This is a genomic window from Mesorhizobium sp. P160219 (genome assembly GCF_057786095.1).
Genome location: NZ_JBYNWG010000001.1, coordinates 1,232,421 through 1,288,052, shown reverse-complemented (window position 1 = coordinate 1,288,052; position 55,632 = coordinate 1,232,421). Strand labels below are relative to the sequence as shown.

General features: G+C 63.3%; 52 protein-coding genes, 3 pseudogenes and 1 riboswitch (2 of these 56 running past the window's edge). Of the genes and pseudogenes, 19 read left to right on the top strand and 36 right to left on the bottom strand.

The annotated features are described in order from the left end of the window. The 5 genes in view from AC3EMP_RS06450 to bcoG are tightly spaced (at most 14 nt apart) and all read right to left on the bottom strand, a layout consistent with a single transcriptional unit that may run on beyond the window. Positions 1-1,639, bottom strand: partial view of an acetate--CoA ligase family protein gene (locus AC3EMP_RS06450; protein ID WP_023702509.1) — the 5' portion only. It extends 440 nt beyond the left edge of the window; only the first 1,639 of its 2,079 coding nucleotides appear in the window; it begins with the start codon at positions 1,637-1,639; its stop codon lies beyond the left edge, outside the window. A gap of 3 nt (positions 1,640-1,642) precedes the next feature. Continuing rightward, a complete protein-coding gene (locus AC3EMP_RS06445) occupies positions 1,643-2,806 on the bottom strand; it encodes an acyl-CoA dehydrogenase family protein (protein WP_023694246.1) in 1,164 nt (387 codons plus the stop codon). A 5-nt stretch (positions 2,807-2,811) separates the two neighbouring features. Further along, positions 2,812-3,906: a carnitine 3-dehydrogenase gene (locus AC3EMP_RS06440; protein WP_352710236.1), complete on the bottom strand. Its 1,095-nt coding sequence runs from the start codon at positions 3,904-3,906 to the stop codon at positions 2,812-2,814. Between the two features lie 2 nt (positions 3,907-3,908). Then, on the bottom strand, positions 3,909-4,532 hold the full coding sequence (locus AC3EMP_RS06435; protein WP_027049243.1) for an HD domain-containing protein: 624 nt from the start codon (positions 4,530-4,532) through the stop codon (positions 3,909-3,911). A gap of 14 nt (positions 4,533-4,546) precedes the next feature. Beyond that, on the bottom strand, positions 4,547-5,470 hold the full coding sequence (bcoG, locus tag AC3EMP_RS06430; protein ID WP_023668863.1) for a 3-dehydrocarnitine:acetyl-CoA trimethylamine transferase BcoG: 924 nt from the start codon (positions 5,468-5,470) through the stop codon (positions 4,547-4,549). Between the two features lie 78 nt (positions 5,471-5,548). Between bcoG and AC3EMP_RS06425 the strand changes: the two genes are divergently transcribed. Continuing rightward, positions 5,549-6,529: a GlxA family transcriptional regulator gene (locus tag AC3EMP_RS06425; protein WP_023755579.1), complete on the top strand. Its 981-nt coding sequence runs from the start codon at positions 5,549-5,551 to the stop codon at positions 6,527-6,529. Positions 6,530-6,590: 61 nt separating this feature from the next. Here the strand turns inward: AC3EMP_RS06425 and AC3EMP_RS06420 are convergent, their stop codons facing one another. Continuing rightward, positions 6,591-6,794: a hypothetical protein gene (locus AC3EMP_RS06420; RefSeq protein WP_023684278.1), complete on the bottom strand. Its 204-nt coding sequence runs from the start codon at positions 6,792-6,794 to the stop codon at positions 6,591-6,593. 205 nt (positions 6,795-6,999) lie between these two features. After that, positions 7,000-8,325 carry a xylose isomerase gene (gene xylA / locus AC3EMP_RS06415; protein WP_023684279.1) on the bottom strand — a complete coding sequence of 442 codons (1,326 nt, stop codon included), beginning with the start codon at positions 8,323-8,325 and terminating at the stop codon, positions 7,000-7,002. A 113-nt stretch (positions 8,326-8,438) separates the two neighbouring features. On the opposite strand from xylA, the gene AC3EMP_RS06410 reads away from it, so the two are divergent. Next, positions 8,439-8,801, top strand: coding sequence for a nuclear transport factor 2 family protein (locus AC3EMP_RS06410; RefSeq protein WP_023745168.1), 363 nt, complete (start codon positions 8,439-8,441; stop codon positions 8,799-8,801). Between the two features lie 191 nt (positions 8,802-8,992). On the opposite strand, the gene xylB is transcribed toward AC3EMP_RS06410, so the two are convergent. The 3 genes from xylB to AC3EMP_RS06395 all read right to left on the bottom strand — a co-directional run bounded on the left by xylB (position 8,993) and on the right by AC3EMP_RS06395 (position 12,502). Beyond that, positions 8,993-10,447, bottom strand: coding sequence for a xylulokinase (xylB, locus tag AC3EMP_RS06405; RefSeq protein ID WP_352710233.1), 1,455 nt, complete (start codon positions 10,445-10,447; stop codon positions 8,993-8,995). 81 nt (positions 10,448-10,528) lie between these two features. Next, positions 10,529-11,854 carry a tetratricopeptide repeat protein gene (locus tag AC3EMP_RS06400; protein ID WP_023703619.1) on the bottom strand — a complete coding sequence of 442 codons (1,326 nt, stop codon included), beginning with the start codon at positions 11,852-11,854 and terminating at the stop codon, positions 10,529-10,531. Between the two features lie 24 nt (positions 11,855-11,878). Further along, the gene (locus AC3EMP_RS06395) at positions 11,879-12,502 is read right to left on the bottom strand and encodes a LysE family translocator (RefSeq protein ID WP_023696914.1); all 624 of its coding nucleotides are present in this window, start codon (positions 12,500-12,502) and stop codon (positions 11,879-11,881) included. Between the two features lie 229 nt (positions 12,503-12,731). Here AC3EMP_RS06395 and AC3EMP_RS06390 point away from each other — a divergent pair, with 229 nt between their 5' ends. From AC3EMP_RS06390 to AC3EMP_RS06365, 6 genes and pseudogenes are all read left to right on the top strand, one after another. Then, positions 12,732-13,499 (top strand): L,D-transpeptidase, encoded by a 768-nt coding sequence (locus AC3EMP_RS06390; RefSeq protein WP_023668871.1) that lies wholly within the window; start codon positions 12,732-12,734, stop codon positions 13,497-13,499. A gap of 99 nt (positions 13,500-13,598) precedes the next feature. Then, complete coding sequence (locus AC3EMP_RS06385; protein WP_352710231.1) at positions 13,599-14,765, top strand: diphosphate--fructose-6-phosphate 1-phosphotransferase; 1,167 nt, start codon at positions 13,599-13,601, stop codon at positions 14,763-14,765. Continuing rightward, positions 14,765-15,529 carry an MBL fold metallo-hydrolase gene (locus tag AC3EMP_RS06380; RefSeq protein ID WP_352710230.1) on the top strand — a complete coding sequence of 255 codons (765 nt, stop codon included), beginning with the start codon at positions 14,765-14,767 and terminating at the stop codon, positions 15,527-15,529. Before AC3EMP_RS06385 ends, AC3EMP_RS06380 begins: the two co-directional genes overlap by 1 nt. Before the next feature lie 24 nt (positions 15,530-15,553). Beyond that, a pseudogene (locus AC3EMP_RS06375) lies at positions 15,554-15,775 on the top strand (PDZ domain-containing protein); the annotation flags it as partial. Between the two features lie 135 nt (positions 15,776-15,910). Next, complete coding sequence (locus tag AC3EMP_RS06370) at positions 15,911-16,522, top strand: sulfite oxidase-like oxidoreductase (protein ID WP_023711301.1); 612 nt, start codon at positions 15,911-15,913, stop codon at positions 16,520-16,522. Then, the gene (locus AC3EMP_RS06365; protein ID WP_352710227.1) at positions 16,519-17,259 is read left to right on the top strand and encodes an FAD-binding oxidoreductase; all 741 of its coding nucleotides are present in this window, start codon (positions 16,519-16,521) and stop codon (positions 17,257-17,259) included. The genes AC3EMP_RS06370 and AC3EMP_RS06365 overlap by 4 nt, the downstream gene beginning before the upstream one ends. A 45-nt stretch (positions 17,260-17,304) precedes the next feature. Here AC3EMP_RS06365 and AC3EMP_RS06360 read toward each other — a convergent pair whose 3' ends face one another. The 8 genes from AC3EMP_RS06360 to AC3EMP_RS06325 form a co-directional block, all read right to left on the bottom strand. After that, a complete protein-coding gene (locus tag AC3EMP_RS06360; RefSeq protein ID WP_352710225.1) occupies positions 17,305-18,774 on the bottom strand; it encodes a nucleotidyltransferase family protein in 1,470 nt (489 codons plus the stop codon). Continuing rightward, a complete protein-coding gene (locus tag AC3EMP_RS06355; protein WP_245274171.1) occupies positions 18,774-19,466 on the bottom strand; it encodes a glycosyltransferase family 2 protein in 693 nt (230 codons plus the stop codon). Before AC3EMP_RS06355 ends, AC3EMP_RS06360 begins: the two co-directional genes overlap by 1 nt. Continuing rightward, entirely contained in the window at positions 19,451-20,203 is a 753-nt protein-coding gene (locus tag AC3EMP_RS06350; RefSeq protein WP_023725907.1) for a glycosyltransferase family 2 protein, read from the bottom strand. The genes AC3EMP_RS06355 and AC3EMP_RS06350 overlap by 16 nt, the downstream gene beginning before the upstream one ends. A 33-nt stretch (positions 20,204-20,236) precedes the next feature. After that, a complete protein-coding gene (locus AC3EMP_RS06345) occupies positions 20,237-20,980 on the bottom strand; it encodes a glycosyltransferase family 2 protein (protein ID WP_023725908.1) in 744 nt (247 codons plus the stop codon). Next, a complete protein-coding gene (locus tag AC3EMP_RS06340) occupies positions 20,977-22,026 on the bottom strand; it encodes a serine kinase (RefSeq protein WP_352710223.1) in 1,050 nt (349 codons plus the stop codon). The genes AC3EMP_RS06345 and AC3EMP_RS06340 overlap by 4 nt, the downstream gene beginning before the upstream one ends. A 153-nt stretch (positions 22,027-22,179) precedes the next feature. Next, a complete protein-coding gene (locus AC3EMP_RS06335) occupies positions 22,180-22,602 on the bottom strand; it encodes a PqqD family protein (RefSeq protein WP_023725910.1) in 423 nt (140 codons plus the stop codon). A gap of 159 nt (positions 22,603-22,761) precedes the next feature. After that, complete coding sequence (locus AC3EMP_RS06330) at positions 22,762-23,862, bottom strand: FAD-binding oxidoreductase (RefSeq protein ID WP_023703626.1); 1,101 nt, start codon at positions 23,860-23,862, stop codon at positions 22,762-22,764. A 37-nt stretch (positions 23,863-23,899) separates the two neighbouring features. Beyond that, positions 23,900-25,147, bottom strand: a complete 1,248-nt coding sequence (locus AC3EMP_RS06325) for an aromatic ring-hydroxylating oxygenase subunit alpha (RefSeq protein WP_023752441.1) — start codon at positions 25,145-25,147, stop codon at positions 23,900-23,902. Between the two features lie 117 nt (positions 25,148-25,264). Beyond that, positions 25,265-25,466: riboswitch (cobalamin riboswitch) on the bottom strand. 500 nt (positions 25,467-25,966) lie between these two features. Between AC3EMP_RS06325 and AC3EMP_RS06320 the strand changes: the two genes are divergently transcribed. The 3 genes from AC3EMP_RS06320 (at position 25,967) to AC3EMP_RS06310 (ending at position 26,749) form a co-directional block, all read left to right on the top strand. After that, on the top strand, positions 25,967-26,173 hold the full coding sequence (locus AC3EMP_RS06320; protein ID WP_023668885.1) for a DUF680 domain-containing protein: 207 nt from the start codon (positions 25,967-25,969) through the stop codon (positions 26,171-26,173). Between the two features lie 67 nt (positions 26,174-26,240). Further along, positions 26,241-26,444 carry a DUF680 domain-containing protein gene (locus AC3EMP_RS06315; RefSeq protein ID WP_023668886.1) on the top strand — a complete coding sequence of 68 codons (204 nt, stop codon included), beginning with the start codon at positions 26,241-26,243 and terminating at the stop codon, positions 26,442-26,444. A gap of 71 nt (positions 26,445-26,515) precedes the next feature. After that, positions 26,516-26,749 (top strand): DUF680 domain-containing protein, encoded by a 234-nt coding sequence (locus tag AC3EMP_RS06310; RefSeq protein ID WP_023694259.1) that lies wholly within the window; start codon positions 26,516-26,518, stop codon positions 26,747-26,749. A gap of 73 nt (positions 26,750-26,822) precedes the next feature. Here the strand turns inward: AC3EMP_RS06310 and AC3EMP_RS06305 are convergent, their stop codons facing one another. The 5 genes from AC3EMP_RS06305 to AC3EMP_RS06285 form a co-directional block, all read right to left on the bottom strand. Continuing rightward, the gene (locus tag AC3EMP_RS06305) at positions 26,823-27,935 is read right to left on the bottom strand and encodes an ABC transporter ATP-binding protein (RefSeq protein WP_023668888.1); all 1,113 of its coding nucleotides are present in this window, start codon (positions 27,933-27,935) and stop codon (positions 26,823-26,825) included. Positions 27,936-28,001: 66 nt separating this feature from the next. Then, positions 28,002-29,666, bottom strand: coding sequence for a beta-galactosidase BglA (gene bglA / locus AC3EMP_RS06300; protein WP_031198273.1), 1,665 nt, complete (start codon positions 29,664-29,666; stop codon positions 28,002-28,004). 5 nt (positions 29,667-29,671) lie between these two features. After that, positions 29,672-30,826 (bottom strand): carbohydrate ABC transporter permease, encoded by a 1,155-nt coding sequence (locus AC3EMP_RS06295; RefSeq protein ID WP_352597324.1) that lies wholly within the window; start codon positions 30,824-30,826, stop codon positions 29,672-29,674. 1 nt (position 30,827) lies between these two features. After that, positions 30,828-31,841 (bottom strand): carbohydrate ABC transporter permease, encoded by a 1,014-nt coding sequence (locus tag AC3EMP_RS06290; RefSeq protein WP_023668891.1) that lies wholly within the window; start codon positions 31,839-31,841, stop codon positions 30,828-30,830. Between the two features lie 250 nt (positions 31,842-32,091). Then, complete coding sequence (locus AC3EMP_RS06285; protein WP_023684298.1) at positions 32,092-33,447, bottom strand: ABC transporter substrate-binding protein; 1,356 nt, start codon at positions 33,445-33,447, stop codon at positions 32,092-32,094. A 365-nt stretch (positions 33,448-33,812) separates the two neighbouring features. On the opposite strand from AC3EMP_RS06285, the gene AC3EMP_RS06280 reads away from it, so the two are divergent. Then, entirely contained in the window at positions 33,813-34,835 is a 1,023-nt protein-coding gene (locus tag AC3EMP_RS06280; RefSeq protein ID WP_352597325.1) for a substrate-binding domain-containing protein, read from the top strand. Between the two features lie 166 nt (positions 34,836-35,001). Further along, positions 35,002-36,348: an NAD(P)/FAD-dependent oxidoreductase gene (locus AC3EMP_RS06275; RefSeq protein WP_023668894.1), complete on the top strand. Its 1,347-nt coding sequence runs from the start codon at positions 35,002-35,004 to the stop codon at positions 36,346-36,348. 25 nt (positions 36,349-36,373) lie between these two features. On the opposite strand, the gene AC3EMP_RS06270 is transcribed toward AC3EMP_RS06275, so the two are convergent. The 3 genes from AC3EMP_RS06270 to AC3EMP_RS06260 are packed head-to-tail and all read right to left on the bottom strand — an operon-like array spanning position 36,374 to position 39,025. Next, positions 36,374-37,786 (bottom strand): S8 family serine peptidase, encoded by a 1,413-nt coding sequence (locus AC3EMP_RS06270; protein ID WP_352514617.1) that lies wholly within the window; start codon positions 37,784-37,786, stop codon positions 36,374-36,376. Beyond that, positions 37,776-38,444, bottom strand: coding sequence for a hypothetical protein (locus AC3EMP_RS06265; protein WP_023715514.1), 669 nt, complete (start codon positions 38,442-38,444; stop codon positions 37,776-37,778). Before AC3EMP_RS06265 ends, AC3EMP_RS06270 begins: the two co-directional genes overlap by 11 nt. Before the next feature lie 14 nt (positions 38,445-38,458). Beyond that, entirely contained in the window at positions 38,459-39,025 is a 567-nt protein-coding gene (locus AC3EMP_RS06260; RefSeq protein ID WP_023725917.1) for a sigma-70 family RNA polymerase sigma factor, read from the bottom strand. A 271-nt stretch (positions 39,026-39,296) separates the two neighbouring features. Here AC3EMP_RS06260 and AC3EMP_RS06255 point away from each other — a divergent pair. Next, a pseudogene (locus AC3EMP_RS06255) lies at positions 39,297-40,477 on the top strand (IS256 family transposase). A gap of 171 nt (positions 40,478-40,648) precedes the next feature. Here the strand turns inward: AC3EMP_RS06255 and AC3EMP_RS06250 are convergent. From AC3EMP_RS06250 to AC3EMP_RS06225, 6 genes are all read right to left on the bottom strand, one after another. Beyond that, positions 40,649-41,488: an alkaline phosphatase family protein gene (locus tag AC3EMP_RS06250; RefSeq protein WP_352652416.1), complete on the bottom strand. Its 840-nt coding sequence runs from the start codon at positions 41,486-41,488 to the stop codon at positions 40,649-40,651. Positions 41,489-41,552: 64 nt separating this feature from the next. Continuing rightward, the gene (locus tag AC3EMP_RS06245) at positions 41,553-43,208 is read right to left on the bottom strand and encodes an ABC transporter ATP-binding protein (protein WP_023671390.1); all 1,656 of its coding nucleotides are present in this window, start codon (positions 43,206-43,208) and stop codon (positions 41,553-41,555) included. Next, complete coding sequence (locus AC3EMP_RS06240; RefSeq protein ID WP_023703637.1) at positions 43,208-44,035, bottom strand: ABC transporter permease; 828 nt, start codon at positions 44,033-44,035, stop codon at positions 43,208-43,210. Before AC3EMP_RS06240 ends, AC3EMP_RS06245 begins: the two co-directional genes overlap by 1 nt. Before the next feature lie 9 nt (positions 44,036-44,044). Next, positions 44,045-45,004 (bottom strand): ABC transporter permease, encoded by a 960-nt coding sequence (locus AC3EMP_RS06235; RefSeq protein ID WP_352713704.1) that lies wholly within the window; start codon positions 45,002-45,004, stop codon positions 44,045-44,047. A gap of 16 nt (positions 45,005-45,020) precedes the next feature. Beyond that, on the bottom strand, positions 45,021-46,607 hold the full coding sequence (locus AC3EMP_RS06230) for an ABC transporter substrate-binding protein (protein WP_352713701.1): 1,587 nt from the start codon (positions 46,605-46,607) through the stop codon (positions 45,021-45,023). Positions 46,608-46,761: 154 nt separating this feature from the next. Beyond that, a complete protein-coding gene (locus tag AC3EMP_RS06225; RefSeq protein ID WP_352713699.1) occupies positions 46,762-48,747 on the bottom strand; it encodes a CocE/NonD family hydrolase in 1,986 nt (661 codons plus the stop codon). A 182-nt stretch (positions 48,748-48,929) separates the two neighbouring features. Between AC3EMP_RS06225 and AC3EMP_RS06220 the strand changes: the two are divergent. After that, a pseudogene (locus AC3EMP_RS06220) lies at positions 48,930-49,183 on the top strand (BrnT family toxin). After that, positions 49,170-49,481 carry a BrnA antitoxin family protein gene (locus AC3EMP_RS06215; protein WP_023671384.1) on the top strand — a complete coding sequence of 104 codons (312 nt, stop codon included), beginning with the start codon at positions 49,170-49,172 and terminating at the stop codon, positions 49,479-49,481. The pseudogene AC3EMP_RS06220 and the gene AC3EMP_RS06215 overlap by 14 nt, the downstream one beginning before the upstream one ends. 10 nt (positions 49,482-49,491) lie before the next feature. On the opposite strand, the gene AC3EMP_RS06210 is transcribed toward AC3EMP_RS06215, so the two are convergent. From AC3EMP_RS06210 to puuE, 4 genes are read right to left on the bottom strand one after another with little or no spacing between them, the layout of a single operon-like run. Continuing rightward, positions 49,492-50,085, bottom strand: a complete 594-nt coding sequence (locus AC3EMP_RS06210; RefSeq protein WP_023683488.1) for a nucleoside deaminase — start codon at positions 50,083-50,085, stop codon at positions 49,492-49,494. Between the two features lie 3 nt (positions 50,086-50,088). After that, positions 50,089-50,589: an ureidoglycolate lyase gene (locus tag AC3EMP_RS06205; RefSeq protein WP_352713697.1), complete on the bottom strand. Its 501-nt coding sequence runs from the start codon at positions 50,587-50,589 to the stop codon at positions 50,089-50,091. Next, positions 50,586-51,443 (bottom strand): bifunctional allantoicase/(S)-ureidoglycine aminohydrolase, encoded by an 858-nt coding sequence (locus tag AC3EMP_RS06200; RefSeq protein ID WP_488494594.1) that lies wholly within the window; start codon positions 51,441-51,443, stop codon positions 50,586-50,588. Before AC3EMP_RS06200 ends, AC3EMP_RS06205 begins: the two co-directional genes overlap by 4 nt. A gap of 32 nt (positions 51,444-51,475) precedes the next feature. Then, positions 51,476-52,894, bottom strand: coding sequence for an allantoinase PuuE (gene puuE, locus AC3EMP_RS06195; RefSeq protein ID WP_352713693.1), 1,419 nt, complete (start codon positions 52,892-52,894; stop codon positions 51,476-51,478). Positions 52,895-53,078: 184 nt separating this feature from the next. Between puuE and uraH the strand changes: the two genes are divergently transcribed. The 3 genes in view from uraH to xdhB are tightly spaced (at most 3 nt apart) and all read left to right on the top strand, a layout consistent with a single transcriptional unit that may run on beyond the window. Beyond that, the gene (gene uraH / locus AC3EMP_RS06190) at positions 53,079-53,453 is read left to right on the top strand and encodes a hydroxyisourate hydrolase (RefSeq protein ID WP_023683492.1); all 375 of its coding nucleotides are present in this window, start codon (positions 53,079-53,081) and stop codon (positions 53,451-53,453) included. A 3-nt stretch (positions 53,454-53,456) separates the two neighbouring features. Next, entirely contained in the window at positions 53,457-54,938 is a 1,482-nt protein-coding gene (gene xdhA / locus AC3EMP_RS06185) for a xanthine dehydrogenase small subunit (RefSeq protein WP_352713690.1), read from the top strand. Continuing rightward, on the top strand, positions 54,938-55,632 hold the beginning of the coding sequence (xdhB, locus tag AC3EMP_RS06180; protein WP_352713687.1) for a xanthine dehydrogenase molybdopterin binding subunit. It continues 1,672 nt past the right edge of the window; the window shows 695 of its 2,367 coding nt (coding positions 1-695); its start codon is at positions 54,938-54,940; the stop codon falls past the right edge of the window. Before xdhA ends, xdhB begins: the two co-directional genes overlap by 1 nt.

The window sequence follows — 55,632 nt, the reverse complement described above, 5'->3', positions numbered from 1 at the left end:
CGGATTCGGCGTCCTTGAGGTTAAGCCTGACAGCGCCGACTTCCGACTTGTGGGTGACGCCAAGCGCCTTCAACGCCACCGGGAAGCCGAGCGCCATCGACGAAATCACCGCTTCGACGGCATTGGCGGCGCGTTCGGCCTTCGGCACCGGCAAGCCGGCCTCGATCAGCCGCGCCTTGGCTTCGGCCTCGTCAGGGGTGACATGATCGCCGCCGGCAGCACCTGCAGCCGACGTGTCGATCGGCTGCGCCTGCGGCTCGGCCCAGGCCCAGCCGATGAAGGCCGCCGCGCCTGCGGCATCAATGGCCTCGGAAATGCCGAACAACGGCACCATGCCGCGCGCCATCAGCTCGGCGGTGTATTCCTCCGGCAGGTTCTCCGGCAGCGACGAGACAATCGCGCCATGCGCCTTGTTGGTCTTCAGCGCCGCCTCGAAGGCGCGCAGCGTCGCCCACCAGTCGGTGACCGAGCAGCGGTCGGGGCGCGGGAAATCGAGCACCAGCATGTTGAGGTCGAAACCGCCCGACACCATGGCGGTGAAGGTGGCGGTCATCGCCGGTTCATTGTTCCAGATGAAGGTGTGATAGTCCAACGGGTTGGCGACCGCGACCAGCGGCCCGAGCGTCGATTTGACATGGGCGCGGTGTTTGCTGGTGAGCTCCGGGAAATTGACCCAGCGGCCTTCGGCGCTGTCGGCCATGACAGAGGCTTCGCCGCCCGAGCAACTCATCGATGACAGTCTATAGCCGGGCAGTGGTCCTGTGACGTGCAGAAGCTTCAGCGCCTCGATAAAGGCGGGGATGGAATCGACGCGCGCAATGCCGAGCCGCCGCAGGAAAGCGCCCGAAGCGGCATCCGAACCGGCGAGCGAAGCTGTGTGCGAGACGGTCGCCTGCCTGGCCTGTTCGGACCGGCCGACCTTCATGGCGATGATCGGCTTCTTCAGTTCGCGCGCCCGCGCCGCCAGCTTCTCGAAGCCGGCTACCGAATCGAAGGCTTCGATGTGCAGGCCGAGCGAGGTGACGCGCTCGTCCTCGATCAGGCCGAGCGCCATTTCGGAGAGGCCGGTCTGCGCCTGGTTGCCGGCGGTCATCAGGAAGGCGATCGGCAGGCCGCGCTTCTGCATCGTCATGTTGATGGCGATGTTGGAGGACTGGGTGATGATGGCGACGCCCTTGGCGCCTTCGGGCAGCCTGATGCCGCCATGCTGGTCGGGCCATAGCAGCGCGCCATCGGCATAGTTGATCAGGCCGTAGCAGTTCGGCCCGATGATCGGCATCTGGCCCGCGGCAGCCACCAGTTCGGCCTGCAGCCGCTCGCCGTCATCGTCATAGGCCTCGGTCTCAAGAAAGCCCGCGGCAAAACAGACGGCGCCGCCGGCGCCACGCTTGGCCAGCGCCTTGATCACCTCGATGGTGAGATGCCGGTTTACGCCGACAAAGGCGGCGTCGGGCGCCCCGGGCAATTCGGCGACCGAGCGATAGGCCTTGCGGCCGGCGACCTCGTCCTTGTTCGGATGCACCGGCCAGATTTCGCCGACAAAGCCCATCTTGATCGATTGGGCGACGACGGCGGCGGCCTGGGCCCCGCCGAACACCGCGATGGATTTTGGGCGCAACAGACGCTCAAGCTTGTGCATGGGTTATGCCCCGAACGGGCGCAGCAGCGCCCGCGAAATGATGTGGCGCTGGATTTCCGACGTCCCTTCCCAGATGCGCTCGACACGGGCGTCGCGCCAGATGCGCTCCAGCGGCAGGTCATCCATCAGCCCCATGCCGCCATGGATCTGGATTGCTTCGTCGGCAACAAAGGCGAGCATTTCGGTAGCCTTCAGCTTCGCCATGGCCATGTCCTGATCGGTGACGGTGCCCTGATCGTACTTCCAGCCGGCTTCGAACACCATCAGGTCCGCCGCCTTCAATTCGGTCGCCATGTCGGCGAGTTTGAACGACACGCCCTGGAACTTGCCGATCTGCTGGCCGAACTGCTGGCGTTGCGCCGAGTATTCGATGGCGTGGCCGAGCGCCCGCTCGGCGCGGCCGAGACATGTGGCGCCGACCTGCAGGCGCGTGGCGCCGAGCCAGGAATTGGCGACGTCGAAGCCCTTGTGGACCTCACCCAGCACCTGGCTTGCCGGCAGGCGGCAATCGTCGAATTCGAGGATGGCGTTGGTGTAGCCGCGATGCGAGACGTTGCGGTAGCCGTCGCGCACGGTGAACCCCTTGGTGCCCTTGTCGACGAAGAAGGCGGTGATCTTCTTGCGCTTGCCGCGCGGCGTTTCTTCCTCGCCCGAAGCCATGAAACAAATCGCGAAATCGGCAAGATCGGCATGGGAGATGAAATGCTTGGTGCCGTTAAGGACCCAGTCGTGGCCGTCCTGCACCGCGGTCGCCTTCATGCCTCGCAGGTCGGAGCCGGCGCCGGGCTCGGTCATCGCCAGGCAGTCCCACTTCTCGCCGCGGATGCACGGGAACAGGTACTTTTCGCGCTGCTCGGGCGTGCCGGCGAGCAGGATGTTGGAGGGGCGCGCGACGCAGGTCCAGTGCAGCGCATAGTTGGCGCGGCCGAGTTCCTTCTCGTAGAGCAGCCAGGTCACCGTATCGAGGCCGGCGCCACCGACATCGGCCGGCATGTTGGCCGCATAGAGCCCGGCTTCGATTGCCTTGACCTTGATCTCCTCGATCAACTCGCGGCGCAGCACGCCGGTGCGCTCGACCTCGCGTTCATGCGGGTAAAGCTCATTCTCGACGAACGCGCGCGTCGTCTCGACAATGAGCTTCTGTTCCTCCGAAAGACCGAAATCCATGGTCCTCAGCCCTTCTTCTTTTTCTTCGGCTTTTCCGCCTTCTTCACTGGCTTCGATGCCTTGGCCTTTTCTGCGGCCCTGGATGCGGCCGGCTTCTTCGCCGCCAGCTTGGCCAACTGCCTGGTATAGTCCTTGTGCAAGGCGCCGGCGCCCCAGCCCTTGCCTTTGTTCTGTTTCGACAGAGCATCCATGATCGCGACCAGATTGTCGTCGCGGATCCTTTCCAGTTCGCGGATCGACAGGCCGTGCGCCTGGTCGTCCGACTGGGTGGCAATAAGATCGACCAGCTCGTCGTTGAACTCCGGCACGTCCATAAGCTTGGTCCACGGCCATTTCAGGCACGGCCCGAACTGCGCCATGAAGTGGCGCATGCCGGCTTCGCCGCCGGCGACGCGATAGACCTGGAACATGCCCATCTGCGCCCAGCGCAGGCCGAAGCCATAGCGCATGATGTCGTCGAGTTCCTCAACGGTGCAGATGCCGTCCTTGATCAGCCACAGCGCCTCACGCCAGGCCGCTTCGAGCAGGCGGTCGCCGACAAAGGCCTCGATCTCCTTGCGGATCACCACCGGCTTCATGCCGATCGATGCATAGATCTCCTTTGCGACCTCGATCGCCTCTGGAAAGGTCTGTTCGCCGCCGACGATCTCGACCAGCGGCAGCAGATAGACCGGGTTGAAGGGATGTCCGACAACCAGACGCTCCGGATGCTTCTTCATCGCCACCTGCATGTCGGTCGGCTTGATGCCCGAGGTGGACGAGCCGACAATGGCGTTGGCCGGCGCGTAGAGATCGATCTCGGCCAGTACGCGGTGTTTGAGGTCGAGCCGCTCCGGCACGCTCTCCTGGATGAAATCGGCGTCAGCCACCGCCTCGGCGATGGTCTTGGCAAAGGTCAGTCTGCCTTCCCTGGGCAGGCCGCCGGGAACCATCTGCTTGTAGGCGCGGCGCGCGCCCTTCATCACTTCCGAGACCTTGCGTGACGCTTCCGGGTCCGGATCGAAGATCGACACGTCGATGCCGTTGAGCAGCAGCCGCGCCACCCAGCCGGCGCCGATGACACCACCGCCAATGGCGGCTGCCTTGTTGATGATGCTCATGGTCAGGCTCCGGTTCTTGTCTTGGCGGTTTCGGGGTCGATGAGAGGCACGCGCTCGCCGGAGCGGATCACGGAGGGGTCGTAGGCCTTGCGGGCGAAGACTTCGAGCACGAAGGGCCGGAAGAATTCGATCGGCAGCGTGTCGTAGTCCGGGTCGAAGCTCGACTGGTCCCAGCGTTCGCAAAACTGGTCGCAATCGTCGAAATAGGCATGGCCGGCGAAGCGGTCGCGAGCATGGCGGTTGCCGCCGAGATGATGCGCGTAATAGAGCCGCTGGAAGTCGCCATGCTTTTCCACCACCCAGGTGCATTGCTCGCGCACGAAAGGTTTCAGGATCGAGGCGGCGTATTCGTCGTGATTGTACGGTGCGTAGATGTCGCCGATGTCGTGCAGCAGCGCGCAGGCGATCCAGTCGGTGTCGGCGCCGTCGCGCCAGGCCCGCGTCGCCGCTTGCAGCGAATGGCCGAGCCTGGTGATCTTGTAGCCCGACAGGCCTTCGTCGAGTTGCACCAGTGCGTCGAGCAGCCGCTCGCCGGTCCTGGCGGCATAGTCGATCTCATGGGCGGTCAGGAACTCATAGTCTTGCCTGTCGCCATCCTTCATCGCAGTGAATTTGACGGTAGCCATGATCCGCTCCCGTCTTAAGCAGCCGCTGCGATCGGCGCCCGCTTGGTGAGGTTGAGCTTCCTGCGCACTTCCTCCGGCCCCAAAATCCTGGCGCCGAGATTGGTAACGATGCTGGCCGCGCGCTCGACGAGCTGCGCATTGGTGGCCAGCACGCCCTTGTCGAGCCAGAGATTGTCTTCGAGACCGACGCGGACATTGCCGCCGGCGAGCACTGCAGCGGCTGCATAGGCCATCTGGTTGCGGCCGATGGCGAAGGCCGACCAGTTCCAGGTCGACGGCACGTTGTTAACCATGGCCATGAAGGTGTTGAGGTCGTCCGGCGCCCCCCACGGCACACCCATGCAGAGCTGCACCAGCGCGTCGGGATTCAAGACCTTTTCTTCGACCAGCTGCTTGGCGAACCAGAGGTGGCCGGTATCGAAGGCTTCGATCTCCGGCTTGACGCCGAGCGCCGTCATCATGCCGCCCATTGCGCGCAGCATGCCGGGCGTGTTGGTCATGACATAATCGGCCTCGGCGAAGTTCATGGTGCCGCAATCCAGCGTGCAGATTTCCGGCAGGCACTGGCGCACATGTTCCATGCGGTTGGTGGCGCCGCCCATGTCGGTGCCTTTTTCATTGAGCGGCAGCGGCGCTTCCGGTGAGCCGAACACCATGTCGCCGCCCATCCCGGCGGTCAGGTTCAGGATCACATCGACTTCTGCCGCGCGGATGCGGTCCGTCACTTCGCGGTAGAGATGGACATCGCGGCGCGGCTTGCCGGTCTCGGGGTCGCGGACATGGCAGTGGACGATGGCGGCACCGGCCTTGGCCGCATCGATCGCCGAATCGGCGATCTGCTTGGGCGAGCGTGGCACATGCGGGGAGCGGTCCTGCGAGCCGCCGGACCCGGTCACGGCACAGGTAATGAAAACCTCACGGTTCATCGCGAGCGGCATGGACATCTCCTCCCCATAGAAACAGACCCTAACAATGACCGACTTGCCGGAAACTGTTTTGCAATTTACGAAGCTCTCGTGATCAAAAGCGAAAAACCGACCATCTTTCGCGCTGAGCGATCGCCGCTCAAGGTGACGCTGCTGGTGTTTTCAGGCTCGTCCATCATGTGCGTGGCGTCGACCGTCGACCCGCTGCGCGCCGCCAACCGCATCTCAGGCGAGACGCTGTTCGATTTCAAACTGGTCTCGGTCACCGGCGAGGCGCCGGTCACCACATGCGGCCTGCCGGTGGCGGTCAGGGGCCGCTTCGATGCGGCCGAGCCGACCGACGTGCTTGTCGTCGTCGCCGGCTTCGGCACCCAGAATTACGCGACATCGGCTCTGCTTTCCGGATTACGGCGAGCGGCCCGCGCGGCTCGCGCCTGCGGCGGCGTCGAGGCCGGCACATGGCTGGTGGCGCGCGCCGGCCTCCTCGAAGGCCGCAGCGCCACCACCCATTGGGAAGACATGGAGGATTTTTCCTCCGCCTTTCCCGGCGTCGACGTGCGTCCGGACCGCTACGTCATCGACGGACCGGTGTTCACCTCGGGCGGGGCGTCGCCGACCTTCGACCTGATGCTGCATCTGATCCGCACCCGGCTCGGCATGGCCGTCGCGCTCGATGTCGCCAGCGTCTTCATCTACGACCAGGCGCGCGCCGCGACCGACGCGCAGCCGCTGGTCTCGCTCGGCCGGCTCGACGGCTACGACCCGCGTCTGGCGCAGGCTATCCGGCTGATGGAATCGCATGTCGACCAGCCGCTGACCATCGACGCGGTGGCAAAACGCGCCGGGGTGACGGCGCGGACATTGGAGAGCATTTTTCGCAAGTCGATCGGCGAGACGCCGGGCGCATATTATCTCAGGCTTCGGCTGGGCGCGGCGCGGCGGCTGGTGGTCGACACGCGGATCGCCATGGCGGATATTGCCGGGCGGACGGGGTTCTCGTCCGCCGCGGCATTTTCCAGAGCGTTTTCAAGAGCGTTCGGCCAAGCCCCGGTCAGGCTGCGCCGAGGTTGATGCATGTCGCCCAAAAGTGTGTCGCGGTTTTGGGATTACGACATGCACAGACAAAGGGAGATCAGGCTGCGTTCTGTCGATCGCTGCCGGCGTCCATCTGCGAGCGCATCTGCCTCGCCAGACGGACTTCAAATCGGCTGCTGACAGCACGATCCCATTCGTTTTTCACGCTGTCGGTCGGCCGCGGCAGCGCCATCAGCCGGTCGATGATCGATCCGGTCTCGCCGGATGAGAGCAGGGCGTTGATTTCGCGTTCATGCTGCATATCGGTTCGCCTCCTTCCTTTTCACCCGCCACAACCGCATCCTTATACGAGATACGTGACGGCAGTTTGAAGGCAAGAGCGAGGTCATTGAGGGGCGCCAAAGGGCAAACCCTTGTCGTCGGATAGGGTCTTGCGCAAACCCCATTCCGGGGCGGCCGGAATGTTATCCAGCCACCCTTGAGCACAACGAATTGGCTTTCCGCCCTCAGACGTAGCGGTTGACGATGTTTTCCAGCAACTCCTGGCGGCCGGAGCGTGGCTGCGGCTCGATCTTCTTCTTCACCACGCGCTCGGCGATGTCTTCCAGCGAGCGCTTGCCCGACAGCATCGCCTTGCCCTCGGCCGTGTTCCAACCGGCATAGCGCTCGGCCAGCGGACCCGACAGCGCCTTGTCCTCGACCATCTTGGCGGCTGCCTTGAGACCTCGTGCGCAGGAATCCATGCCGCCGATATGGCCGATCAGCAGGTCCTGCGGGTCGAGCGACTGGCGGCGCAGCTTGGCGTCGAAATTGGTGCCGCCGGTCTTGAAGCCGCCGGCCTGCAACACCTGGTAATAGGCCAGCGCCATCTCCGGCACATTGTTGGGGAACTGGTCGGTGTCCCAGCCCGACTGGTAGTCGTTGCGGTTCATGTCGATCGAGCCGAAGACGCCGAGCGCATTGGCCAGCGCCAGCTCGTGCTCGAAGGAATGGCCGGCAAGAATCGCGTGGCCCTGCTCGATGTTCAGCTTCACTTCCTTCTCCAGCCCGAAGCGCTTGAGGAAACCGTAGACCGTGGCAACGTCGTAGTCGTACTGATGCTTGGTCGGCTCCTGCGGCTTCGGCTCGATCAGGATCGTGCCTTTGAAGCCGATCTTGTGCTTGTAGTCGACGACGAGACTGAGGAAGCGCCCGGCCTGCTCCTGCTCGCGAGCAAGATCAGTGTTGAGCAGCGTTTCATAGCCCTCGCGCCCGCCCCACAGTACATAATTCTCGCCCTTCAGCCGCTTCGTGACGTCGATGCAGCTTTTCACCGTCGCCGCCGCATAGGCGAAGACATCCGGATCGGGATTGGTGGCGGCGCCCGACATGAAGCGGCGGTTGGAGAACAGGTTGGCCGTGCCCCAGAGCAGTTTGACGCCGGTCTTCTTCATCTTGGCGGCAAAATAGTCGGCGATCTCGTCGAGCCGCGCGGCACTTTCGGAGAAATCCTTGCCTTCCGGCCGCACGTCGGCGTCGTGGAAGCAGAAATAGGGCGCGCCGAGCAGCGAGAACATCTCGAAGGCGACGTCGGCTTTCAGCTTGGCCAGTTCCATCGTGTCGACGCCGCCAGCCTTGGGAAACCAGGGCCGGTCGAAGGTCTGGCCGCCAAAGGGATCGCCGCCCGGCCAGGCGAAAGAATGCCAGTAGGCGACGGCGAAGCGCAGATGGTCTTCCAGCCGTTTGCCGGCCACCACCTCGTCGGGATTGTAGAAGCGGTAGGCCAGCGGATTGGTGGAATCCGGCCCCTCATACTTGATCGCTTTGATGTCGCCGAAAAATCCGCTGCTCATGATTTCTGTCCTCTCTCGAATAGTTCACCCTGATTACCTCAGGCGTAATTGGTTTCGCTCTCGCTTGGGGTGAAAAGCCTCGTGTCAAAGCCACTCAACGAAGGAGACAGACCATGACCGACCTCAATACGATCGCCCAGAACTACATCACCGCCTGGAACGAGGCCGATGCGGATCGCCGTGCCGAACTGCTCAAGGCCACCTTCACCGAAGACGTCAGCTACCGCGATCCGCTCATGCAGGGCGACGGCCACGCCGGCGTTGCTGGGCTGATCGACGGCGTACAGCAGCGCTTCGCCGGCTTCCGGTTCTCGCTGAAGGGTACGCCGGACGGGTTTGGCGACCGCATCCGCTTCTCGTGGAATCTTGGGCCGGAAGGCGTGCCGTCGGTTATCGAAGGCACCGATATCGGTGTTGTCGAAAATGGGCGCCTGAAGAGCGTCACCGGGTTTCTGGACAAGGTGCCGGCGCAGTGATCGATTAAGGGTGGCGCGAGACACCCCCCTCTGCCCTGCCGGGCATCTCCCCCGCAAGGGGGGAGATTGGCTGGCATCCACGCCTTCGCTAATCACCCACCTTACAAGACTGGCATACCCGCCGACGCTGCCGATCTCCCCCCTTGCGGGGGAGATGCCCGGCAGGGCAGAGGGGGGTGCCTCGCGCCGACTCACGCGGTCACGCCCTTGATCGCCGGATACAGCGCCCGGTAGCGCTGATAGGCATCGGCATACGCCCCGCCAAGCGGGACATCCGGTTCGATCGTCGCATCCGTCCTCGGCGCCGTGCACACCGCCAGCGGATCAGCCCCTGTCGCCGCGATCAGACCAAGCCTCGCCGCGCCAAAGGCAGCACCGAAATCGCCGTCGGCCGGAATGTCCACGGGCACCTGCAGCGCCGTAGCGATCGCCTTCAGCCAGTAGCGCGAGCGCGAGCCGCCGCCGATCGCGGTTACCCGCGTCAAATCCGTGCCGGCGGTCTTCAAGGCTTCGAGACTGTCGCGGAATGCGAAGGCGACGCCTTCAAGCACGGCCTGCGTCAGCACCGCGCGGCTCGACTCATGCGCCAGTCCGGTGAAGGACCCACGAATGGCGGAATCATTATGCGGCGTGCGCTCGCCCGAGAGATAGGGCAGGAACGACACCCCGCTCGGCGCTCTCAGCACATCGCCAAGTTCGGCGGTCAATTCGCCGGCCTTCTTGCCTGAAATCTCCGACAGCCAGTTCAGCGAATCGGTCGCAGACAGGATGACCCCCATCTGGTGCCAGGTGTTGGGCAGGGCATGGCAGAAGGTGTGCACCGCGCTTGCCGGATTGGGCAGGTAGGAAGCGTTGGCGGCAAACAGCACGCCAGATGTGCCCAGCGACACAAAAGCGTGGCCGGCGCCGACCGTGCCCATGCCGCAGGCCGAAGCAGCATTGTCGCCGGCGCCGCCGGCAACCGGGGTGCCCGATGCTATGCCCCAGCTGACGGCCAGTTCGGCGCGCAAGGCTCCGGCCTTCTCCGTGCCTTCGACCAGCGACGGCATCTGCCTTTCGTCGAGCGATGTCGCCGCAAGCAACTCGGGGGACCAGCGCCGTTTGCCGACATCGAGCCAGGAGGTGCCGGCCGAGTCGGACATTTCTGAGATATGCTCGCCGGTCAGCCACAGCCGCAGGAAATCCTTCGGCAAAAGCACCTTCGCCACTTTGGCGAAGACGGAGGGCTCATTGTTCTTCACCCAGGCGAGTTTCGGCGCCGTGAAGCCGGGGAAGACGATATTCCCGGTGAGTTGGCGAAAGCGCGGGTCGGCATCGAGCGCGGCGGCCTCGGCGTGGCTGCGCGTATCGTTCCACAGAATGCAGGGGCGGAGCACCTGGTCGCCGGCATCTAGCAAGGTGGCGCCATGCATATGGCCGGAAAGGCCGATGCCCTTGACCGCGGCAAGCTCTTTTGGGTGCGAGGCTTTCAGCTCGGCAATGGCCGTCTCGCAGGCGCGGATCCAGTCCGTGGGGTTTTGTTCGGACCAGCCGGGATGCGGCCGCGATACGTCAAGCGAAGCATGGCCGGAGCCGATGATCTTCTGCCCGGCATCGATCAACAGCGCCTTGACGCCCGACGTGCCGAGATCGAGGCCGAGATACATGCATTCCTCCCATTGCCATTAATTTTTTCGGGTCTCGAAAAAATCTGGCTTGCCATTTTTTAAAACAAGATCCGCCGCGGGTCAATTCTCTGACAAATTGGCGGCGCGTTGCGAAAACAGCGCCGAAAGCGGACTGTCCGGCCGGGCCAGTGCGCGCTCGGCCGTCAACGCCCGGGCAAGCGCTGGGTCACCGGCGCGCAACGCCGCCTCGATCAGCGTGAGATCAATCACATCGCGCTGGGCGTGGCTGCCGCCAAAGCGATGGGCAATGGCGCGGATCGGTCGAATCAGGCGCACCGCTTCGCTGTAATTGCCCTCGCCGAATGCCTTGATGCCTTCCGTCAGTGGCTGGCCGACATCCCGGGTAAAGGCGGCGTTGTCGTCGCTGCCGCGCATCGCCTCGTGCTGGGCTTCGAGCAAGATCTTGGCCGGCCCTTCCAGCCCGGTGCCGACGAATGCCATCATCGCATGCGCATCGTTGAAGGCGTAATTGCCGGCTCCAGCCTTCGGCGCCCAGTTGGCAGCGAGCGCTGCCCAGCGGTCGCCGACATCGGCACCGCCGAGATAAAGCCGCCACAGGATCGCGGAGGCGTCGACCATGTTCAGCGCCAGCGTCGAACGCTCGCCATAGATCGGCCCGTCATAGAGTTTGAGCACCTCATCGGTCTCGCCGAGATCGTAGTGGAACAGCGCGAGATGCCACCAATTATGCACCTGCAGGAAGCTTTCTTTGGTCCACGCCTCGGGGTTGGCGCGCATCCAGGCGATGCCGTCGCGTTGCCGGCTCTGCATCTCCATGACATGGGCGACCGCATGCTGCGCCCAGCCGTCTCGCGGCTCGATCTCGATCGCCTGTCGGCCGAAACTTTCGGCTCTGATATAGTCGCCCATCTCCTCCAGACCGAAGGCCTGCATACCGAGAATGGCGTGGTAACCTGGCATGCCGCTCTGCCAGGACGGCAGCGCGCGGCCGATACGGTCGCGCAGCATGCGGGCATTGCCGGTGAAGAAGTCGATCTGGTGGCCGACCTGCAACGCCACCGCGTCGAGCGGGTTGTCGATGGCGATATCTTCGAGCAGGCGCGCGGCGTCATGCCAGCGTCCCGCGGCAAGGTGGCCAAGGGCCGCCACATGCGCCTGTTCGCGCGGCGTCGCGGCAAGCGGCAGTGCCGCAGCATGGCATGCCTGGGCGACCGCCGTTGCCTCGCGTTCGGTGGCGAGGCCGAACAGATACCCCTTGAAGACATGCGCCATGACGAAACCGGGATCCGCCGATATGGCGCGGTCAACGGAGCCGACCGGGTCGCCGACGAAGCATTGCAATTCATGCACGGCCTGGCTGTAGGGTGAAAACCCGGCCTCGGTCGCGCCCGAAAACATTAGGCCGAATGGATCTCTTACTGCCATATCGGCCCTGATGCTCCGCAGTTCCTAATTGCCCGAGCGCATCGCCACCGTGGCGATGCCGGCGCCGACCAGCAGCGTGCCGCCGGTGCGGTTGAAGATGCGGATCGCCTTGGGGTTGCGTACTACGTTGCGGGCGCGCGCCGCGATCAGCGCGTAGCCGAAGGCATTGGCGAAGGCGAGCGCCAGGAAGGTCGCTTCGAAGATCAGCATCTGTGTCCAGAAATCGGCTTCCCGGTTGAGGAACTGCGGCAGGAAGGCGACGAAGAAGGTGATGCTCTTCGGGTTGAGTGCGGTGACCAGCCAGGCGTGCGCCATCATCTTGGCGGCCGAGACGGCATCTGTGCGTGGTTCGGCTTTGAGCGCGCCGCCGGCGCGAAACAGTTTTACCCCGAGATAGATCAGATAGCAGGCGCCGATCAGCTTCAGAATGGTGAACACGGTCGCCGACGCGGCCAGCAGCGCGCCGATGCCCAGCATCGACAGGGTCATGGCGGTGAAGTCGCCCAGCGCCACGCCGACGGCCATCGGCAAGGCAGTGCGCCAGCCCTGGCCCAGCGCATAGGACACGACCAGAAGAATGGTCGGGCCCGGAATGATGAGCAGGACGGTGGAGGCGGCGGCGAAGGCGGCCCAGTTTTCGAACGACATCTTTGTCTCCTTGAGCGCAAAGAAAAGGATAAATCCTCGTGTGCGGAGGAATGTAAAGAGCCCTCTCCCAAAAATGCACGGCGGACCATTTCGCCAGATCGCTGCGGCTATTGGCGGCACAGGCTTAAGACCGGTCGTTGGGCCTTCACCCTTTTTCAACCATGTTTGGCGAAACTGCCTGCTATCCGGCCGGACCGTGTTTCCCGCCGACAGCGTAGGGTTTGGGTGCATGCGTGAGTTGCCGCAGAATGTGACGCCGCCAGCAAATGGCGACGCAAACGAGACCGAACATCTCTATTCCCGCCGCTTCGTCCTGTCAGGGGCCGGCGCCATGACGCTGCTCGGCATGGCCGGCTGCAGCACTTCGACGCTCGAGCTGCCGCAATTCCAGCTGGATGACACGGTCACCGGCTCGGTGCGGCCGATCCGTCCGGCGATCAGCGTCGACAAGAACGTCACCGGCCCCGATGTCATGTACGCTTCGCTAAACGATGGCGGCTTCGAAGTGCCGGCGGTGCCCTATCAGAAGGTCAAGCCGGAGTTCCGCCGCCAGATCGTCGTCAACGAGACCGGCGAGGCGCCCGGCACCATTGTCGTCCATCTGCAGGAGCGAAAGCTCTATCTGGTGCAGGAGGGCGGCGACGCCATCCGCTACGGCGTCGGCATCGGCAAGGACGGCTTCCGCTGGTCCGGCCGCGCCAACATCCAGTACGGCAAGGAATGGCCGACCTGGACGCCGCCGCCGGAGATGATCCAGCGCAAGCCGGAACTGGTGAAGTGGCAAAACGGCCAGCCCGGTGGCCTCACCAACCCGCTCGGCGCACGCGCTCTTTACATCTACCAGGACGGCAAGGACACCGGCTACCGCATACACGGTTCGCCGGAATGGGCGAGCATCGGCCAGGCGATGTCGTCGGGCTGCGTGCGCCTGATCAACCAGGATATCATCGACCTCTACAGCCGCGTTTCCAAGAAGAACCCGGTCGTGGTCGTCTGATCCTGTGCGGCGGTTTGGCGCCGCTGGAAACTCCCGTTGCGCGATGCGGCAAGCTAGGCCAAGGTGCCTTGAAAACCACAGCGCCGGGAGAGATCGAGCATGGCTGGAACGTTTGTCATCGCACAGGGCGGCGGCCCGACCGCCGTCATCAACCAGACGGTTGTCGGGGCCACGCTGGAAGTCCGCAAGCGCCATCCCGGCGCCAAGGTGCTGGGCTCGCTCCACGGCGTGCGCGGCATTCGTGACGGCAACTATGTCGACCTCTCCGCCATCCCCGAGGACCGGCTGCGGCTGATCGCCGGCACGCCGAGTGCCGCGCTCGGCTCGACACGCGACAAGCCCGACGCCGCCTATTGCGAAGTCATCCTCAACGGGTTGAAGAAGGCCGGCGCCGACGCTTTCATCTACATCGGTGGCAACGACACGTCGGGCACGCAGCAGATCCTGACCGATGCCGCTGGCGGCAGCATCGCTTTCGTCCATGCGCCAAAAACCATCGACAACGACCTCGAGGAAAACGACCACACGCCGGGCTTCATCTCGGCGGCCGAATTCGTCGCCGGCGCCTTCCTGTCCGTCGATCTCGATTTCCGCGCATTGCCCGGCATCTATGTCGGCATCGTCATGGGCCGGCATGCCGGCTTCCTCACCGCGGCGGCTGCAGCCTGGCAGCTCGATCACGACAGCGGCCCGCATCTGGTCTACGTGCCGGAACGGCCATTCTCCGCCGCCGGTTTCATCGACGACGTGCGCGCCACGCTCGACCGCCACAAGCGCTGCATCGTCGCCGTCTCCGAAGGTGTCAGCACCGCCGACGGCAAGGCGCTGGTCGAAAGCCTGGTGCCGCCGGACAAGCTCGAGCGCGACGCGCATGGCAACGTCAAACTGTCGGGCAGCGACCTGCCGTCAGCTCTGGAACGTGCGCTCGCCGAAGGCCTGCCGGGCAAGCGCGCCCGCGTCGATGCGCTTGGCTACATGCCGCGCGGCTATGTCGGCTCGATCAGTGCCGTCGACGCGCAGGAGGCTTTCGACGCCGGCGCCTTCGCGGTTGCCGTTGCCGGCGAAGGCGGTGGCTCGGTGGCGCTGCAATATGACGGCACGAAAACCGTGCTGAAGAAGGTGCCGCTGAAGAACGTCGCCGGCAAGACGCGCCATATGCCCGACGATTTCATGAAGCCCGATGTCAACCAGCTGTCGGAAGCGGGCATGGCTTACCTGAAGCGGCTGGTGCCGGAAAAATACAAGGTGGGAAAGCCCTTCGTCTGATGGGCGGCCGTTTTGGCGGCACCCGTTTTGGTGGCGAGCGCGTTGTCGGCGACTGGTTCGGCAAGACGATCATCGACGACCGCACGACGATGCTGACCGAGCCGTTCGTGCATGATTTCGTGCGCGCCAACATCTGGCATTTCAGGGGACGCGACGCCGACCTGCTGGTCGACACCGGCATGGGCATCTGCCCGCTGGCGACTGAGATCGACACGCCCGAGGGCAAGCCGCTCATTGTTGTCGCCACCCACATCCATCTCGACCATGTCGGCTCGCTGCACGAGTTTCCGCTGCGCGCCGGGCCGCGGCACAGTGCCGAGCATTTCGAGACCATGAACGATCAGGTGACCTACGCCTACATGTTCAACAATCTCGACGGCGCCGTTTCGAAATTGCCGGCGCCGGGCTGGACGGCGGCCGACTACAAGATTCCGCCGGCGCCGCTGACGCGCACGCTGGACGAGGGCGACATCGTCGACCTCGGCGACCGGCAGTTCCGCGTCCTGCGTCTGCCCGGACATTCGCCGGATTCGATCGCTTTGTTCGACGAGGCAGACGGCCTGTTCTTTGCCGGCGACGCCATCTACGATTCCACGCTGATCGACGACCTGCCGGATTCCTCCCGGCCTGATTATCGCCGTACCATGCAGCGGCTCCTTGACCTGCCTGTTCGCCTCGGCCATGGCGGCCATGGGCCGAGCTTCGACGGCAACCGGATGCGCGAGATCGCCACAGCCTATCTCAGGCGCACCGGAGGCCTCTGACGACATTGTGATTGGAACCAGCGTGGCGCCGTGGTCGAGCGCGTCAATCCGGACACGGCAGCCGCCAATGCCGGCCTGCAGCCGGGCGACGTCATCGTCGCCGTCGACCAGTCGCCGGTGCGGAATGCGCGGCAAGCCAACCAGGCGATCGCCGAGGCCGGCAGATCGGGCCGGAAGTCGGTGCTGCTTTTGGTCGACCGGGGCGACACACAAATCTTCGTCGCCGTACCCTTCGCCGCCGGCTGAGGCATGATGCGGCAGGGGTCGCCGGACCACCGACAGGCCTGCCGCACGGCGCCGCCAAAATTCCTGTTGCCCGCCGCGACATCTTCGAGAACATTACGGCAGGCCGGCAATGGCCTGCTAAAAACGGACGGTCCGATGGTCACTCGCGGTTTTTCCTCCGGTCGAAAGCCTCCAACGGAGACCGATGCGCGCATTCCGCCCGGTCAGTATCTCGAACAGGGCTTTCCGGTGCTGTCGGCGGGGCCGACGCCGCGCGTGCGCACCGATGACTGGTCGTTCACGCTCAAGCACGGGCCACGCCCGATCAAGAAATGGAACTGGGCCGAGTTCAACGCGCTGCCCTTGACCAAGATGACGCGCGACATCCATTGCGTTACCGCCTGGACCAAGTTCGATACCGCCTGGCAAGGCGTGCTGGTCGACGACATCCTTGCCGATGCCGGCATCGAAGCGCCGACCGGCTTCCTGCTGGCGCATGGCTATGACGGCTATACCACCAACGTGCCGGCCAAGGATCTCACCGCGGGGAAGGCGATGGTGGCGCTGCTTTATGAAGGCAAGCCAATCACTGCCGACCATGGCGGCCCGGCGCGGCTCCTGGTGCCGCATCTCTATTTTTGGAAATCGGCTAAATGGCTGAACGGGCTGCAGTTCACCGAGCGCGACGAGCCGGGCTTCTGGGAATTGCGCGGCTATCACATCTATGGCGACCCGTGGCGCGAGCAGCGCTATAGCGGCGATCCATGAGCGAAGCGCCGCAATCTCCCTGGCAGACGGCGAAAATCACCCGGATCGAAAAGCGGACGCCACGCGTTACCAGTTTCTTCTTCGCGCTGTCACGGCGATTCGCCTATCGCGCCGGACAGCATGTCGATGTCAGGCTGACCGCGCCTGACGGCTACCAGGCGCGCCGCTCCTATTCCATCGCCTCGGCGCCGGAGAGCGGCGCCACGATCGAGCTGGCGATCGAGAAGCTCGACGATGGTGAAGTCTCGCCCTTCTTCCACGACGTCGCCGCGGTCGGTGACGAGATCGAACTGCGCGGGCCGCTCGGCGGCCATTTCGTCTGGTCCGATGGGGATGGCGGGCCGCTGCTTCTGGTCGGCGGCGGCTCCGGCGTCGTGCCGCTGATGGCGATGGTGCGTCACCGGACCTTGCGCAAATCGGCGGTGCCGGTGGCGCTGATGTTTTCGGTGCGGGTCTGGGACGAGGTGATCTTCCGCGACGAGCTGATCGGTCTCGGTGACCGCCGCGACGGGTTCGAGCTGGTGCTTACGCTGACGCGCGAGGCGGCACGGCGCCCGTCCGACTATTCGAGGCGCATCGACACGGCAATGGTCATGCAGGCGCTCACGCGGCTGCCGCGGCCGCCGGCGCTCGCCTTCGTCTGCGGGTCGAACACCTTCGTCTCGGCGGCTGCCCGGGCGCTGATCGACGCCGGCATACCAGCGGAAATCATCCGCACCGAGCGCTATGGCGTCTGAGAGGGCCACAGTGGTTCACCGTTTCATGGAGACAGCGAACCGCTCTCAGGCGGGTGAAAACCTTGCCGACAGCAATTGGAACGGCAGCGCGCCATAGGCGGCGACTTCGGCCTCATTGTCCCAGTTGCGGAACTGGCGCGATGGCCGTGCCTCGATCACCAGAGGCCGGCCGGTGTCGTCCACCGTTACCTTGCCGCGAAAGCGCAGCACACGTCCGCCGCCGGCGCGGCTGATCACCATGGAACGCAAGCGGGCGACGTGACCGCTGCCGGCATTGATTTCCATCTCGATGCGGCGGCGGACTGGCGGAACGACGATCCTGACGGTGACGTCCAGCATCATCTCTCCAGTCCTGTCCGGACGCGGCAGGGCCTGAGAAAGCGCGAACGGTTCCGGCGTCGCTCTTGCCTTGCGCAATGTCGGCCTGCCGCGCCAGACGGCAGCAGGCGTCGGATGCTGCAGTCGGCCCTTCTTGCGTTTCAGGCGCAACTGCTTGGCAAAGCCGCGCGACAGCCAGACGAGACCGCCGAAATCGGTGCGCGGCTTGGCCTGCAGCACCGAGGACCAGCGCGACAGGCCGGCGTGATCGGCGTTCGCAACCGTCCGTGCCAGTTCAGCCGGCGGCACCGCAATGCCGATCTCCAGGCAGAGATAGGAGAGCGCCACCGCCGCGGCGACGGCGAGGCCCCGCTTGGCGACGATGTCGGCGAACACGCCCCAGTCGACTGCGCCACTCTCGATGGCGACCGCACAGTCGACCAGCCAGTCGCTGTGGGTGTGGGCATCGAGGCCGCCATGTGCGATGGCGAGCGCCATGCGGTCGGCCGGAGAGGGCACAAGCACGCGGACGCCATTGAAATCGGCTGACAGCGCCCGCTGCCAGATCGCCAGATCATCTTCCGCGCTTTGCTGCGACCCGTCATAAGCGAGCTGGTGCAGGTCGATGTCGCCGAAACTGCCCTTGAAAAAATTCATCGAACGCAAGGACGCCAGCCTGGTGCGCAGATATTGCGGACTGACGCCGGTGGCGATCTGCCAGTCGCGTTCGCTAAGCACATCGAAGGCGGCAATCATGGCCTGCGAGCGCACCAGTATGTCGATGTCATGCGCCACCCGGCCGCGCTGCGCCGACGCGTTGACGGCGATGCGGCTGGCGCCTTTGATAAGCATCACCGCGCAGCCGGCGTCGATCATGGCCTGTAGCGCCGGCTCGGCCTCGCGCGCAGCCAGTCGCGATTTGGTCCACAGCATCTTTTGCAGGCCGACAAGACGTGGATAGGCCGGATGCCCAGCGAGCTTGCGGCCGAACCTGTCGGAGATCGCGGCCAGCAGCCGATGCTCGCGGAAAGCAGCATGGTCGATATCGTTCTCGTCGAGCCAGCGCGCCGCATAGGCCCCGGCCGCCTCTTCATCGGGGAGCAATGCGGCCTTCAGCAACTGGTCGAGGCCGCCAGTGGGCCATGACCAACCATAGTCCGGAAACCGACGGCCGATACGGCGCATGGCATTGGCCATCAGTCGGCGCTCGCCTTTTTCGCTGCTCGCCTTTGCATGGCCAGCCTTACGACTTCGACATAACCGCGGTCGCGCACGGGGTCGCGTCCATAGGACATGCTGTCGGGCCGGATGCGGCGCAAGGTTAGGACATCGTTGAGCATGGCAAGCGCAAAGCCCGCCTCGCGGACACGGGCGATCCAGTCGACCATGTCGCCGCGACCGCCTTGCGGGTCGATGATCGGACCGACGGCCTCGGCTACCTCCCGGCGGATCATCATCGTCGTGCGCGACCAGCCCGCCACGGCCACGTCCTGTTGCACATCGGGCTTGTCATCGCGAAACGTCCGCCAGTGGGCAAAGACTCCTGCCGTCGCGGGAAACCGCTCGAAATGCTCCAGCTGCCTTTCGATCTTGGTCGGCAGCCACAGATCGTCCGCATCGAGCGTGGCGACGAAGGGCGTCGCCAGCGCGGCGATGCCCCTGGTGGTGGCGCTGCCTGGTCCGGCATTGTCCTGGCGCAACACCTGCACCGGCATGCCCAGCGCATTGACCACCGCGACCGTATCGTCGGTCGAGCCGTCATCGACGACGATTATGGCGTCGGGCTGGACCGTCTGGGCCGCGACCGATCGCAGCGTCTCGGCGATGGTGGCGGTCGCGTTGAAGGCCGGAATGACGACGCCGTAGCTGGCCATCACAGGAAACGCCAATTCGCAAGTTCCTTGAAATCGAAGATGCCGTCGACAGGGTGCAAGGAGCGGTCGGCCTCGCGCCGTTTCATCGACTTGTAGACGGCGCGCATGAATTCGCGAAAAGGAACATCGGCCTGCCTGGTCATGTTGCCGGGATGGCGCCGGTAATAGAGCGCAACAGTGTCGGGCATCGTGAATTTCGGCCCGCTTTCGAAAGTGCGCAGCAGATAGTCGGTGTCCTCGGCCTGGTGGAAATCCTCGTCGAAGCTGCCGATGCGTTCGACCAACCGCCGGACGAAGATGGCGGGAGACAGGTGAATGCCGCGAACCGTCACCGAGTGGCTGTCGGCTGTCGGCTCCAGTGTATCGTCATCTATGTCGTCGACCAACGTCATGCGCGAATAGGTGAGCTCGAGGGTGCGGTCTGCGTCGAAACAGGCCAGATCCGCCTTGAAGCGGCCCGGCGGGGAAATGTCGTCGGAATCGAGAAACGATACCAGCCCGGTCTGCGGCAGCAATTGCCGCAAGCCCGCGTTGCGTGCCCGCGTCACCCCGGCATTCTGCTGCTGGAAAAGGCGAATGCACGGCGCCTCCGCGATCAGCGAGCGCACGACCGCCACCGAACTGTCGGTCGAACCGTCATCGATAACGATGATGTCGAGATCGGCGGCATCGCGCTGCCTCAGCAGCGAGCGCAGCGCCGAGCCGACATGGCGTTCGCGGTTGTAGACCGGCATGATCACGCTCAGCTTCACGCACGCATTCCAGGCTGTGATCTATTCATTCTTTCACCACTCTGCCGGGCGCTTGATCTCGAAAAGCCCCTCGACCGGGCGCCGCGACGGATCGGCCTTGCGCCGCCGCAAGGATTTCTGAATTACACGTAGGTATTCGCGCACCGCCACATCCCTTTGCTTGGTCAAATTGCCGGGGTGGCGCCGGTAGTATACCGCGACGGTGTCGGGAAAAATGTGCTTTGGGCTGGTTTCGAAAATGCGCAGCAGATAGTCGGCGTCTTCGCCCTGCCGGAACTCCTCGTCGAAAGCACCTGTACGGTCGATGAGTGCCCTGCGGAATATCCCGGCGCTAAGGCTGACGCCGCGCACGGTGGGACCTGCGCCGCCCGGTGCCGGCTGAAGGGCTTCGTCGTCCATGAGATCGACGCGCGTCATCAGCGAGTAGGTCAGCTCGAGCGCAGGGTCGGCCGCGAACAGGGGTAGGCCAGCCTTGAATCGTCCAGCCGGCGAGACGTCGTCCGAATCCAGGAACGACACCAGTTCGGTTTGCGGCAGCAACTGCCTCAGCCCTGTGTTGCGCGCGTTGGCCACGCCCTGGTTTGCCTGCTGGAACAGGCGGATGCACGACGCTTCCCGCATGATGGCGCGGACGGCTTCAACGGAGCTGTCGGTCGAGCCGTCGTCGACAACGATGATATCGAGATCGGCATCGTCGCGTTGCCTGAGCAGGGACCGCAACGTCGAAACGACATAGATCTCCCGATTGTAGACCGGCACAATGATGCTCAACTTCATGCAGCGCCCCGAAGGACGAAATCCGCAATCGTGCCGGCGATCTCGCGCGGCTCGGTCCCCAGCGACAGCCGGTAGCATGGCAGGTCGCGGGTAAGCTCGCTGAAAAAGCGAAAGCCCGCTTCCCGCTCGCCCGGCATCTGCACGATTCCTGACGGGGCCAAGGCGATCATGGCATCCTTGCGCGATATGGGCATGACCGAGCTTCTCGCACCTCCCCTGATATGGGGCACTATCAAAGCAATAATGTCCAGACTTGCAGGAGTTGGTCGAGGCGCGATCTCGTTGATGTGAAAGGCATGCTTGCCTTGCCAGTTCAGCGGTTGGTACGACTTTAGCTGCTCCTCCAGCTTCAGCCGCTTGAAGCCCTCCGGATCCTGCTTGAGCGTGGCAAACAGCGGATAGGCCGTCACCCCCCCGGTCCGGTCGATCAGCACATAGTCGTCGCCGACGCTATCGAGCCCATTGAGCAGGCCGGCGACGACCGTTCCCGATTTGCCGGCTCCGCCGGAGCCCGCCAGCAACACGCCCTTGCCATCGATGCCCAGCGTGCCGGCATGGGTGAGCCGCATGCCGCGCGCCGCATATTCCCAATGCAGGAAGGCGCGCAGCGGCGCCCCTTGTTCCCATGGCGGAAAGGCGTCGGCCGACATCATCAGCTGCGCCCCGACATGGCGTTGCGGATCATGGAACTGCCAGAAGTCGAGATCATGATAGTAGCTGCCGCGCAATCCGGCCTCTTCCAGCCGGTTGGCAAAGGCATGATGGTTGTAATCGCCTCGGCCCCAGGTGGCCGGGGCGGGGACGCCATCGATGGCCGGGTGGGCGACGAAAATGCGGCAGCCGTCAGATGCAGACGGATTTTCCGGGGCCGGTATGAAGGCATGGCTCATGGCTTCCGCCAGCGTGCAATGGTCGAGGTGGACACTCAGGTCCAGTCCCGGCAACCGCACCCCGGCGGTAACGGGATAGAAGGCGGCGGCGCTTTCCGCGGCCGCCAGCACATGGCGGGCATAATCCGGCAGGGTTTGCAGCGTGATCAAAGGCATGTGTTCGTTGTTCCAGCGTCCAGAATTGCGCCGGGTCGCCTGATGCATGTCGCTCGGGGTGGCCCCGGTTTTGAGACGACGACATGCATAAAATCAAAGATCTAAACCGCGTCGCCTGAGTCCGTTCAAACGCGACGCGCTTTAGGGAAACGATTATGCCTGTTTCACCGCCGGCCAGCCGAGAGGTTCCTCGACCTCATGGATCGGGTCGACAATGATGAGATCGGCAAGGTCGTCGTGGACATCGACCTTGAGCGGCTCATTGCTGGCAGCAAGCGCAGACGACAGCTCGCCCGAAAGCGGTTGCGCCGGTGTTTCGGCTGGTGCAAGCAACCCGAAATCGAGCAGTCGGGCAACGAAGCTTTCGAGGTCGGCCAGGCTTATTTTTGCGGCGGCCGCGGCAGCTCCGACCAGCGCTTCAGTGGCGACGCCGGACGACAAAGCCTGCCAGACCCGGCTGCCGGAATCGGAAAAGCCGAAATACTTACCGTTCGAAAGATCGAGAACGACGGCTTCGCCATCGAATGATTCGAAAACGATGTCCTTGCTTGCGACCGCGTAGACCCGCTGTTGCATCGCTCTGTCCCCCGTTCCATGCGCCCATGAAGGGATGCGCCAGTTTCACGGCCTGCCAGCCCTTCCTAAGTGCGTCTAAATCACTCGGCCTATGCTTGGCAAGACAAAGACCCGCGAACACCGCCTGCGTCGGCGACCGTTGCGGCGAAGTCGACCGGCTCAAGCCTCGATTTCGAGCGCCGACAACGGTTTCGAGCAGCAGGCAAGGATGAAACCGTCATCGATCTCGTGGTCGAGGATGCCGCCATTGTGGCTCATCTCGACTTCGCCGGAGACCTTCTTCACCTTGCAGGTGCCGCACAGGCCGAACTCGCAGGCGGCGGGAATCCGCACGCCCGAGCTGCGCGCGGTCTGCAGCACGGTCTGGCCGGCGACGCAGCCGGCATCGACCTCCGAAAGCGAGAAGCGGATCGGCGTCACGGCTTCGACAGGTGCAGCGATGCCGTCCTCGACCGGGGAGGCAAACGGCGCCGGAATTTCCTCCATCACAGGCGCGGCAAAGCTCTCCTGATGGTATTTCGTCATGTCGAAGCCGGCGGCATCCAGCATGCCGCGCACGGCGCGCATGAACGGATCGGGGCCGCAGCAGAAGATTTCGCGCTCGCGGAAATCCGGAGCCAGCAAGGGCAGCCGGATCGCATCGATGCGCCCCATATGGCCGTACCAGCCTTCGCGGCTGGAACGTTCCTCGATCATGAAGCCGAGCGACAGGCCGGGCATATGGCCGCCGAGCAGTTCGAGTTCCTTGCGGAAGATGATCTCTTCGGCACGCCGCGCGCAGTTGACGAAACCGACATCGGTCCATGGCGCGCAGTCGTTCAGCCAGCGCAGCATCGACATCATCGGTGTCACGCCGGAGCCAGCCGAAATGAACAGATATTTGGCCGCCGGGTGGCTGTGCAACGAGAAGTCGCCCGCCGGTCCATAGGCCTTGACATGCGAGCCGGGCACCAGTTGGTCGAACATCCAGCGTGTGCCGATGCTGCCCGGTTGCGCCTTCACTGTCACCGCGATCGAAAACGGCCGCGATGGTGACGACGACAGCGTATAGGTGCGCATCAGCGGCCCGTCCGGTGTCGGCAGTTCCAGCGTCAGGAACTGGCCCGGCTTGTAGCGGAACCAGGTCTGGTTGTCGGAGCGGAAGGTGAAGGTCTTGACGTCAGGCGCCTCGTCGCTGACGCCGATCACTTCCAGCACCTGCAGCCTATCGTTCCACGGCGCCATCTGGTCGAGATGGCGATAGAGCCCAAGATCCGTCATCGCATTCATCCTCCGGTCCTTCTTCGCCTGCTCCAGCTCACGCGACGCTGCGCAGCGCCGGCCTGCCACCTTCGGCAAGGCGCGGGCCGATGAAGGCCGCGTACCATTCGACGAACTGGATCACGCCGCCCTCGTGCAGCTCCGAATAGGGGCCGGGCTCATAGGCCGGAGACAGGATGCCAAAGGCGTTTTCCTCGACGATGCGGCGGTCCTGGTCGTTGGTCTCGGTCCAGACATGGGTGAGCTCCTCAAGGTTGTAGTCGACCCCCTCGACCGCATCCTTGTGCACCAGCCACTTGGTCGTCACCGCGGTTTCGGTGGCGCTGATCGGCAGCACCCGGAAGGTGACCGCATGGTCGATCAGTATGTGGTTCCAGGTCGTCGGATAGTGGTAGTGCATCAAGGTGCCGATGCGGTCGGCGGCAACAGTGTCGGACAGGTTCTTCGTCACCGCGCGCTTTCCCGACATCGTGTAGCTGACGGCATCGCGCAGCAGCGGCGCGCGGGTGGCGCGGTATTGCCCGGCCGGATCGATGCGGAACTTGCTCGGCAGGCCCGCCGCCTCGCATTTCGCCCAGTGCGCCAGCATCTCCGGATCGCTGTCGGCGCCCTGCACGCCGGTCACCGTCGGCGCTTCGGGGAATGTCTTGCACAGCTCTGGATGATTGCCGGCGCAGTGATAGCATTCGCGGTTGTTTTCCCAGACCAGCTTCCAGTTGCCCTTCTCGATGATGGTGCTCTCGAAGGCGACCTTGGCTTCATTCAGCCCGTGCGGCTTGAGGTAGGGCTCTATCATGGCGCGCATCGGCGCAAAGTCGGCAGGTTCTTTTGCCAGGCAGATGAAGATATAGCCGCCGACGCTCTCGCAGGCGACGGGCTTCAGGCCGAACTGGCTCTTGTCGAAACCGTCGGCCATCTGGCGGGCAAACAGCAGCCGGCCGTCAAGCTCGTAGGTCCACTGGTGATAGGGGCAGACAAGCTTTGCCGCCATGCCCTTCTCAGTGTTGCAGACACGGCTGCCGCGATGGCGGCAGGAATTGTGAAAGGCGTTGATGTTGCCCTTCTGGTCGCGGACCAGCACCACCGGATAATCGCCGATCTGCACGGTGATATAGCTGCCGGGCTTCGGCAGTTCGCAATCATGGCCGATGAACAGCCAGTCGCGATACCAGATAAGCTCCATGTCGAGCTTGAAATAGTCCGGGTCGGTGTAGAAGGGCTGTTCCAGCGAAAAGCCTTGCTTGCGGCCGTTCAGGAGCCTCAGCATGTCGTTGCGCGTATCCATAGTTCTGTCCTCGTGGTTTAAGGACTGAACTTGGTGGTGATGGAGGAAGGATCGGACGCAGGCCGGCGCGGCGCCGGACATGCACTATCCACCTCTTGACCGCCCACCGCGATCAGTCGAGTCTATGCATCTCGGGCTGGTTTCCGGGCTCTGGAGTTGTCCTTGCGGACCATCGCGACACCTTCCCAGGCTCTTGCCCAGTGGTCTCCCGTTGCGACTTCAACTCCACCACCGTTGCGGGGGCAGCGCCGGATTCTGACCGGCTTCCCAATTCTCCGCTGCGTCGTCACGAAGCGGCACCTGAGATGCGATCATCTAATCACGGCAGCGATCGCGACGTCGGCATGAAAGCGACATCATATCCATGCGGCGCGACACGCGCGGCTTACGCCCCCCGCCCCCGGGTCAAAGAGCTGAGACGTTTCTTGCGACGCCATCATCGCCGTTTCGAATCGCTGCCGATCCAGTTCGATCGCGGGCAAAAATGGCTCAACGGTATCGAAAAGTTACTATTAGCAATCTCTAATCGAACCGAACGGTTCGTTTCTGTTGACAATGCGTGCAGGACAGTGTGAACGACGGCCCGGAAACCGACATCGGAGCGAACCACTCGGTTCGGCATAAGCGACTGAAAACAATGCGATAAATGACCATAGAGGAACTTCATGGCACAATTTCAAGGTGCAGGACCGTGGTCCACACGGAACAACTTCGTGATTGGAAACCAGCCTATGGCTTTCCCACATCGGGGCTGTCCGAACGACGCGAATTCCTCCCAAGACACGCCGCTAGACGGACAGACAAACTGGAGTACTAAAAATGAAAAAGATCATCCTCACTGCCGCAGCCGTTTTGGCGATCACCGGCAGCGCCTTCGCCGGTAGCGACAATTACGGTTCCAATGGTGCGAACCAGCCAGCCGTCTCGGTCGACAGCTCGTATACGGCTTCCATTCAGAAGCCGGCGCACGCTGACAAGCAGCCTGTCGTTCAGGGCGCCGACCGCGACCTCTACGGCAATCGCTGATCCCGACCAAAGAAGGGCGGCTAACCCGTCGCTCTCGGGATCCCAAAAAATTCAGGAGTATTTGAAAATGAAAAAGATCATCCTTGCTGCCGCCGCCGTTTTGGCCATCTCCGGCAGCGCTTTCGCCGGCAGCGACAACTACGGTTCGAACGGCGCCAACCAGCCTGCGATTACGTCGACCGATAGTGGCCATACGGCTTCGGTTGAGAAGTCGGCTCCAGCCGAGCAGGCGCCTGCCCACGGTGCCGACCGTAACCTTTTCGGCCGCTAAAAGCCGGTTTCCAGCACGTGGCGGGCTTATCCGCTGCAGCTGGCGGCATCAGAAAAATTCAGGAGACTAAAATGAAGAAGATCGTTCTTGCCACCGCAGCCGTTCTGGCTGTTTCGAGCGCTGCCTTTGCCGGCAGCGACAATTATGGCTCCAATGGCGCCAACCAGCCGGCCGCTGCCGTCGACACCACCCGCACTTCGTCGACCGGCACCAACTCGGCGGTCTACAAGCTGCTGAACTCGTCGGACGACCAACAGAAGTTCGTTCCTCAGAGCAGCGACAGGGATCGGTTCGGCAACAACTAACAGCCGAAGCTTAAAAAAAGAGCGGCGGGCCTAGCCCGCCGCTCTTTTTTCATGCCTGTACAACGCAGCTATCTCAAGCCGCCTTCACTTCCACCGGCTTGAGCGAGAAGGAGTGCCCATCGGCGTCGAAGATGTGCAGGTCCCCGGCATCCGCGGTCAGTCGCAGCTTTGCCCCGCGCTTGACCTCGACATTGCCGGGCAGCTTGGTCACCAACGGCAGGTCAGCGCGGCCGATATCGACATAGACAAGCTGCACCTCGCCGAGTTGCTCGACATAGTCCACCACGCCCTCGAAAAGATATTCCGCGCCGGTGGCGGCCGACAGATCCTCCGGCCGCACGCCGAAGCTGACTGCCGCACCCTTTGCTGACGCCGGCGTTGCGATCGGCACCGTTGCCTTGCGGCCGCCGACATGGCTGACGATTGTCGGGTTGCCCGTCCTGTCGATTGTCGCCGGCAGGATGTTCATGGCCGGCGAGCCGATGAACTGGGCAACGAACAGATTGCCGGGCTTCTTGTAGAGGTCCATCGGCGTGCCGACCTGCTCGATATGGCCATCCTTCAGCACGACGATGCGGTCGGCGAGCGTCATCGCTTCGACCTGATCGTGGGTGACGTAGATCATGGTCGTGGCAGGCATCGATTCCTTGAGCTTGGCGATCTCGATGCGGGTCGCGACGCGCAGCGCCGCGTCGAGATTCGACAGCGGCTCGTCGAACAGGAACACTTTCGGATTGCGCACGATGGCGCGACCGATGGCGACACGCTGGCGCTGGCCGCCCGACATCGCCTTGGGCAGGCGGTCGAGATATTTGGTCAGCTGCAGGATTTCGGCGGCCTGCCGCACCCGCTTGTCGATCTCGGCCTTGCTTTCCTTGCCGATCTTCATCGAGAAGGCCATGTTGTCGTAGACGGTCATGTGCGGATAGAGCGCATAGGACTGGAACACCATGGCAATGCCGCGCTTGGAAGGCGGCACGTCGTTCACCACCTCGCCGGCGATCTTCAGCTCGCCGGAGGTGATCTCCTCAAGCCCGGCGATGGACCGCAGCAAGGTCGACTTGCCGCAACCCGACGGGCCGACGAAGACGATGAACTCGCCCGACTTTATGTCGAGGTCGATGCCGTGGAGAATGTGCAGATTGCCGTATGATTTCTTCACCTGTCTCAGCGTGACATCGGCCATAATTTCCTCCCAGTGATTTCCCTAGAGAACCTGGATTTCCTCAAAAAATCCAGTTTCGTCAAAAACTCAGTCGATGCGCCCGAACCAGGCGCCGTAGCCGCCGAGGCGGATGGAACCTGTGCCGGATTGTCCCGAAAAACCGTGCCCGGCCAATGGCAGCAGCGCCTGACCACCGAGATCGACCTCGGCCGGCTTGCTGGCCAGATTGAAGACGCAGACGATCTGCTCATTGCCCTCACGGCGGGTGAAGGCGACGGTGTCGCCCTCGCTTTCGATGAACTCGATGTCGCCTTTGGCCAGGGCCGGATGCTGGCGGCGGAAACCGAGAAAGCGCCGGTAGTGCTCGAGCAGCGAGGCCGCGTCGCCCTGCTGAACATTGACCGCTTGCGACAAGTGCTTGCCCGGCACCGGCAGCCAGGGCTTGGCCGTCGAAAAGCCGGCATTGCTGGCGGTTGCATCCCACACCATCGGCGTGCGGCAGCCGTCGCGGCCCTTGAATTCGGGCCAGAAGCGAATGCCGTAGGGGTCCTGCAGATCCTCGAACTGCAACTCGGCTTCGCCCAGCCCAAGCTCCTCTCCCTGATAGAGGCAGACCGAACCGCGCAGCGACATCAGCAGCGCCGAGATAACCTTCAGATAGGCGGCCGGGTCGGCCTCGTCGGCGGCCCAGCGCGAGGCCGGACGCATCACGTCGTGGTTGGAAAAGGCCCAGCACGACCAGCCGTCGCTGGCGACCTTGCCGAAGGCTTCCAGCACCTGGCGCACCTTGGCGGCGCTGATCTTTTCCGGCGCCAGGAAATCGAAGGAATAGCACATGTGGACGCGTTTGCCGCCGGCGGTGTAGGCGGCGACCACTTCCAGCCCACGCTGCGAATCGCCGACTTCGCCGACCGCGGCGGCCGCCGGATATTCGTCGAGCAGCGCCCGGAACCGTTCGAGGAAGGCAAGGTTTTCCGGCCGGCTCTTGTCGTAGATATGGTCCTGGTAGTTGTAGGGATTGACCGCAGGTGCTGTCTGGTCGTTGCGCTCTTCGGGCGGCAGCGGCGGATTGTTCTCCAGCCCCTGGCTGTGGAAGTAGAAATTGATGGTGTCGAGGCGGAAGCCGTCGACGCCGCGCTCCAGCCAGAAGCGGGTGACGTCGAGCAGCGCGTCCTGGACTTCCAGATTGTGGAAGTTGAGGTCCGGCTGCTCGGACAGGAAATTATGCAGATAATATTGCTGGCGGCTGGTGTCCCACTGCCAGGCCGAGCCGCCGAAGATCGACAGCCAGTTGTTGGGCGGCGTGCCGTCCGGCCTGGCGTCGGCCCAGACATACCAGTCGGCCTTGGGATTGCTACGGCTGGCGCGGCTCTCCTTGAACCATGGATGGTTGTCGGCGGTGTGCGACAGCACCTCGTCGATCATCACCTTGAGGCCGAGGTGATGGGCTTCCGCAACCAGCGCGTCGAAATCGGCGAGCGTCCCGAACATCGGGTCGACGTCGCAATAGTCCGAGACGTCGTAGCCGAAATCCTTCATCGGCGACTTGAAGAAGGGCGAAATCCAGATGGCGTCGACGCCGAGCGAGGCGATGTAGGGCAGCCTGCGGATGATGCCCTTGAGGTCGCCGATGCCGTCGCCATTGGAGTCCTGATAGGAGCGCGGATAGATCTGGTAGATCACCGCGCCCCGCCACCAGTCGCGATCGACGGCGAGATCGGGCTTCGAGGTCGCCTTCAAAGCGGCTTGCATAAGTCTCAACCTCCTTTGACCGAGCCGGCCAGCAGCCCGCGGACGAAATAGCGCTGCAGCGAGAAGAACACGATCAGCGGCACGATAATGGTGACGAAGGCCGATGTCGTCAGGATTTCCCAGTCGCCGCCGCGCGAGCCGAGCAGCGCGTTGAGCTTCGCGGTCAGCACGATCTGGTCCCCTTCGGTACCGAGGAAAACCATTGCCACCAACAAATCGTTCCACACCCACAGGAACTGGAAGATTGCAAAGGACGCCAGCACCGGGAAGGACAGCGGCAGCACGATCTTGACGAAGATTTCGAAATCGCTGGCGCCATCTATGCGCGCCGATTCCATGATCTCGCGCGGCAGGCCGGCAATATAGCTGCGCAGGAGATAGATGGCGAAGGGCAGGCCGAAGCCGGTATGCGCCAGCCAGATGCCGAGATAGGTTTTCGACGGCACACCGAAGAAGATGCCGACGCCGTTGTAGATCTTCAAAAGCGGGATCAAGGACATCTGCAGCGGCACGACCAGCAGGCCGATGATTGTGGCGATCAGCAAGGCGCGGCCGGGAAAACGCATCCACGCCAATGCATAGGCGGCGAAGGCGGCGATCAGGATCGGGATGACCGTCGCCGGGATGGTGACGGTCAGCGAGTTTATGAACGAGCGGCCGATGCCCTCCGAAAACAGCACGGTCTTGTAATTGTCGGTGGTGAATTTCGGTGGCGCCGACGAGGCGTAATAGACGCGCTGACCACGGTCGCCTTCGAAAGCCTTGGGCGAACTCATGACGAACGTTCCGTCGGCATTGAGCTGCAAGGTCACGCCGTCGCCGAGATCGGCAGTGGTGCCGGCCGGATATTGCGTCGGTGCCGCCGACTTCACGCCGAAGGCGCTGATGTTGCGCGCAGCACCGTCGCCGAAGATACTGCCGGCAAGCACGAACTTGCCGTCCTTCTCGACCTGCGCCGAGGCCGGCGGCAGGCGGCCGGCTTCGGTCTGGCTGGAGCTGGAGAACGAGTTCCACCAGCCCGAGGCGATGATCTGGTCCTTGTCGCGCAGCGACGAGACCAGGATGCCGAGCGTCGGCACGGTCCAGATGGCGACGAAGACGAGCACGGCGATGTGGACGCCGAAGCGGCTGGCAAAGGACTTTCCGGTCGCGACGGCCATCTCAATGTCCTCCCGTCTCTTTGTTCGCCTGGCGGATGTTCCAGACCATGATCGGGATGACCGCGATCATGATGATGATGGCGATGGTGGCGCCGCGGCCGAAATCGCCGCCGCCGCGGAACATCCAGTCGAACATCAGATTGGCCAGCACCTGGCTGTTCCATTGGCCATTGGTCATGGTCAGCACGATGTCAAACACTTTCAGCACCAGGATGGTGATCGTCGTCCAGACCACGGCGATAGTGCCCCAGATCTGCGGCACCATGATCTTCCAGAAGATCTGGAACGGATTGGCGCCGTCGATGACCGCGGCTTCAAGCGTCTCTTCGGGGATGCCGCGCAATGCCGAAGACAGGATGACCATGGCAAAGCCGGTCTGGATCCAGATCAGGATGATCATCAGGAAGAAATTGTTCCAGAACGGCAGCGATATCCAGACCTGCGGCTGGCCGCCGAAATACTGGATGATGGCGTTGAGCAGGCCGATCTGCGTCTGGCCCTCGCCGCGATATTCGTAGATGAATTTCCAGATCACGCTGGCGCCGACGAAGGAGATCGCCAGCGGCAGGAAAATCAGGCTCTTGGCGATTGTGCCCCACCAGATCTTGTCCGTGAGCACGGCGATTATCAACCCTAGAAAGGTGCATGCGGCGGGCACCACCGCCAGCCAGATGATGTTATTCAGGATCGAGTTGCGGAACTCGCGGTCGCCGAACGCCCATTCATAGTTGGCGAAGCCGACAAAATGCTGGCCGCCGCGGTCGAGGAAGGACAGCCAGAGCGTCGCCACCACCGGATAGATCAGGTAGACGGTGAGGATGATCATCGCCGGGCCGACGAACAGCCACGGACGGACCAGTCCTTGCCGGCGCAGATTGTCGATGGCCGCAGCCCCGGCCACGCCGCGCGACGGGAATATCAGGTCGACCAGCTTGTTGGCGCCCCAGAAATAGGCGACGCAGCCGCCGACGCCGATGATGATGACAAAAATGGCCGATAAGATCTGAGCAGCCATGGGTCCCTCTTCCCTGCGCATGATCGGCCGGGCCTTGAACAGCCCTGGCGATGTGGCTCTGCGCCGATTTAAGTTATTCTGAAACGAACGAACGCAAATCGGTCCGGCGTAAGGCGCCGGTCGGATCCGGGCCATAGCGGCCCGGATCCAGTCTGTGGAGGAAGTCCTGAATTTGCCGCCAAAGCGGCTGATTACTTGGCAGTGGTTACTTGCCAGCTGACTGCTTGCCAGCTGACTGCTTGCCAGCTGACTACTTGATAGCGTCCCAGCTCTTCTGGATGTCGGTGGCGACATCCTGCGCCGACTTGCCGCCGACCAGATCGATCATGCCGGTCCAGAAGGCGCCGGCGCCGATCTTGCCCGGCATCAGGTCCGAACCGTCGAAGCGGAAGGTCGAGGCATTGGCGAGGATATCGCCCTGCTTCTTCAGCGCGTCGCTGGCATAGGCATCCTTGTTGACCGACTTGAGCGGGGTGACGAAGCCGCCCTGGGCCATCCAGATTTCATGTGCCAGCGGCATTTTCAGAAATTCGATGAACGCGCGTGCACCCTTCGAATCCTTGGTGATCATGGCCAGCGTGCCGGCGCCGAGCACAGGCGTGCCCAGCTCGGGCTTGGATGCATAGGGCGGGAAGTAGAAGAAGTCGGCGTCCTGTCCAACCTTTGTGCCTTCCGGGAAGAAGGTCGGGATGAACGATGCCTGATGGTGCAGGTAGCATTTCGGCGGCACCGAGAAGAGGCCCTTCGGGCTGTCGCGGAAGTCGGTCGCGGCAACCGCCTTGGCCCCACCGTCGACCATCTTGTCGTCGGTCGCGATCTTGCCGAAAATGTCGATGGCGTTGACCACCGCCGGATCGCTGAACGGGATCTCGTTCTTTACCCACTTGTCATACACGTCGGGCGTCTGGGTGCGCAGCATGATGTCTTCGACCCAGTCGGTCGCCGGCCAGCCGGTAGCGCCGCCTGAGCCGAGGCCGATGCACCACGGCGTGCCGCCGTCGGCGATGATCTTCTTCTCGAGGTCGGCGAGCTCTTCCTGGGTCTTGGGAACCTTGTAGCCGGCTTCCTCGAAATTGTCGGGCGAATACCAGACCAGCGATTTCACGTCGGCCTTGTAGGGGAAGGCGAAGAAGCCCGGCTTGCCGTCCTTGTCCTTGAAGGTGCCGAGATCGACCCATGACTGGCCGGCGCCGTAATTGTCCTTGATCCATTTGGCGGTGTCGTCGCCCAGCGGCGTCAAAAGGCCCTTGGACGCCAGATCCTGGATCAGGCCCGGCTGCGGCAGTACGGCGATATTGGGCGGGCTGCCGGCCTGGGTATCGATGACGATCTGCTGTTCGTAATTTTCCGACGAGGAGTATTTGATCTCGGCGCCGGTGGCTTCCTGAAAATATTCGAGAACAGTGCGAATGAGGCCTTCGTCCTCGCCGCGCCAGGGCCCGAAGATGGTCAGCGTCTCGCCCTTGAGATCGACCTTCTTCAGCTCTTCGTAATTGGCCCAGTTGAAGCGCTTGTCTTCCCCGGGCTTGAACTTCAGTTCGGCTTGCGCCGGCAGGGACAAGGCGAGTGTGGCAAACGCTGCGCCAAGCAGAAGCATCTTCTTCATCGGTATTCCTCCCAGTGTGGACACATACACCCGGGCGGAACCTCCATTCCGCCCGCCGACGCTGCAGGACTGTGACTCGTTCAGAAAGGAACCGCAACCTTTCGAAAGAGTCTTCCAAAGCGCTTTGGTCTTTTTGATCTCGCCATTGAATCGGCTGGAAGTCAAGAGGGCGGTGGGCTAATCGATTTAATTGCGGGCCGCAAGACTTGGTAAAGTGCACTGCAGCACAGTTTTACGGCGGTGCAGCACCGTATTAAGCTTCAAACTGGCCGGACCAGTGCGTATGGTCGACCAGTTCGGCCGCGCCCATTGTGGCGCCGCGTGGCTTCAAAATTAAAAGCGCTTTGAGGCTTGGAGGCCTCCCAGTGAACCTGAAGCAGCTCTCTCATATGCTGGCCCTGTCGCAGACAACGGTAAGCCGTGCGCTCAACGGCTATCCCGAGGTCAACGAGGAAACCCGCCGGCGTGTGTTGGATGCCGCCAAGCGCCACGGCTACCGGCCCAACCCGAGCGCGCGCCGGCTGGCGACCGGCAAGACGGGCATGATCGGGTATGTGCTGCCGACGGGCGCCTCCGTCGACATCGACCCGCATTTCGTCGAGTTCCTGTCGGGTCTCGGCGACTATGCCCGCTCGCACGAGCTCGACCTGGTGCTGTCGCCGGCCGATGCCGACGACCAGGAAACCACCTATCGCCGCATCGTCGCCAACCGCCAGGTCGACGCCGTCTACATCTCCTCGCCGCGCCCGGCCGACCGGCGGGTGGCGCTGGTCAACACGCTCGGCATTCCCTTCATCGTCCATGGCCGCAGCGAAGGCTTCGATTTCGACTACCCCTTCACCGACATCGACAATGAGGGCGGCTTCCACGACGCCGCCCGGCTGCTGGTTCAGCTCGGCCACCGCCGGCTGGCGCTGATCAATGGCGACGACCGCGAGACCTTCGCCATCCACCGCGAGCGCGGCATGCGCAGGGCGCTGGCCGCGAGCGGCCTGACGCTCGGCGAGCGCCATGTCTGTTCACTCACCATGACCGAGGAGAACGGCTACCGCGCCGCCAGGCGCCTGCTCGAACAGAGCGAGCGGCCGACGGCGATCGCCTGCTCCAGCCTGATCATGTCGCTCGGCGTCGTGCGCGCGGTGCGCGACCTTGGCCTGACCATTCCCGGCGACCTGTCGTTGATTGCCCATGACGACGTCTTTCCATGGCTGAAGCCGGAGAATTTTTCCGTGCCGCTGTCGACGACGCGCTCGTCGATCCGCCTCGCCGGCGCCCGCATCGCCAAACGCCTGGCAGCGCGCATTTCCGGCTTGGAAGAAGGGGCGCGGGGCGAGGTCTGGCCTGTCGACCTGGTGGTGAGAGGCTCGGTCGCCGGCGCGCCGGTTTAGGGATTAATCCAATTGCTCCGCTGGGCAAGTTCACCCATGTGGATGTTGCCCGCAGATAGATTGACTTCGTTGGGACAACGGTCTGCCTGGACCTGTCCTTGATTTGGCTTCGAGTGGGTGGCAACCAGTAAGCCAGAGCCATCAACCAGTCCTCAGGGTGCGCCACTTGCCCATATTCCCGTTCTCCGAAACGGATCCAATCCGGCATCCTGGCCCACCGCCGAAAACGTCGGAGGTGGTCATTGTCGGTGGCGGCATCATCGGTGTGACGACGGCGCTTTTCCTGGCACAGCGGAACATCCCGGTGACGCTGCTGGAAAAAGGGCGCATTGCGGCCGAACAGTCGTCCCGAAACTGGGGCTGGATTCGAAAGCAGGGACGCGACGCCGACGAGCTGCCCATCGTCATCGAGGCTATTCGCCTGTGGCGGCAACTGGCTGAGGAATGCGGCGAGGACATCGGCCTGACCCAGACAGGTGTGACCTACCTGGCGAACACCGACAAGGACATGGCCGGGTTCGAAGCCTTCATGAAGATCGCCGCGATCCATGCGCTCGACACCCGTCTCCTGGATGCAGACGAAACCGCGACACTCATCAAAGGCATGTCGCGCAAATTCAAGAGCGCGATGACGACGCCCTCCGACATGCGCGCGGAGCCTTGGCTGGCGGTGCCCGCACTTGCCCGGCTCGCCGTGCGAAAAGGCGTCAAAATCGTCGAGAATTGCGCAGCGCGAACCCTCGAACTCTCAGGCGGCAAGGTCAAGGGCGTGTGGACCGAGGCGGGGTATGTCGAGGCCTCCAGCGTGCTGGTCGCCGGCGGCGCCTGGTCATCTCTGTTCTTGCGCAGACACGGCATCTCCATCCCCCAGCTCAGCGTCAGAGTAACCGCAGCCGCAACGGAGCCCATGCCTGAGGTCTATGCCGGTGCGGCGGCCGACGAACACATAGCGTTCCGGCGCAGGCAGGATGGCGGATATACGCTCGCCGCGGGCGGCAGCCATTTGCTTTATTTGGGGCCTGACGCATTCCGGCACGCCACCAAATACCTTCCCGCCCTCAGGGATAACCCGTTCGGGACGCGCTACTTTCCGTTCGCCCCGTCAGGTTACCCTGATGCGTGGTCGACGCCGCGCGATTGGGCGCCGGATTCCGTCAGTCCTTTCGAAAAAATGCGGGTGCTGAACCCGCCCCCTGAACGAGCCGGTCTGCGTTCGATAGAACGCAATTTCGGACGTCTTTTTCCACAGCTCGAAACAGTTCGCCTGAAGGCAGGCTGGGGCGGCATGATCGACGCCATGCCGGACGTCGTCCCCATCGTGGATCATGTGCAGGCCGTCGGCGGTCTTTTCGTCGCGACGGGAATGAGCGGTCACGGCTTCGGTATCGGGCCTGGCATAGGCCGTGTCGTTGCCGACCTGATCCAGGGAAACCAGACGGGGCACGACCTCAGCCGCTTCCGGCTGTCACGCTTCCATGATGGCAGCCCTGTCCGGCTGGGCCCGGCGCTCTGAATTGGTGGCGCGAATTTCGCCCGGTTTACTTGTTCGCCGCCGCCTTCGTATCCAGCAGCCCATAACCGAAATCATTGTCCCGTCCCTTCGGACCGAGATCCCTGGCGGTGGCGGCCAGCGCCTTTTCGATGTCGTCGGCGGAGCGCTCGGGTGAAGCGTGGATCAAATTGGCGATAGCGCCGGACACGATCGCGGCGGCAAACGAGGTGCCGGTGACGACGTCAGAGCCGGCGCCGCTCGGCGCCACCATCTCGACGCCGGGCGCCGAGATGAAGACATAAGCGCCGCGATTGGCCTGCTGCATCAGCCCGTCCTTGGCGTCGGTGGCGGTGACCGCGATCACGCCGTCATAGGCGGCGGGGTAGCCATAGGGCGCTTTCGGCCCGTTGTTGCCGGCAGCAGCGACCAGGATGATGCCGAGCCCGCGCGCATTGCGGCAGGCGGTGGCGAGCAGATCGTTCTTGGGGCCGACGAAACTCATATTGATGATGCTGACATTCTGGTCCGCCGCCCAGTCGAGCGCCGACAGGATGACATCCATGGTCGACCTGCCGTCCTCGAAGGCGCGGGCGTGATAGATCCTGGCGCCGGGCGCCATGCCTTCGAGCGCGCCGACGCCGGCGATCAGCCCGTCGACCGAGGTACCGTGGTCACGCTTTTCGACCGGCACGTTGGGCATGGCGTCGAACTGGTCGGCAATGACGCCGGTCAGCGCCGGATTGGTGTCGTCTATGCCGGTGTCGATGACGGCGATGCGCACGTTTTCGCCACTGGCTTGCTTGTTGTCGAGCTGAATGCGCTCGAAGGCATAGTTGACGATGCCGGCCGCCTGCTGCAGCGAATAGATATGGTTTGGCTCGCGCCGCAGGGTGCGGCCATCGGCGGCCAGCTGCGCCAGCACGGCGCCGACCGGGCGGCCGTCGGGAATGCCGAAGCGCACCAGCGTGGTGCCGAGCAGCCGCGACTGGCGCTGCGAGCGCACTTCAAGGCCGAAGGAGGCGGCGATCTGCTGGACGGCGCCGGCATCGCCGTCGACGGTCACCAGCACCTCGTCGGGCACGAACTCGCCGGCGATGGCACGGCGCGGCGCGGTCGCGACAAGATCGGTCGGCGAAACGATCGCCCCGCCGGCGGGTGGCCCGGCCTGCGTGTCGGCAGGCGGCGCTGACGGCCGCGGCGTCGGCACGGGCGCTACGGGAGCCGGTGGGTTGGGAAACAGGTCGACGATCAGGGCCGGAAGGGTAACTGCGCCTGGTTCGCCGCCGACGTTGGCCTCATTGCCGTCTTTCGGGCAGTCGGCAGCCGCCGCTCCGGCCGCGTCGGTGCAGTCGGCCCGGCCGGCATTGGGATCATTGGTCTGCGCCGACGCCGGCACGGCGACGATTGTCGTCGCCGCCACCAGGATCGCCGCAAATCGAATGACCGCCCTAGCTGCCATCAACCGGTTTCCTTCCCTCGATCACAGTCTCCGCGAACGGCTGGGCGGCAATAAGGCCGACGAGCCTGGTGTAGTCTCCTCCGGTCTTGACCGGGATGGCAATGCGGAAGACGCCCGAGGCGGCCGGCCCGCCGGCGATCTTCAGCGCGTTCTGGTCGAGGAAGACAGCGATGTCGGACATCTTCGCATCCGGCTTGAACTTGACCAGCGCGAACGGCAGTTTCGCCAGATCATCCTCGGCGCCGGCAATCTCGAAATCATGGCTCTTGCCGCCGGTCTGCACGTAGGACTGCACCACGACCAACGCCAGCAGCACCGCCGCTGCCGCCCAGGCGACCGTGGCCGGCATCGCCGTGAACCGGCCGAGTGCCTGCGCCAGCCAGGAACGGCCCGCGGGAGCGCGGACCGGTCCGGCTTCGGCGTCGAGCGCCCTGGCAAAGCGGCTGAGCGCATCGGCCGGTGGCCGGATCGCCTCGTTGGCGGCGGTGGCGCCGGAGAATTCCGCCTCAGCCTCGCCAAGCGCCGCCATCGCCGCCGGATCGCTCGCCAGCCATTCCTCGACGGCTTCGAGGTCCGAGCCTTCCAGCGAGCCGTTCAGGTAGAACGGCAGCAGCGTTTCCATTTCGTCACGGCGTGACATTTTTTCAGCGGCGCTCATATCTTCAGGATTGCTCATGGCCACCCCCTGTCGTAACCGGCGGCCTTGAGGGCTTCGCCGAGTTTCTTGCGGGCGTAGAACATTCGGGTCTTGACGGTGGCGACCGGGATGCCGAGCACCTCGCCGATCTCCGTCACCGACTGTCCATGGTAATAGGCAAGGTCGACCACCGAGCGGTGTTCCTCCGGCAAGGCATCGACGAAGCGCCGCAAGGCGGCGCCCTTGTCTTCCTTCATGGTGGCGACTTCCGGCGTGTCGGCGCCATCGGGAACCTGCGCCGCATCGTCGTCATCGATCCAGTCTTCTTTTTTCTTGCGCAGCATCGACAGCGCCTTGAAGCGGGCGATGCCGAGCAGCCATGTCGAGACTTCCGAGCGCCCTTCGAAACCGGGCGCCTGGCGCCACAGCTCAAGAAAGACCTCGTTTGCGATATCGTCGGCCATCATTTCCGATCCCGTCTGGCGCACCACGAAGCGGTAGACCCGCGCGTGGTGACGCATGAACAGCAGCCGAACAGCGGCACGGTCGCCCTTCGCGACCCGGTCGACAAGCGCGCGATCAGTCTCGGTCGCTGCCGTCATGGCCGGTCGAGCCGCCTGGCTCCTGTCTGCTCTGTCGCCGATCGGTTCAAAAAGGTTCATCCTTCCGCCAAGGAATTTTGGCGAAGCTAACCGAAGAAGGTGAGTGTTGCCAGAGTGTCTCCCTTCTCCCCGTCACTATACGGGGAGAAGGTGGCGGCAGCCGGATGAGGGGCGGTAGTGTGCTGAGAGTTCTGCAAATTCGCTGAGAGGGGGCGGTCATGGCAGGCTGGTGATTGTTCACGTCACCTGATTCCCGCGAAGGAACGCCACCATGACCAAGACTGAAGTTAAGACCGCCAGCGCTGCCGTCAAAGACATTTTGCTTTCGAACCCGGATGGATTGCACGAAGTGCTCCGTGCGGTGATGCAGGAGGTGCTTGAGGCCGAGATGGACGAGGCGCTGGGTGCCTCGAAGAGCGAGCGCACGCCCGAACGGCTTGGCTATCGCTCGGGCTATTACGGCCGTACCCTTGTGACGCGGGTCGGCAAGCTCGAGCTGCGGGTTCCGCAGGACCGGGCCGGCCGCTTCTCCACCGAGCTGTTCGAGCGCTACCAGCGTTCCGAGCGGGCCTTGGTGGCGACACTGGCGGAGATGTATGTCCAGGGCGTGTCGACCCGCAAGGTGAAGGCGATCACGGAAGAACTGTGCGGCCATGCCTTCTCGGCCTCGTCGATCTCGGCCATCAACAAGCGGCTGGACGAGAGCCTCGCTGCCTTTGCCAGGCGCCCCCTTCAAGAGCCGTTTCCTTACCTCATCCTCGATGCGCGCTACGAGAAGTGCGTGAAGCCGGTGTTGTCATGAGCCAGGCGGTGCTGATCGCGGTCGGTATCGACTGGGACGGAAGGCGCCAGATCCTGGCCGTGGAGATGGCCAATCGCGAGAGCCGCTCGGCCTGGAGGGACTTCCTCGTCGGCCTCAAGGGCGTCGAGTTGGTTGTGTCCGACGATCACGCCGGCCTGGTGGCAGCGATCGGCGAGGTGATCCCCGAAAACGCCTGGCAACGCTGCTACGTGCACTTCCTCAGGAACGCGCTCGATCATCTGCCGAGGAAGCACGGCGACGACTGCCTGCAGGAATTGCGCTGGCTCTACGACCGGCGCGATCTCGCAGAGGCCAGGGCTGATCTTGCCGCATGGCTTGCCAAATGGTCGGCACGCTATCCGCGCCTGACAGGCTGGGCCGAGGATGCCATCGAACAAACCCTGACCTTCTTCAGGCTGCCGAGACAGCACCACAAGCATCTTAAATCCACCAACATGCTGGAGCGGCTCAACGAGGAAATCCGCCGGCGCACCTATGTCGTGCGCATCTTCCCCAACACCGAAAGCTGCCTGCGCCTGGTCAGGGCCTTGGCCGTCGAGACCAACGAAAACTGGATGGAGGCCAACCGATACATCAACATGGACGACCTGCGCGAGCACAAGAAGCTCGCTCTGCGCCAAGCCGCATGACCAGCATCATGGCCGCCCCATTTTGCAGAACTTGACGCACACAACCATGAAGGCCCGCGCCGGCGTTGGGGTATTTATGTTTGATGTTAGCGCTGCCCCTCACCCTTACCCCTCTCCCCGTATATTGACTGGGAGGGGGGTAGCGAACGTTTGGCTCAGCGACGACCTCCGTCAGTTCAAGAAAGGCTTAGCCTTCATGGTCTCCGGCACCGGCACACCCAGCCGCTTCAGCACCGTCGGCGCCAGTTGCAGTTGATCAAGCAGCGTGTCCGGATCCGGCCCTTTGCCGGCTCCGAAATAATACAGCGCGAAATCCTGCATTTCGTCGTCATGGCCGCCATGATGGCCGCGGTCTGTCTGGCCGTGGTCGGCGGTTACGATCACCTCGTAACCGGCCTGCCGCCAGCCCGGCAGGAAGGCTGCCAGCATGCCGTCCATCGCATAGCAGGCATGGTCCATTTCGTGGCAGTCATGGCCGAAGCGATGGCCCATCGAATCCAGAGTGCAGGTGTGCAGGATACCGTAGTCGATGGCATGGCGTCGGGTCAGCATGGTCAGCGTCGCAAACAAATCGACATCGCTTGGCGTCATCTGGTTGCGGGCATTGTAGCCGGTCATGGTGTGGAAGCGGCCATGCGCGATCGGTCCGTTGGGCTCGTCATACTCCATGTCCTCGACCAGATCGAACGGATAGGAACGAAAGAATTCCGACCAGTAGGAATGCGTCACTGCGCCGGTCTTGCCGCCGGCCTTGCTGACCTCGGAGAAAATATCCGGCTTGTTGACGAGAAAACGGTTCTCGTTGGACAGGATGCCGTGCTCCTGCGGCGAAACCCCGGTGTGGATCGAGGCATAGCAGCAGGCCGAGGTCGACGGCAGCACCGAGCGCATCTTCCACACCTGCGCCTCGCCCGACTGCACCCAGCCCTCGAGATTGCCCATCAGCCGGCGCCAGTTCCGGTAGGGCACGCCGTCGAGAATGATGAGCAGCAGTTTGGTCTTGAGCGCCATGGGCGGCTCCGGAAAGCTTTTGCCGTTGAAGGAAGTTTTCGCGACAAAGGCCGCGAATTCCCTACTAGTTCCCCGCGCTCGCCATGCGCCGTCCCTTGATCGCCTTTTCCAGCCAGCCGATCTCCATCTCGGGAACGGACGACAGCAGCAGGTCGGTATAGGCGTCGAAGGGCGGCGTCAGCACCTTGCTCTTGGCGCCATAGCGCACCACCTCGCCGCGATACATCACCGCGATCGAATCGGCGATCGACTTCACCGTCGCCAGATCGTGGGTGATGAAGAGGTAGGCGACCTTCTCGTGCTGCTGCAGGTTGAGCAGCAGCTTGAGAATGCCGTTGGCCACCAGCGGGTCGAGCGCCGATGTCACCTCGTCGCAGATGATCAGCTTGGGCTTGGCGGCGAGCGAGCGGGCGATACAGACGCGCTGTTTCTGGCCTCCGGAGAGTTCGGCCGGATAACGATCGAGAAAGCCCTTGCCCATCTCGATCTCGTCGAGCAGTTCGGCGACGCGCTTGTCGCGCTCGCGGCCGCGTATGCCGAAGTAGAATTCCAGCGGCCGGCCGATGATGGTGCCGACGGTCTGGCGCGGGTTCATCGCCACGTCGGCCATCTGGTAGATCATCTGCAATTGCCGCAGATCCTCCTTCGGCCGGTCGGCAAGCCTGTTGGCGAGCGGCCTGCCGTCGAAGGTGACGGTGCCTTCTTCCGGCGGCAACAGCCCGGTGATGGCGCGCGCCAGCGTCGACTTGCCGGAGCCGGATTCACCGACGACGGCCAGCGTCTGTCCCGGATAGATGTCGACCGAGACGTTCTTCAGCACCTTGACGTGGCTGCCGCCGTAAGCGGCGGTGACGTTCTTGACCGACAGGAACGGCGCGGCGCCGGGCTTCTGCTCGGCATGCTCGATCTCATGCACCGAGACCAGCGCATTGGTGTATTCCTGGCGCGGCTCCTTGATGATCTGGCGAGTGCCGCCCCATTCGACCAGCCTGCCATGGCGCAGCACCATGATCTCGTCCGAGACCTGGGCGACGACGGCAAGATCGTGGGTAATGTAGAGCGCCGCGACATGGGTGTCGCGGATGGCGTCCTTGATCGCCGCCAGCACGTCGATCTGCGTCGTCACGTCGAGTGCCGTGGTCGGCTCGTCGAAGACGATCAGGTCAGGTTCCGAACACAGCGCCATAGCCGTCATCACGCGCTGCAACTGGCCGCCGGAGACCTGGTGCGGGAACCGTTCGCCGATGATTTCGGGGTTCGGCAGGCTGAGCTTCTTGAACAACGCCACGGCACGTTTCTCGGCCTCGGCGCGTGTCGCCGTGCCGTGCAGCAGCGTTGCTTCCACCACCTGGTCCATCAGCTTGTGCGCCGGATTGAAGGCCGCGGCCGCCGACTGCGCGACATAGCAGACCTCGCGGCCGCGCAATTTGCGGAAACCTTCCTTGCCGCCCTTGAGAATATCGCGGCCGTTGAGCAGCACCTCTCCGCCGGTGATGCGCACGCCGCCACGGCCATAGCCCATCGACGACAGGCCGATGGTCGACTTGCCGGCGCCGGACTCGCCGATCAGGCCGAGCACCTTGCCCTTTTCCAGCGTCAGCGAGACATCGTGGACCAAAACGATGTTCTTCGGCGCCTCGCCGGGCGGAAACACTGTCGCTTCGATGCGCAGATTGCGGATATCGAGCAGCAGGCCGGGCTTTGCTTTTGTGTCAGCCATCACCCGCGTCCTCCCTTCAGGCTTGTCGTGCGGTTGAGCACCCAGTCGGCGACCAGATTGACCGAAATCGCCAGTGCTGCGATCGCCGCGGCGGGGATGAGTGCCGCCCCGATACCAAAGACGATGCCGTCCTTGTTTTCCTTGACCATGCCGCCCCAGTCGGCATCCGGGGGTTGCACGCCAAGGCCGAGAAAGGACAGCGTCGACAAGAACAGCACCGCGTAGATGAAGCGCAGACCAAGTTCCGAGACCAGCGGCGAAAGCGCGTTGGGCAGGATCTCGCGGAAGATGATCCAGCCGCTGCCTTCGCCCCGCAGCTTGGCGGCCTCGACATAATCCATGACGTTGATGTCGACGGCCACCGCGCGCGACAGCCGGTAGACGCGGGTCGAGTCGAGGACGCCCATCACCAGGATCAGCGTCACCAGGTTGGTCGGCAGCACCGAAAGCACGACGAGCGCCATGATCAGGGTCGGGATCGACATCAGCAGATCAACAAGGCGCGACAGCAGCGTGTCGAACCAGCCGCCGAACACCGCCGCCGAAAAGCCGAGGATGGCGCCGAGCGAGAATGACAGCGCGGTTGCCAGCACCGCAATGAACAGCGTGATGCGAGCGCCGTAGATCATGCGCGACAGAAGATCACGGCCGAGATTGTCGGTGCCCAGCCAATGCGCTGCGGACATCGGTTCCCAAGGAACGTCGCTGACAATCTCGGCATTGCCGTGTGGTGCGATCCATGGCGCGAAGACAGCCGCCACGACGAACATCGTCGTCAGTACGATGCCAATCAGCGCGGGAATGGGGATGCGTTTGATATCGAGCATGCCCGCCGCCTATTTCGGATGTCTGAGGCGCGGATTGGCGACAATCGCCCCGATGTCCGCGATGATGTTGAGAGTGATGTAGACAGCGGCAAAGATCAGGCCGACGGCCTGCACCACCGGCACGTCGCGCTTGGTGACGTGGTCGACCAGATATTGCCCCATGCCGGGATAGACGAAGATCACCTCGACCACGACGACGCCGACGATGAGGTAGGCGAGGTTGAGCATGACGACATTGATGATCGGCGCGATGGCGTTGGGGAAAGCATGCTTGCGGATGACGTTGAAGGCCGACAGGCCTTTCAGTTCAGCCGTCTCGACATAGGCCGACTGCATGACGTTGAGGATGGCCGCGCGGGTCATGCGCATCATATGCGCCAGCACAACCAGCGTCAGCGCGGCGGCCGGCAACGCGATCGCCTGCATACGCTCGCCGAACGGCATGCCGTCATAGACCGTGGAAATGGCCGGGAACCATTGATACTTCACGGCAAAGAAATAGACGAGCACATAGCCGATGAAGAATTCCGGGAAAGATGTCGAGGCGAGCGCCAGGCCGGAGATCAGCTTGTCGACCCAGCCATTGCGGTAACGCACGGCGATCAGGCCGAGGATGATGGCCAGCGGCACGGCCACGATCGCAGCCCAGAAGGCGAGGAACAGCGTGTTCCACAGCCGCCCCTTGATCGACGTGGCAATATCCTGGCCGCTCGACATCGCCGTGCCAAGATCGCCGGTGAGCACACCGCCTAGCCAATGGAAATACCTGATGTAAGCCGGCTGATTCAGGCCGAGCTGCTCGCGCAGATTGGCGAGCGATTCCGGCGTCGCCGACTGTCCGAGAATGGCTTGCGCGACGTCGCCGGGCAGGATCTGGGTGCCGGCGAAGATCAGGACCGAAACGGCCAGCAAGAGGACGATGCCCAGCGCAACGCGCTGGGCCACAAGTTTCACGACGGGTGAGGACATATCCGCAAAGCCGGGCTCAGGCTTCGAGCCAGCACTTCGCCAGCGCGTAGCCGTTCATCAGCTCCTGATGCGGATCGTCTACCCAGCCGCCGACCTTGGCGCCTGTCGCATCGATGAACTGATTGAACATCGGCAGGATCAGGCCGCCCTCGTCGCGCACCAGCACGGCCATGTCGTGGTACAACTGCTTGCGCTTGGTCTCGTCGAGTTCGGCGCGTGCGGCCAGCACCAGCTTGTCGAAGTCCGGACGCTTGAAACGGGTGTCGTTCCAGTCGGCGGTCGACAGATAGGCGGTCGAGTACATCTGGTCCTGGGTCGAGCGGCCGCCCCAATAGGAGGCGCAGAAGGGCTGCTTGTTCCAGACCTCGTTCCAGTAGCCGTCGCCGGGCTCGCGCTTGAGCTCGATCTTGATGCCGGCCTTGGCCGCGCTCTGCTGGAAGAGCTGCGAGGCGTCGACCGCGCCCGGGAAGGCGACGTCGGAGGTGCGCAGCAGCACGGTGCCGTCATGGCCCGACTTCTTGTAGTGGAACTTGGCCTTGTCGGGATCATATTTGCGCTGCTCGATCTCGGAAAACAGCGGATAGGACGAATTGATCGGGAAGTCGTTGCCGAGCGAGCCGTAGCCGCGCAGCACCTTGTTCAGCATCTCTTCGCGGTCGATCGCGAGCTTCAGCGCCATGCGCAGGTCGCTGTTGTCGAAGGGCGCGGTGTTGCAATGCATGATGAAGACGTAGTGGCCGGGGCCGGCATGGTTGCGGATGGTGACGCCCGGTACGCGCTTGATGAGGTCGACGATCTTCGGCTCGACGCGGTTGATCATGTTGACCTGGCCGCCCTGCAGGGCCGCCGTGCGCGCGGTCGCGTCGTTGATGACGATGATCTCGATCTGGTCGGCATGGCCCATCTTGTCGGCCTGCCAGTAATTGGCGAAGCGCTCGCCGCCATGGCGCACGCCGGGCTCGTTGGTAGTGACCTTGTAGGGTCCTGCCGAGATGCCGGCATCCGCCTTGTCCTTGCCGCCGTTGGGCTGGACGATGAGGTGGTAGTCGCTGAGGAGATAGGGAAGGTCGGCGTTGGCCTCCTTCAGCGTCAGGACGACTTCCTTGCCACTCGCCTTGATGCTGTCGATGCCTTTCATGTAGCCCAGTGCGCCGGACTTCGATTTTTCATCGGAATGGCGCTCGAGGGTTGCCGCCACATCCTCAGCGGTCACCGTCTTGCCGTTGTGGAATTCGACGCCGTCGCGGATTTTCAGCGTCCACACCTTGGCGTCGTCCGACGAGCCGATCTCTTCGGCGATGCGGTTCTCGAGTTTGCCTTCCGGGGACAGCTCGACGATCAGCTCGCCCCACATCTTGCCAAAGGCGAACGGCACTTGCGTCATGAACAAAGCCGGGTCCAGGCTGTTCGTGGATTCGCCGCCTACGAGGCCGGCCTTCAGCGTGCCGCCCTTGACCGGGCCTTCCGCGCGAGCCGCACTGGAAAGCAGCATATTGGCGAAGGGCGCTGTGACACCGAGTGCTGCGGCGCGGCCGAGGAAATCACGACGGCTCAGCTTGCCGGACGCAACGCGCCGGCTCAGATATTCGAGTTCGTTGGACATTTGAGTTCCTCACTCTGTTGGTTCGACCTTATGGTCGTTTTTTGCTTGTTGTTACCAAAGGGATATTGACCGGAAGGCAAAGCGGTAAGCAAGACGGAATGCGACATGCCGTGGCGTAAATCGTGCGTCGCAACTGGACCAGTCGCGTGGACGCTCAGAGCAGGTCGCGCGGGATCGTCTCTTCGAAATCGCGTTCGAAAACCAGCGTTTCGCCCTCATAGGCTTCGATTCTGGCGCTGACGACGAAGTTTTGCGCGTCGCTGCGCATTTCAGCCGATGTCTCGGTGCGCACCGACCATCCGTTTCGCGACAAGGTCTGCGTCCAGTGCGTCCGGCCCGAGGCAGACAGCGGGTCGTAGGGATGGATCGTCCAGCTCTCGCGGGCAATGCTGCCATTGGCCAGTCCATGCGCGAGATCGCGCACTTCGCCGAAATCATCCGTGATCGAGAGCGTGACGATGCCGGTCTTCTCATCGCGATCGACGTGACGCTCGGAATTCGCTGCACGAACTGTCGCGGTTGCCCAGGGTGTTGCGCCTTCGGGAGACTGGAATGAAGTCTCGTCGCTTTTTGCGAGCGGGCGCAGCGGCAGCCTCAGCGTCGCCGCTGAAAGGTCGAGCCGCACCGGCTCCGGCGACGGCCAGATCATCGGCCAGTAAGCATTGGAAACCGCGATGCGCAGGCGGTGTCCGGCCGGCACGCGGTAGGCGCACTGGTCGAGAATAACGCGCGCCGCAACCGTTTCGCCCGGCACCAGCGCTTGCGGCTGTTCGTGCGAAGCGCGATGCGTCAGGTTAAGCACGCCGTAGGAGATCAGTTCCGAGGCGCCGTCCGGGTGCACGTCGCACAGCCGCACCGCGATGTTCGCCTGCGGGCGATCGGACGACACCCGGATGAGAAGCTCCGGCGCGCCGACGATGTCGAGTGCCTCGGCAAGCACAGGCTGATCGAAGCAGACGGACAGCGCGTCGTCCGGGCGCTGGTCGCCCGGCAGTTCCGGGCCAAAGGTGAAGGGAAAATATTCGCCGCCGGCGAGCCCGCAGCTTTGCGGGGTCGCCACGATCGCCGGCCTGACGCCGTCAGCAATGAGTTCGATCGCCCCGACCTTGATGTTGGGAGACGGCCATTCCTGTTCGGCCACCCAACGGCCCGGCCGCTCCGGGTGCCAGCGCGCCGGCCGCACACTGTCCATGACATAGGCGCGGTAGTCCGGGTCGGCCTCGACGCCGGTGTCGACGCCCTTCAACCAGCTGTCCCACCAGCGCAACGCCTCCTGCAGGAAGCCGATGGCGGGTTTGGGTTCGGCATAATGCGGGTATTTGTGGATCCATGGCCCGACAATGCCCTTCACCGGCGCCTGGATGTTGGTGACCAGATGCGAAATCGTGTTGCGGTAGCCGTCATGCCAGCCGCCGATCGACAGCACGGCGGCTTTGACCGCGGAGAAATCCTCGCAGATCGAACCGCGTTTCCAATAGGCGTCGCGATGCTGATGGCTGAGCCAAAGCGGCAGAAGGAAAGACTGGTTCTCCAGCCGCGTCAGCCAGAGGTCGCGCCAGCGGTTGTCGCCCGCAATCAGCGGATCCGGCGGTCGCGACGAATAGGACAACATGGTCGAGGCCCAGCCGAAATTTTCCGTCAAAAGGCAGCCGCCCTTGTAGTGGATGTCATCGGCGTAGCGGTCGACGGTCGAGCACAGGCTGATCACCGCCTTCAGCGCCGGCGGCTGCTTGGCCGCCACCTGCAGGCAGTTGAAGCCACCCCAGGAAATGCCCATCATGCCGACACTGCCGTTGCACCAGGGCTGTGCTGCCGCCCAGGCAATCACATCGCAGGCGTCCTGCAATTCCTGCTCGGAATATTCGTCGTCCATCAGACCTTCGGAATCGCCATTGCCGCGCATGTCGACGCGGATCGAGGCGTAGCCGTGGCCGGCAAAATAGGGATGCGTCAGTTGATCGCGAAAGATGGTGCCGTCGCGCTTGCGATAGGGCAGGTGCTCAAGGATTGCCGGCACCGGATCCTCGCTCGCATCGTCCGGCATCCACACCCGCGCCGACAGCCGGCAACCATCCGGCATGACGATGCCCATATCGGGGAATTCGATGACCTTGCGGGGAAATTCGGTGATGGTTTTCATGCGATGCTCCAGGATGTCAGTGACGCATGAAGCGGGCATGTCATGAAGTCAAACGGGCGACGGCCGGTGTCGCCGCGACGACGCCACGATATGTAGCCCGATTGTTTTGCCCTGATGTTGCAGGATTATAATTAATGTATTACAATTATTAACTGAACCCAACGTGATGAGGATGGTTTCGCCTGAAAATCGTTTGGGATGAGCCAAAGCGCGTGACGAACCTGGACAGCCGGGGTCTCGATTTTGCCGAACTCGATATTGAGTTTTTTGCGACTTCAACCGTCCTTCCAGCCAAGGCCGACCGGTTCAAGGCGATTGGCGAATTCGGAGAGATCATCCTGGCCGTGATTTTCAGCCGCTTGGTTCGGAGGCGATTTCGGTGATCTCGATGCGCCGTGCCAGCCGAAAGGAAAGGTCAGTATATGAACAATCCTAAATCGCGTGTTCGACCGCTTACCGATGCGGAGGAAGTGGAAATTCAAAGACAAATTGTTGATGATCCCGACGATGCGGAGACGACAGACGAACAGTTGGCGCAAGCCAGGCCTTTCGCGGAAGTGTTTCCAGAACTTTTCGAGAGCATAAGGCGTGCTCGTGGCCGGCCAGCCGTGGAGAAGCCTAAGCAAGTCGTGTCCATCCGTCTGGATCAGGATGTCATCAGTAAATTCAAGGCGACCGGCAAGGGCTGGCAGGCCAGGATCAACGAGGTGCTGAAAAACGCGAAGGTAGGCTAGGCAATCCGCGTCAGTTCAGCGGAATGTCGTTTTCGGCCTTGCGCGCCTGATAAGCGCCGGACAGTTCGTCGTAGCGGGCGGAAATATTGCCGATCCTTGCCTCAAGCCGGCCGCGCTCGGCCTCGGGCAGCGCCCGCACCAGCCTGCGAATGGAAAAACTCTTCCAATAAGCGTTCTCGGCATTGTAGCCGCCGGGATCAAGAGTGAAGACCTCTTTCAGGATTTTCAGATCGTGCGGGATCGCAAAGCTGTCGCGTGAATCCTCGTGGCTGAAGAGGTAGTAGAAATTGTCGAAGCCGGTCCAGGTGATCGCCGACAGGCAGAGCGAGCAGGGCTCATGCGTGGCGATGAAGATGGCGTCCTTGGTGTCGACGCGCTCGGCTTTCGGCATTTCATAGAAACGCTTCAGGCAGTGCACCTCGCCATGCCAGAGCGGATTTTCCATCTCGTTGTTGGTTTCGGCCAGCACCAGCGAGCGGTCGCCCTTCCGCAGGATGGCGGCGCCGAACAGCTTGTTCCCATGGGCCACGCCCTCTGCCGTTTTCGGCACGATGTCGTGCTCGATGACATCGAGCAGGCGGTCGATCAGCGATATGTCGGTCATTTCTCAGGTCTCGTTGGGGAGATGGATTTCGTAGGGGTGCGAGAAATGGAACTCTTCGAGGTTGGAGCCGTCACCGCCGCGGTCGACGATGACGAAATCCTGCGCTTCGCCGAGCGGCGTCAGCACGCCGTGCCAGAGATTGCGCGGATAGTTGACGCCTTGCCCGGGTGCGGTGATGAAGGCGTGCGGCTCGCCCGGACCGTCCTTGCCGTCATGGCAGACGACGACCAGGAAAGGCCGCGATGACAGCGGGATGAACGCCTGGCTGCCTAAGGGATGGCGCTCGACCATGGTCAGCTTCAGCGGCAGGTCGTAAGGCGTGCCGCGCGCCATCGAGATCAGCACGCAGGCATTCGGTCCCGCGGCTTCAGCGGTGGCGAGATTGTGGTAGCGCTCGGTCTTGCCGCCATTGATCGGGTAGTGATTGCCGCCGCCCATGTCGATGACATCGCCGAAGCCGGCAAAGCTTTCGCGGGTCAGCGGCCGCGCTGTGATGCGGGTCACCGCGCGCGACCGCCAATGCCCGCCCCGCCGAGCTTGGCGTGCCGGTTGACGTCCTTGTAAAGGAGATAGCGGAATTTGCCTGGGCCGCCCGCGTAGCAGGCCTGCGGGCAGAAGGCGCGCAGCCACATGAAGTCGCCGGCCTCGACCTCGACCCAGTCCTGGTTGAGGCGGTAGACCGCCTTGCCTTCCAAGACATAGAGCCCGTGCTCCATGACATGCGTCTCGGCAAACGGGATGACGGCGCCGGGCTCGAGCGTGACGATGGTGACATGCATGTCGTGGCGCATGTCGGCCGGATCGACGAAACGGGTCGTCGCCCAGCGGCCCTCGGTGCCGGGCATCGGCGTCGGCGCCACTTGCTGGTCACTGCTGAACAGGGCTTCCGGCGCGCCGATGCCGTCGACGGCCTCATAGGCCTTCCTGATCCAGTGGAAGCGTACGGCGTCGCGACCTTCGTTGCGCACCGTCCAGCCGCTGGCCGGCGGCAGGAAGGCAAAACCGCCGGCTTGAAGCAAGTGCTTCTTGCCGGCCAGCGAAACGGTCAACTCGCCCTCGACCACGAACAGCACGCCCTCGGCGCCGGCGTCCGGCTCGGGCCGGTCGCTGCCGCCGCCAGGCAGGATCTCGACGATGTACTGCGAAAATGTCTCAGCAAAGCCCGACAGCGGCCTCGCGATGATCCAGGCCCTGGTCTCGTCCCAGAACGGCAGTGGGCTGGTGACGATGTCCTGCATCACCCCCTTGGGGATGACGGCATACGCTTCGGTGAAGACGGCGCGGCCGGTCAAAAGCTCATTTTGGCCGGGATGGCCGCCATGCGGCGCGTAATAGGTTTTCTGGTCAGTCTTGATCATATCCATTGGGTCCTGACCCCTCAGTCATTTCATTAGAGCGGGAGCATGTCTTTCAGGCGGAGCAGCGCAATGCGCTCGACCTGTTTGCAGGCGGTATCGAGTTCGATGCCGCGGCTGTTGCCGATGCGCGCCTCGAACTCGGCGAGGATCTCCTCCTTGGTCTTGCCCCGCACCGCGATGATGAAGGGAAAGCCGAAGGTGGTGACGTAAGCGGCGTTTAGCTTGGAAAACAGCTCGCGCTCCTTGTCGGTCAGCGCGTCGAGGCCGGCGGAGGCCTGCTCGCGTGTGGATTCCGCAGTGAGGCGTCTCGCTTCGGCCAGTTTGCCAGCGAGATCGGGATGGGCGTTGAGGACGCCGATCCGCTCGGTTTCGCTGGCGGCGCGGAAGACGCGGCAGAGCGCATTGTGCAGGCCGCCGGCGCTGTCATGCGCCGGCCCAAGCTCCAGCTCATAGGCACGTTCGGCGATCCAGGGCGAATGTTCGAACACGCCGCCGAAAGTGTCGACGAAGGTCTCGAACGCCATCTTCGACGGCTTGAGCGCCGCCGGCTGGTAGGGGTGGTTCTCCTGCCAGTGCCTGGCGATATCGATGCGCCGTGCCAGCCAGACCTTGTCGTGCGATCTGACATAGTCGACGAAGCGCTTCAGCGCCGCCACCCGCCCGGGACGTGCGACGAGGCGGCAATGCAGGCCGATATTCATCATCCGCGGCCGGCCCGCTTTGCCCTCGGCATAGAGCGTGTCGAAACTGTCCTTCAAATAGGCGAAGAACTGGTCGCCGGAATTGAATCCCTGCGGCGTGGCGAAACGCATGTCGTTGGCATCGAGCGTGTAGGGGATGACGAGTTGCGCGCCGCCGCTGTGCTCGAACCAGTAGGGCAGTTCGTCGTCATAAGTGTCCGACACATAGTCGAAGCCGCCCTCTTCGGCCACCAACCGCACCGTATTGACCGAGGTGCGGCCGGTGTACCAGCCGGTCGGCCGTTGGCCCGTCACCTCGTAGTGCAGCTTGATCGCCGCTTCGAGGTCGCGGCGCTCGTCCTCGGCGCTGTGGTCGCGGTAGTCGATCCATTTCAGCCCGTGCGAGGCCATTTCCCAGCCGGCCTCCTGCATCGCCGCCACCTGGTCGGGCGACCGGGCTAATGCTGAGGCGACCCCGTAGCAGGTCACCGGCACTTGCGCCTCGCTGAACAGGCGCAGCAGCCGCCAGAAGCCTGCCCGCGCGCCATATTCGTAGATCGATTCCATGTTCCAGTGGCGCTGGCCGACCCAGGGCGCGGCGCCGACGATTTCCGACAGAAAGGCTTCCGAGGCCTTGTCGCCGTGCAGCACGCAGTTCTCGCCGCCTTCCTCGTAGTTGACGACGAATTGGACGGCCACATGCGCACCGCCCGGCCATTTCGGATCCGGCGGATTGGCTCCGTAGCCGCGCATGTCTCTAGAGTAACGCATTGCCCCTCCCCGCCGGACGCTGCCGGAAGTTGTGATCAGGATAGTCGAAAGGGTTGCTCGCGCATTCCCCCGAAATTTTTGAAAGTGTTTTTGTGCCACTCCGCTCGACCGGGACTTATGCATCGCCTTTAATTGGCGCACAATTCACTGCTTTGTTCGGCTGTATCGGAAATGGGAGGCGCCAGTGGCAGAAACGTCGAGAGCCGATGGCGGACGTCTGACGACGCATGTGCTCGACACCGCGACCGGCAAGCCGGCGGCGGGCCTGTCGATCGCGCTTTATCATCTTGAGAGCGACGCGCGGATACATTTGAAGACCATCGTCACAAATGCCGACGGCCGCTGCGATGCGCCGCTGCTGGCAGGAGCGGAATTCCGCCTCGGCGAATACGAACTGGTGTTCGCCGCCGGTGACTATCTACGCGGCCAGGGCACCAAACTGCCGGAACCGGCCTTCCTCGACAGTGTGCCGATCCGCTTCGGCATGGCGGAATCCGTGCATTATCACGTGCCGTTGCTTATCTCTCCTTATGGCTACTCGACCTACAGGGGGAGCTGACGCATGGCCAAGATCACAATACGCAACGAGATCCGCTTCATCCTCAATGGCAGGGATGTCGCGCTGTCGTCGGTGGCGCCCGACGCGACCTTGCTCGACTGGCTGCGGCTCGACCGCTCGCTGCGCGGCACCAAGGAAGGCTGCGCCGAGGGCGATTGCGGCGCCTGCACGGTCCTGGTCGGAAAATTGTCCGCCGGCAAGCTGGTTTATGAAAGCGTCAACGCCTGCATCCGTTTCCTCGGTTCGCTCGACGGCACCCATGTCGTCACCGTCGAGCATCTGCGCGGCGCGCCTGGCCAATTGCATCCGGTGCAGCAGGCGATGGTCGATTTCCACGCTTCGCAATGCGGCTTCTGCACGCCGGGCTTCGTCATGTCGCTCTACGGCTTGTGGATGAAGTCGCCGGACCCGTCGAATGCGGCGATCGAGAAGGCCTTGCAAGGCAATCTTTGCCGCTGCACCGGCTATGAGGCAATCATGCGCGCCGCGCGTGCCATCTCCAGCTACGGCAAGGCGGCGAAGGATCCGCTGGCGGCCGAGCGCAAGGCGATCACCGCCAGGCTCGAGACTATGCATGACGGTGCCCGCGTCGAAATCGGCGCCGGCAAGCTGAGGTTGGTCGTCCCGGCCAACGCCGATGATTTCGCCGCTGTACTGGATAAGGAACCCGACGCCACTGTTGTCGCCGGCTCGACCGACGTCGGCCTGTGGGTCACCAAGCACATGCGCGACATCTCACCGGTAGTCTTCATCGGCAATCTCGAGGGGCTGTGCGCGATCTCCGAAGACAATGACGTCATCACCATCGGAGCCGGCGTTACCTACACCGACGCCTTCGCGACACTGGCCAAGCGCATCCCCGCGCTCGGGCCATTGTTCGACCGCATCGGCGGCGAACAGGTACGAAACATGGGCACCATCGGCGGCAACATCGCCAATGGCTCGCCGATCGGCGACACGCCGCCGCCCCTGATCGCGCTTGGTGCGCAACTGACGCTGCGCCGCGCCAAGAAGCGGCGCACCATCGCGCTCGAGGATTTCTTCATCGCCTATGGCAAGCAGGACCGGCAGCCAGGCGAATTCGTCGAGGCCGTGCACGTTCCCGTGCCGGCCAAGGGCACGAAGTTTGCCGTCTACAAGATCACCAAGCGCCGCGACGAGGACATCACCGCAGCCCTTGGCGCCTTTTTCCTCGACTTGGCCAAGGACGGAACCGTGGCCGATATATGCATCGCCTATGGCGGCATGGCGGCCACCCCGAAGCGGGCTTTCGGTGTCGAAAAAGCGCTGCTCGGCAAGCCGTGGACGGAGACAACGGTGGAAGCGGCCATGGCTGAATATGCCGGCGATTTCACCCCGCTGACCGATATGCGGGCATCGGCCGAATACCGGGCGCTGGCGGCCAGGAACCTGCTGCTGCGCTTTTTTGCCGAAACCAGCGGCAGCAAGGCGCCGTTCCAGGTGTCACGCAACGAGGCGGCCTGATGAACAAGCACGCCTCTCCAGATCTCAAGGCGCAGAAGATTTCCGGTGGCGTCGCCGCCGACCAGCGCCACGATTCCGCGCACAAGCATGTCAGCGGCAGCGCGGTCTATATCGACGATATGCCGGAACCGGCGGGCATGCTGCATGGCTGCCTCGGCCTGTCCACGGCGACGCATGCGACGATCAGCAAAATGGATCTGTCGGCGGTGCGCGCGGCGCTGGGCGTCGTCGATGTGCTGACGGCCAAGGACGTTCCGGGCGAAAATGACATTTCGCCGACCGGTCGACACGACGAGCCGGTGCTGGCCGACGACAAGGTGCAGTTTTATGGTCAGCCGATCTTCTGCGTCATTGCCAAGACGCGCGAACAGGCGCGCCGCGCCACCCGGCTGGCCAAGATAGAATACAGTCCATTGCCTTTCGTCACCGACATTGGCGACCTCGACCCCCGCAAGGACAAGCTGGTCACGCCGCCACTGACCTTGAAGCGCGGCGATGCCGCCGCCGCGATCAAGGCGGCGCCGCGCCGGCTGAAGGGCAAGATGCGCATTGGCGGCCAGGAGCATTTCTATCTGGAAGGCCATATCGCCGTGGCCATTCCCGGCGAGGACCAGGACGTCACCATCTATTCCTCGACCCAGCATCCGAGCGAAGTGCAGCATATGGTCAGCCATGCGCTGGGCGTGCCGAGCAA

Excerpts from the sequence above, each read along its gene's own strand:
- AC3EMP_RS06445 (WP_023694246.1), bottom strand. The coding sequence starts at position 2,806 with ATGGATTTCGGTCTTTCGGAGGAACAGAAGCTCATTGTCGAGACGACG.
- AC3EMP_RS06440 (WP_352710236.1), bottom strand. The coding sequence starts at position 3,906 with ATGAGCATCATCAACAAGGCAGCCGCCATTGGCGGTGGTGTCATCGGC.
- AC3EMP_RS06435 (WP_027049243.1), bottom strand. The coding sequence starts at position 4,532 with ATGGCTACCGTCAAATTCACTGCGATGAAGGATGGCGACAGGCAAGAC.
- bcoG (WP_023668863.1), bottom strand. The coding sequence starts at position 5,470 with ATGCCGCTCGCGATGAACCGTGAGGTTTTCATTACCTGTGCCGTGACC.
- AC3EMP_RS06420 (WP_023684278.1), bottom strand. The coding sequence starts at position 6,794 with ATGCAGCATGAACGCGAAATCAACGCCCTGCTCTCATCCGGCGAGACC.
- xylA (WP_023684279.1), bottom strand. The coding sequence starts at position 8,325 with ATGAGCAGCGGATTTTTCGGCGACATCAAAGCGATCAAGTATGAGGGG.
- AC3EMP_RS06410 (WP_023745168.1), top strand. The coding sequence starts at position 8,439 with ATGACCGACCTCAATACGATCGCCCAGAACTACATCACCGCCTGGAAC.
- xylB (WP_352710233.1), bottom strand. The coding sequence starts at position 10,447 with ATGTATCTCGGCCTCGATCTCGGCACGTCGGGCGTCAAGGCGCTGTTG.
- AC3EMP_RS06400 (WP_023703619.1), bottom strand. The coding sequence starts at position 11,854 with ATGGCAGTAAGAGATCCATTCGGCCTAATGTTTTCGGGCGCGACCGAG.
- AC3EMP_RS06395 (WP_023696914.1), bottom strand. The coding sequence starts at position 12,502 with ATGTCGTTCGAAAACTGGGCCGCCTTCGCCGCCGCCTCCACCGTCCTG.
- AC3EMP_RS06390 (WP_023668871.1), top strand. The coding sequence starts at position 12,732 with ATGCGTGAGTTGCCGCAGAATGTGACGCCGCCAGCAAATGGCGACGCA.
- AC3EMP_RS06385 (WP_352710231.1), top strand. The coding sequence starts at position 13,599 with ATGGCTGGAACGTTTGTCATCGCACAGGGCGGCGGCCCGACCGCCGTC.
- AC3EMP_RS06380 (WP_352710230.1), top strand. The coding sequence starts at position 14,765 with ATGGGCGGCCGTTTTGGCGGCACCCGTTTTGGTGGCGAGCGCGTTGTC.
- AC3EMP_RS06370 (WP_023711301.1), top strand. The coding sequence starts at position 15,911 with ATGGTCACTCGCGGTTTTTCCTCCGGTCGAAAGCCTCCAACGGAGACC.
- AC3EMP_RS06365 (WP_352710227.1), top strand. The coding sequence starts at position 16,519 with ATGAGCGAAGCGCCGCAATCTCCCTGGCAGACGGCGAAAATCACCCGG.
- AC3EMP_RS06360 (WP_352710225.1), bottom strand. The coding sequence starts at position 18,774 with ATGGCCAATGCCATGCGCCGTATCGGCCGTCGGTTTCCGGACTATGGT.
- AC3EMP_RS06345 (WP_023725908.1), bottom strand. The coding sequence starts at position 20,980 with ATGAAGTTGAGCATCATTGTGCCGGTCTACAATCGGGAGATCTATGTC.
- AC3EMP_RS06340 (WP_352710223.1), bottom strand. The coding sequence starts at position 22,026 with ATGCCTTTGATCACGCTGCAAACCCTGCCGGATTATGCCCGCCATGTG.
- AC3EMP_RS06335 (WP_023725910.1), bottom strand. The coding sequence starts at position 22,602 with ATGCAACAGCGGGTCTACGCGGTCGCAAGCAAGGACATCGTTTTCGAA.
- AC3EMP_RS06330 (WP_023703626.1), bottom strand. The coding sequence starts at position 23,862 with ATGACGGATCTTGGGCTCTATCGCCATCTCGACCAGATGGCGCCGTGG.
- AC3EMP_RS06325 (WP_023752441.1), bottom strand. The coding sequence starts at position 25,147 with ATGGATACGCGCAACGACATGCTGAGGCTCCTGAACGGCCGCAAGCAA.
- AC3EMP_RS06320 (WP_023668885.1), top strand. The coding sequence starts at position 25,967 with ATGAAAAAGATCATCCTCACTGCCGCAGCCGTTTTGGCGATCACCGGC.
- AC3EMP_RS06315 (WP_023668886.1), top strand. The coding sequence starts at position 26,241 with ATGAAAAAGATCATCCTTGCTGCCGCCGCCGTTTTGGCCATCTCCGGC.
- AC3EMP_RS06310 (WP_023694259.1), top strand. The coding sequence starts at position 26,516 with ATGAAGAAGATCGTTCTTGCCACCGCAGCCGTTCTGGCTGTTTCGAGC.
- AC3EMP_RS06305 (WP_023668888.1), bottom strand. The coding sequence starts at position 27,935 with ATGGCCGATGTCACGCTGAGACAGGTGAAGAAATCATACGGCAATCTG.
- bglA (WP_031198273.1), bottom strand. The coding sequence starts at position 29,666 with ATGCAAGCCGCTTTGAAGGCGACCTCGAAGCCCGATCTCGCCGTCGAT.
- AC3EMP_RS06295 (WP_352597324.1), bottom strand. The coding sequence starts at position 30,826 with ATGGCCGTCGCGACCGGAAAGTCCTTTGCCAGCCGCTTCGGCGTCCAC.
- AC3EMP_RS06290 (WP_023668891.1), bottom strand. The coding sequence starts at position 31,841 with ATGGCTGCTCAGATCTTATCGGCCATTTTTGTCATCATCATCGGCGTC.
- AC3EMP_RS06285 (WP_023684298.1), bottom strand. The coding sequence starts at position 33,447 with ATGAAGAAGATGCTTCTGCTTGGCGCAGCGTTTGCCACACTCGCCTTG.
- AC3EMP_RS06270 (WP_352514617.1), bottom strand. The coding sequence starts at position 37,786 with ATGGCAGCTAGGGCGGTCATTCGATTTGCGGCGATCCTGGTGGCGGCG.
- AC3EMP_RS06265 (WP_023715514.1), bottom strand. The coding sequence starts at position 38,444 with ATGAGCGCCGCTGAAAAAATGTCACGCCGTGACGAAATGGAAACGCTG.
- AC3EMP_RS06260 (WP_023725917.1), bottom strand. The coding sequence starts at position 39,025 with ATGACGGCAGCGACCGAGACTGATCGCGCGCTTGTCGACCGGGTCGCG.
- AC3EMP_RS06250 (WP_352652416.1), bottom strand. The coding sequence starts at position 41,488 with ATGGCGCTCAAGACCAAACTGCTGCTCATCATTCTCGACGGCGTGCCC.
- AC3EMP_RS06245 (WP_023671390.1), bottom strand. The coding sequence starts at position 43,208 with ATGGCTGACACAAAAGCAAAGCCCGGCCTGCTGCTCGATATCCGCAAT.
- AC3EMP_RS06240 (WP_023703637.1), bottom strand. The coding sequence starts at position 44,035 with ATGCTCGATATCAAACGCATCCCCATTCCCGCGCTGATTGGCATCGTA.
- AC3EMP_RS06235 (WP_352713704.1), bottom strand. The coding sequence starts at position 45,004 with ATGTCCTCACCCGTCGTGAAACTTGTGGCCCAGCGCGTTGCGCTGGGC.
- AC3EMP_RS06230 (WP_352713701.1), bottom strand. The coding sequence starts at position 46,607 with ATGTCCAACGAACTCGAATATCTGAGCCGGCGCGTTGCGTCCGGCAAG.
- AC3EMP_RS06225 (WP_352713699.1), bottom strand. The coding sequence starts at position 48,747 with ATGAAAACCATCACCGAATTTCCCCGCAAGGTCATCGAATTCCCCGAT.
- AC3EMP_RS06215 (WP_023671384.1), top strand. The coding sequence starts at position 49,170 with ATGAACAATCCTAAATCGCGTGTTCGACCGCTTACCGATGCGGAGGAA.
- AC3EMP_RS06210 (WP_023683488.1), bottom strand. The coding sequence starts at position 50,085 with ATGACCGACATATCGCTGATCGACCGCCTGCTCGATGTCATCGAGCAC.
- AC3EMP_RS06200 (WP_488494594.1), bottom strand. The coding sequence starts at position 51,443 with ATGATCAAGACTGACCAGAAAACCTATTACGCGCCGCATGGCGGCCAT.
- puuE (WP_352713693.1), bottom strand. The coding sequence starts at position 52,894 with ATGCGTTACTCTAGAGACATGCGCGGCTACGGAGCCAATCCGCCGGAT.
- xdhA (WP_352713690.1), top strand. The coding sequence starts at position 53,457 with ATGGCCAAGATCACAATACGCAACGAGATCCGCTTCATCCTCAATGGC.